The organism is Bacillus sp. JJ783 (genome assembly GCF_036963225.1).
In the GTDB taxonomy this organism is placed as follows: domain Bacteria; phylum Bacillota; class Bacilli; order Bacillales; family Bacillaceae_G; genus Bacillus_A; species Bacillus_A cereus_U.
In genome coordinates, this window is record NZ_JBALMG010000043.1 from 1 (window position 1) to 40,763 (window position 40,763).

Consider the following 40,763-nt stretch of genomic DNA (forward strand, 5'->3'; position numbering starts at 1 on the left):
TGGACAAGGAAACGAGTACAAGTACACAGTAAGTGAAGTAAAAGTAAACGGCTATGAAACAAAAGTAGACGGAACAACGATTACGAACACTTACAAAAATACGGACAAAACAGAAATCAGTGGTAAGAAAGTCTGGGAAGACTACAACGCAATAGATCGTCCAGTATCTATCAAAGTAGACTTATTACAAAATGGAAAAGTTATTGACACGAAAGAAGTAAGCGTGGCAACAAACTGGAAGTACACGTTTGAAAAACTACAAGTATATGATGCAAAGGGAATGCGTACAAGTATGAAGTAAAAGAACAACCAGTAGATGGATATAAATCCGAAGTTAAAGGTTATGACATTACGAATACAAAAATCAAGGAAGATCCAGGTGTAGATCCAAAAGATCCAAGTACAGATCCAAAAGATCCAAGCACAGATCCAAAAGATCCAAGTACAGATCCAAAAGATCCAAGCACAGATCCAAAAGATCCAGGTACAGATCCAAACACAAATACAGACAAAAATAGCGATTCAAAAGTTCCACCTACTACAGAAAATGATAAGCCAACATTACTTCCTAACACAGGAGGAACATCAGCAGAAATGATTTCAATTCTTGGCGGTATGGTATTGTTCCTTTTAGGTGGAATTCTATTTGCTCGTCAGCGAATAAAATAATAAAAAAGCTTTAGATTATTGATTAAACCATAATCTGAGTAGCAGACAAGTTGAAAAATTACTATTGATATTACGCCCTTTAGGTAAGTATTCAAAAAACTTCACGATAAAGTGAAGGGGAGAATGCAACCTGAAGGGTTTTTTTATAGAAAAAGAGAGCAGTTTCAAGTTGGACTCAATCGGCAGCCCAATAATATGGTCAGCTTTCATAGAGATAAGCGGCTCTAAAGCGATAACAAAACCGCTTTTAAGAAGTCTATTATCCATTGGATCATAAGCTTAGAATGTGGTGTGGTAGCTCATGTAATTTAAGATCAATGACCATGTTCCATTAAGTTTTGGATGACTGTATGGCCATTTTTATGGCGAATTTAGAAATAGTATTTTGTAAAAGCTTTGTTCTTGAGTAGTTGCAGCAGCGTTTGTTTCAGGAATAAAAGCATTAGTTCCTGAAATTCAAGCTAAAGTTAACGCACCTGCAAGAATAATTTTTTCATAATGGAAAAGCCTCTTTATTAGATGTAATCACTATTATTATAATTTTTATTCTATATGATAATGTCATGTAATAAATATGCTTTTATACATATTTATTTTTCCTTAATAAAAAGCCACCGATTAATCGGTAGCTTGAAATAGTATTAAGCAGCTTTTTGTCCTGCTTTCACGTTAGATTGAAGGGTATTATAGACACCGGTTCCAATGACCTCTAATGCCATTTTCATACGTTCAGGTGAAATGTTTTCGAATACATTATCTTGAGGTGTATGGTATACCTTTTCGATATGATAGATTAATGGATTCCAGCTATCGACACCCATCCAAATAAATAGAGCGGAAGGAATACCCACTTCAGCAAATGGCACGTGATCACTAGAGCCGAATTTTCCTTGAAGAACGAGATCATTATTTAATTGTTTACCTGCTTGTAAAGCGGCATCTGTTACAAGGTTTGTAGAACCATCAGGAGTCATAGCGTATAAATTTTTTGCTTTATCATAATTTGTTGCCACCATATCAGCATTAAAGACACCTAAAATACGGTCACGTTCTTTTTGAGATAGACTATTCACATAATAATCCGAACCGAGTAAACCAGTTTCCTCGGAACCGAAAGCAATAAAGCGAATTTCTTTATCGGTTTCTACATTTTGAAAAGCACGAGCTAATTCTAATACTAATCCAGTCCCAGAAGCATTATCATTGGCACCAGGTGCTCCAACGACACTATCATAGTGCGAACTTACAACGACTGCTTTTTCATTACCTGTACTATTTTTTGGTTTCTTTTTTGCAATGACATTTAGTGATGTTAAATTAGATTCGTGTCTAGCTTTTAAAGAAAGGATTGTTGTTCCTTTTTTCGCAATTTCTTCTTTAAATGCATTTCCTTGAGCGTAAGCAAGGCCAAATACAGGTACGGATTGTTTTTTCGTTAAGCGAGGATTGAAAGTTTGTCCATAGTTTCCGCGTCCTCCAATTAAACTGTATAAAAGAACCCCTTTTGCCCCTTTACTAACAGCGTTTTCAACTTGCTTATTATAATCTGCTACTGTTGCACCTCTTTCGAATAAAACAATTTTTCCGTTTACCTCATTTGGAATATCGTCCAATTTTGTACCACCTTGAACAAAGATAAGCGGAGCTGTAACAGCTTCTGTAGAAATTAGTGCATTGGGAGCAGCACCAGCTTGCCAATTACGCTTTATTCCTAATGGTGATTCGATAAATCCAACGTATTGATCCGGCATTTGAAAGGGCTGATACTCTACTTCATATCCCATTGATTTAAGCTGCATACCAACATAGCGAGAAGCCCATTCTTCTGATTTTGTACCACCTGGACGGGGACCGATTGTTTCGGATAAGAAACGGATATGTTCGATGGCGCGGTTTGCATCAACTTGTTTTGTAATAGGTGGGGTCTGTGTAATTTCTGACGTGGAATCAGCTTTTGCTTGCCCGATTGGAGCTAAGCTAACGGCGAGTGATACAGCAAGCAAGGAGCTTACTATTTTTTGTTTCAGCGATTTTCTCATTTTTTCCTCTCCCATTCTTCTATTCTCTCTGACTGACAAAAGAAGACGGATAACGACTTTATTTTATCTTTATATGTTTGAATTTTCAATAATCGGATGTTGAGAAATAAAAAAACGCTATATGCATATTTACATATTTTCAGCTTAGATATGTATGCTATCATTTTAAATGAAGGATCGCTTTCTATTCTGAAGGCTCCTACATTGCATGAATCTAGTGTACCCAAACTTTAGATTATGTGGGGAAAAGGGATCCGTTATAGGGTTTCTTTTCTTTTGTTTGAATCATGTGATGGTAACTATGTTTCCGCATTTCATAATTATCATCAGTGATATATGTAAGGCATCCATATGAAAATACGAGGCTGTTCAAGAGTTTTCCGTACTTTTGGACAGCCTCACCCCGTTAAAAAGGTGATACTTTGATGCATCACCTTTTTATTTATATAAGCTTTTACATACCTAAAAATAATAAAAAACAGCCGCTTAGTAGAAGGAATCTACAAAACGGCTGTTTTTTATTATATTTCTGTTAAGATAATCGGTTCACCGCGTGTTACAACGACTGTATGTTCACATTGTGCAACAAGGCTCTTATCTGGTGTAACGAATGTCCAGCCATCATCACCGCGCTCAATAATATGATCAGCTTTCATAGAGATGAAGGGTTCTACAGCGATAACAAGGCCGTCTTTTAGAAGTGCATTATCCATTGGATCATAGTAGCTTAAGATGTGATTTGGGGCTTCGTGTAAGCTAAGACCAATGCCGTGACCAGTTAAGTTTTGAATAACGTTATATCCACTTTTATGTGCAAAGTTAGAAACAGCACGACCAATTTGATTTTGTTTTGAGCCAGCTTTTACTTTTTTCATTGCTTCCCAAAAAGAGTCTACGGCTGCTTGGCAAAGTTTTTCTTTTTCTTCATCTTCTCCAAGAACAAATGAGATACCTGTATCTGCATAATAGCCGTCAAGCGCTGCCGATACGTCTACGTTTACTAAATCGCCTTCTTTTAATACGCGATCGCTTGGAATGCCGTGAGCAACTTCTTCGTTTACACTAATGCAAGTTACACCTGGGAATTTATATTCTTTTTCAGGCGCTGAAATAGCACCGTTCTCGTCTAATACTTTTTTACCAATTAAATCAAGCTCTTTCGTTGTCATACCTGGCTTCGCTTGTTTTTTCATTTCTTCGCGTGCAAGTGCAACGATGCGGCCGATTTTTCGTAAACCTTCTAAATCTTGTTCATTACGAATAATCATGAAAACCACTGTCCTTCCTCGAATATATGTCTTATCCGATTGTATCATGTTTGTTTTTGTACTGCTACTCGCATGCGGTATGCAGGCTGATTCCTCTCATAAAGAATACATGACAATTGTCATATGGATGTCATGACGCATCATACTGTTTCCTAACTTTTCCAACGCATACAATGTAAATATAAGAAACGGCGGGGGTGGAGAGATGGAAAAGATTATTGAAGTAAATGGTGTTTCTAAAACATTTAAACATAAAAAAGCAGTAAATAACGTTTCATTTCATGTAAATAAAGGGCAAATAGTAGCATTACTCGGCCCAAATGGTGCGGGGAAAACAACGACAATTTCAATGATGCTCGGATTAAAAGATCCGACAGAAGGGAATGTTTCGATATTTGGAAAGAGCCCGAAGCATAGAGATGTTCGTAATAGCCTCGGTGCGATGCTACAAGAAGTAAGTGTGATTGATAGTATCACGGTAGAAGAAGCAATCGAGTTATTCCGTAGTTATTATACGAATCCAGTAGCGAAAGAAACATTACTTCAGTTATCAAATTTAGAATCAGAGCGAAAGCAAAGATGTGAGAAATTATCGGGTGGCCAAAAGAGAAGGCTAAATTTTGCACTGGCACTTGCAGGAAATCCAGAGTTGTTATTTTTAGATGAGCCGACAGTTGGAATGGATATTACGTCTCGAAAAACATTTTGGGAAACGATTAGAAAGTTAGCAAGTGAAGGGAAAACGATTATTTTAACGACGCACTATTTAGAAGAGGCAGATGCTTTAGCGGATCGGATTTTATTATTTGCGAACGGAAAGATCATCGCAGATGGTACGCCAGATGAAATGAAAGCGACGATTTCTCGAAAAACGATTTCGTTTTATTCGAAAGAAAGTATCCCTATGGGCTTGCTAAAGGAATTGCCGAATGTAACAGGAATACAGTCAAATGAGGGGCGGATTATTTTAACAACGGAGGATACTGATGCCACGTTACAAGCAATTTATCAAAAGAACTTACCTGTAACAGATATTTCAGTTGAACGTGGAAGTCTCGACGAAGCATTTGAACAGTTTGTCGCAAATCAGAAGGGGGAAATCGCATGAGAGCACTATGGATGCAATGTAAAATAGAGGTTTTGCGTACGTTCCGTAATAAATTATTTATCTTTTTCTCATTATTAATGCCAGTTATGTTTTACTATATTTTCACAAATGTTATTCAAGTCCCACAAAACGGAGATGCTTGGAAAGCTCATTATTTAATTTCAATGGCGACTTTCAGTATTGTAGGGACTGCACTTTTTAGTTTCGGTGTGAGACTTTCTCAGGAAAAAGGGCAAGGATGGACACATCTTTTAAAAATTACACCACTTCCAGAGGGAGCATATTTAGCAGCAAAGATTATTGCTCAAACAGTAGTGAATGCTTTTTCAATCTTAGTTATTTTTATGGCAGGAATATTAATTAATAATGTTGAGTTAACGATAGGCCAATGGATTGGTGCCGGATTATGGTTATTATTAGGCGTGACACCATTTTTAGCACTCGGAACAGTAATAGGTTCGATCAAAAAGGCGGATGCAGCTGCTGGCCTGGCTAATATTTTAAATATGAGCTTAGCTGTAGTTGGCGGATTATGGATGCCAATTGAAGTATTCCCAAAAGTATTAAGAACCATTGGAGAATGGACACCAACATATCATTTTGGTAGCGGGGCATGGGATATTGTAGCTGGAAAATCAATTGGATGGGAAAATATCGCGGTACTAGGAGGTTATTTCCTTATATTTGTTGTAGTATCAATATATATAAGAAAGAGACAGGAAGCGGTATAAATGATAGAGAAGAAGAGGTTTGAGTTTTTTCCGAAACATATGGGTTTCTTCCCATATATGTGGTTAGTGTATCTGTTATTTCCGATTTACCATCTAACGCAGGCATCAGGATGGAAACTTGGGATAGGGAGCGGTATGTTGGTGCTTTTTATTATCACATACCGTCAACTTTACTTTGTTAATAAGACGTTCATTTTATGGGCATGTATTCAAATGGTACTCATCTTTTTATTTGCCTTATTTTATAATGCTTTTATGATATTTTTTGGTTTTTTCACGGCAAGTGCGATGGGATTTGCACCAAGTAAAAAAGTATTTCGATTGTTGTGGGGCCTGTTAATTGTAATGCTGGGAGCTTTTACATTTGTAAACTTTAATCAACTAACAACTACAAGTTTAGTGAATATAGTTCCAATGTTTATTTTAATGCTACTTACACCATTTGGAATGCGTAATTTTAATCAAAAAAAGATGTTAAAGAATCAACTAAACGAAGCAAACGAACAAATTAAAGATTTAGTAAAACGTGAAGAACGTCAGCGAATTGCAAGAGATCTTCATGACACGTTAGGACACACACTATCTCTTATTACTTTAAAAAGTCAGCTTGTTGAGAAGTTAATTGTGAAAAATCCGGAGCGGGCAAGTATGGAAGCGAAGGAAATTACACAAACATCTCGTACCGCTTTAAAGCAGCTGAGGGAATTAATTTCTGATATGCGCATGATTACAGTAGAAGAAGAGCTTGAGCAAATAAAAGAAATCTTACAAGCAGCTAACATTGAATTGGAAATAAAGCAGGAAGCAAGTTCAAGTTTGTTATCACCGATTGAACAAAATATTTTAGGAATGTGTTTACGTGAGGCTGTGACGAATGTTGTAAAGCATAGTAAGGCATCGCGGTGTACGGTTTCTGTATTGGAATCACAGGGTGAATTAATCTTAACAGTAGAAGACAATGGTATCGGTTTAGAGGATCAAAACCATGATGGAAACGGTATCCGCGGTATGAAAGAGCGAATTGCTCTTATTGATGGATTTGTTGAACTAAATACGATAAATCCAGGGACGCTATTAACAGTAAAAGTACCAGTTGTCATTAGAACAGGAAAAGATGAGGTGAGGGCATGATTCGAATTATTATTGCGGAAGATCAACGGATGCTTCGTGGTGCATTAGGAGCCCTACTTGATTTAGAAGATGATATGGAAGTGATTGGGCAAGCTGCGAACGGGGAAGAGGCGTTAAAATTAATTGAATCGTTAAAGCCGGATATAAGTATTATGGATATTGAAATGCCGATTCAAAGTGGATTGGATGTTGCTGAAACTTTAAAGAAAGAAAAATCATTATGCAAAGTAATGATTTTAACAACATTTGCAAGGCCAGGGTATTTTGAAAGGGCGATGAAAGCTGGTGTGCACGGATATTTGTTAAAAGATAGCCCGAGTGAAGATTTAGCCGCAGCAATTCGTAATGTAATGAAGGGAAAACGAGAGGTTTCTCAAGATTTAATGTTTGGCTTATGGCAAGAGCAAAATCCATTATCAGATCGTGAAAAAGAAGTATTGTTACTTGCTAAAGAAGGAAAGACGGCAAATGAAATTGCGAAAACACTTTATCTTTCACCGGGTACAGTACGTAATTATATTTCCGAAGTGTTAACGAAGCTCGACGCGAAAAATAGAATTGAGGCAATTACAATTGCGGAAGAAAAGGGATGGATATAAAAAGAAGTTTACCTATAGTCGGTAAACTTCTTTTTTTCTTATTTTCCTTGTTGTACTTCTACTACTTTATTAATTTTTGCTAGTGCTTTATATCCATGTGCTTGGAAAGCCTTTTCGAATTCTGTTGCTGTCGTATTACCATATAAGTCTTTTGCAGCTTGCACAATGTGAGACTGAAGTGATTCAAAATCTTCTGCTGAAGTTGCGTAGTTTTGCAATGCACGCATAACAACTTTACTTACTTTTTCATTTCCTTGTCTTTGAACAGATATACCGTTATACGTTTTACCTTCAGCTAATTGATATAATACATGGCTAATGATTCCGGAATTCACATGAGATTCTTGATTATTTCCATCATTATAGAAATCTTGTAAGTTTGTATATAGTTTGTTGCCGCCGTCACCAATTTCCCCTGGGATGTCACGAATTGTTAGACCACCTAACGTATCACCCATAATCCAATTTCCTTTATCTTTCTTTACGTAATATTCTATTTGTGTACCCCAAAAATCTGCTAAACCTTCATTTAGCGCAGATGTTTCAGCACTTGGATATCGCACAATTTTATTTTTCGTCGTACCACTAAATACAGCATGTCCAAATTCATGGGCTGTTACGTCAAGAGCAGAGGTTAATTTTCCATTTAGCCCGTCACCAAAGACCATTTGATTCCAACCTGGATGCCAAAACGCATTTACATAGTTTTCTTTTACACCATCACTAACTTCAGTAGAATCAAATCCGTGGACGCTAGCAACAACTTTTGAATCTTTATTATCGTAACTTTTTAGATTATGTTCTTTCTTAAAATAGTCGTAAATATTACTCATGTTTTTCATAACACCAGCTGCTTCTTTATCTGCAAAGTTCGAAGTGTTACTTGAAATAAGTGTCCCTGGATAACCGGCTTGGCTATCGCCACCAAGAGAGTCAGCATAGTCTGCGTTATAAATATAAATACCATTTCCACGGGATAAATCAGCTAAATAAAATTTTCCGTCAGTACCTTTTGCGATATTAAATAATACATTTTCTTGTAGCGCATTTTTCCCAGTTCCTTGTTCTTTCGCTGGTGATAGTTTAGGTGCTGTTACTTGATTAATAGTTTTATTCTCTTTATTTTTAATAAACTTTTCTTGGAAAAGTACTTCACCAGTTTGTAAGTCCATGATTGCATTTCCGTTTATAACTTGTTCATTGTTTTCATAAGTAAATGTAAGGACCGTTGCGTATGTATAGTGCCCATCTTTTTTCGTATAAACTACCGTTTCGCTAGAAAATTCTGTTTCTGTCGCATCACTTGGAATTTGAAGTATATTGCGTAATTTAGATTTTACTTCATTTTTCGACAAAAAATTTGTTATAGTAAGATTAAGTTGTTGGTCTAAATTTTGGGCAACTTTACCACTAACAGTTGTAATTACTCCAGTTTTATCTACTTTTACAATGAGATCTTGACCATATACTTTATAGTTTTTGTATGTTTGTGCAAGGCGTAATTCGGTTTGATTTTCTTTTGTTTCTTTATTTGTAGGTTGAAAATCGACATTCTTTTCAGTAGTAACTTGCTCTTGTTGAGCTTTAGCCCCATTTACCTCACCTTTTAAATACTTTTTAGCAATATTCTCTTTTGTATCGTTTTGAGGTTGTGTTAATTTTCCGATTGTTAAACCAGGCTGAGCAATTTCAACTTTCACTTCATTTTTATCTAATTCTTGAGCGTGAATAGCTTCTGTTGATAAAGGACAAAGAAGACCGAATGTAACGAAAGCACTAGCAAGTTTTCTATAATTCATCTATAACACTCCTAATCTTGTATTGTGTATGTGAGATGAATTGTATGAGGAATTTGCCGAATTTTATATATATTATGCATTATTTCATATCAAAAATTGTCGAATTCACATTATTGTAGTGGTATGACAACTTAAAAAAATTAGATTGTTATAATGGGATGGTGAGTAAGTATGCACGCAGAAAAATTAGGAAGTGAAATAAAGAAAATTAGGGTAATGAGAGGATTAACACAGAAACAACTCTCCGATAATGTATGTCATCAATCGGAAGTGAGCCGAATTGAATCGGGCGCGGTATACCCAAGTATGGATATATTGCAAGGTATTGCAGCAAAGTTACAAGTTCCCATTATTCATTTTTATGAGGTACTCATTTATTCTGATATCGAGAGGAAAAAGCAGTTAAAAGATCAAATCATTATGCTTTGTAAGCAAAAGAAATATAAAGAAATTTATAATAAAGCATGGAATGAACTGAAAAAGGAAGAATATCATCCCGAGCTTCAGCAATTTCTTCAATGGCAATATCATGTAGCTGCTTACATATTGAAAAAAATTGATTACGAATATTGTATTTTAGAATTAAAGAAATTGCTCAATCAACAATTGGCAGGAATAGATGTATATCAGAATCTTTATATTGAAAACGCAATTGCAAACATTTATGCTGAAAATGGCTATTTTAAGAAGAGTATTGAGTTATTTGAAGATATATTAAAACAATTAGAGGCATTACATGATAATAAAGAGTTTGATGTGAAGGTGAGACATAATCATGCAAAAGCATTATACTTAGATAATCAATACGAAGAAGCGCTATGTCACGCAAATAAAGCCATTGAACTATCGTGTCGAATTAATAGTATGGCATTGATTGGACAGTTATACTATCAAAAAGGTGAATGCCTAGAGAGGCTAGAGTATGATAGGACAGAGATTGAAGATGCTTATGAAAAAGCTTGCTTCTTTTTCGATATATTAGGAATCCATGCGTATAAAGAATCACTTATAAAAAAAATGAAGAAATAAAAAAGACCTAAAAAACAAATATGCATAATTGCATAAGATGTGGATAAATTTTCATGATATATTTAAAGAAAAAATGCGGGTGATGGAATATGAAAAAACTACTTATTGGTAGTCTATTAACGTTAGCAATGGCATGGGGTATTTCATTAGGAGATACAGCTTTAGAGAAAAGTCAAGTAATTTCTCATAATGATCAAGAGGTACAATTAGCTTCAGATATACCTTTTGAGTATTAAAAAACAACCGTCTTACTTAGACGGTTGTTTTTTTATGGAGTAACATCCAAACATCTTTACTAGAAACAGGTTTGCTAAAGAGGAATCCTTGAATGTGGTCACAGTTTTGCTCGTGTAAAAACTTCCATTGTTCTTCTGTTTCTACACCTTCCGCAATAACCTCTAAATTTAATTCTTTTGATAGCGTAATAATGGAAGCGATAATGGCTTCTTCTAAAGGGCTATTTGTAATTCCACAAATAAATTCTCGAGCAATTTTTAATGTATTGATTGGATATTTCGTTAAATAAGCTAAAGAACTATAACCAGTTCCAAAATCATCAATTGAAATTTGAATACCAAGATTTTGAAGTTCTTCTAGTTTAGCAATTACAGAATGATTTTGATTAATCGCGATACTTTCCGTAATCTCAATATCTAGCGCTTCCGGCTTTAGTTCTGTTTCTTCCAAGACTTTTGAAATAGTTGATATTAAATCTGCGTGATTAAATTGAACAACAGATAAATTCACACCAACCTTTAAGTGAGAAAATCCTTGGTTATGCCACTTTTTTGCTTCTAAGCAGGCTGTACGTAAAATCCAATTACCAAGTTCAATAATAAATCCTGTCTCCTCTGCTAGAGGGATGAATTGGACAGGTGATACAATCCCGAGTTTTGGGTGTTTCCAACGAATTAACGCCTCAAAACCGATAATTTTTTTTGTTTTTGTGTTTACTTGTGGCTGGTATTCAAGGAAAAATTCATTTTGTTGTAGTGCTTTTGAAAGCTCACCTTCTAGGAAGTGTATTTCATTTTGAGCAATACTCATTTCTTTTGAGAAGAAAACGAATCTGTTTTTTCCATTTGCCTTTGCTCGATACATAGCCATATCTGCATTTTTCATTAATTCGGTTACATCGGTTCCGTAGTCAGGGTACATTGCAATTCCGATACTCGGTGTAACAGAAAGTTCTTCATCTTTAATGAAGTAAGGCTTATTTAAGATAGTTAAAATTTGTTCAGCTATAAAAGAAGCACTTTTTTCAGAGTACATATCTGGTAATAGAATCGTAAATTCATCTCCGCCTTGGCGGGCAACGATATCTTTTGAACGCAAACATCCACGTAATCTTTTTGCTACTTCAATTAATAATAGATCCCCAACATCATGGCCGAGTCGATCGTTAATTTTTTTAAATCGATCTAAGTCGAGGAACATGACCGCAACGTCATTAGTGTTGTTTTGAGCTGTATTTAAAATCGTTTTTAAATCTTTTTCGAATTTCCGGCGATTCGGTAGTCCTGTAAGTGCATCATGAAAGGCTAAATGTTCTACTTGTTTTTGTTTTTCATATAAAGTTGTAATATCACGTGCTATGCCGAACATCCCAACAACTTCTTTATTTATGAAAGTAGGGATGAGTGTAATGTGAAGGTAATAGTAGTAGCCTTCTTTTTCTTTTGTACGAACCTCTAAAGTTTGTGGTCTACCTTCTTTAGTTATTTGTAAAGCTCTCTTTAGTAGATCATGGTCTTTTAAATCAATAAAGTGTAGAAGGGAATAGCTTTCGACTTCACAATAGTAGGCAGTAAATAAGCTTTCACAAGCCTTATTAGATTGTTGAAAAATGCCATTCATATTTAAAGAGAAAACGGCATCAGGATGATCTTCGAATAAAGATGTATAACGTTGTTCACTTTTTGATAACGCAGATGCACCTTCTTCAACTTTTCCTTCTAGTTGTGTAGTCAACTGTTCGTACGTATCGATTAGTACTTGATTATCTTTCCACATGTAAAGTTGTCGTAGGAATAATAAGATGAGTGATAATACGAGACCGATTAACATGAACTTATCATCCCAAGGTTGAATAAGAATAAAGGCAAAGGTAATGATTATACTGAAATATGGTAATATAAAGCGCACATAATCGAATCGATAATATTTCGCTTTCGTTTCATGTTGCATGGGTTTATCCAAAATATATAGTATGGATGATAAACCGATTAATAAAATTGAAGCAGTATGTATTAAGTAAGAGACTTCAGAAGAAGGTTTCATTCCTGAGTTTAACTGGAATAGGTGTATATATCCGTATACAAGTATGATAGTAAAGCCGATAATTAACGAAATTCTACTAGAAGAATATTGTTCTCTTCTATATAGACTAATAACGGCGTAAATCACTAATGATTGTGCAATAAAGTATCCAATTAAAAACCACGTATCTGTTGTTAACATACGAAAGCTCGAAAGATCCAAAATAAAAGTTAAGGTAAAATAAATATTCATAATAACAATAAAGATGCTATCGAATGAAAATTGAGCAAGGCCTCTAATAGAGTAATGTTTTATAAACTTTATAGCAAAGCCAGAAAAGAGCAAAATATATTGTATGATGAAAAAAGGCAATGCCTTATATGAGAATATGACTTGATCATATATAGAAAGTGAATGAAGAAATAAAGTTATCTCCATAGCTAATCCACATATACAAGTGCATAGTACTAGAACCCAAAATAGTTTGTCACCGTGCTTCATCTTTTTAATTGCTTTATATAAGCAATAGCAAGAAAAGAGTGTAGCAAACCAAAATAAGAAGAGAATTCCAATTTCTTTTATATTTAAATCCCTAGGGATAAGGAATATCCAAAGAGAAAATATAATTATATACATCATGACAAATTGTACATATTTTTTTTGATTAATCATATTATGACTCCGTTTCAATAAAGTTGAATCGCAGGGGGAAAATGCTAATTTAAATAATAGCATATAAATTGGGATGTTTTTTGCTATAAGAATTACTTTTTTTGAAAAAATAGCGCAGTGTTACAAATTACCATTGTAACGTTGCGCCGTTTGTTCTTTTTATCCCTCTTATAGAAGCGATTTCATCTATTAACTGAAGAAGTGCTAAATCCTTTTGTTTACTTTCAATCATAATATCGAAATCATGATCAATTTTTTTTGTAATGTGCAAAAAAGGTTTAATAAACTCTAAATCAATATAATCTGCGTGGGCCCTAAATTCTTTTTCAGATCTAGGAGAAGAAATATGAACTTTAGGAAGGACATTTGTATGTGACCAAGTTTTAAATATCATAGGAAGTAATTCTTCTAGCGGTTCATTACAAAGGTTCGCTATGTGATGATGATAATCGAACACGAAAGGGATTTTTTCTTTTTGACAAATAGCCAAAGTTTCAGAAGTTGTATATGTTTTATCGTCATTTTCAAGAGTCATTTGTCTTTTTATATGGTAAGGAAGTTGTTGTATGTTTTCATGAAAACGTTCGATTGCCTTCTCCTTATTTCCATACGCGCCACCTACATGGATATTAATGTAGGAAGAATCTGCAATTCCCATAGCATTTAACACGTTATAATGATAGGTCATATCTGTAATGGCATTATTTGTAATATGTGGTTTATCGCTTGTAAATAGCGTAAATTGATTGGGATGAAAACTTACGCGTAAATTGTGTGCTTGAATTAATGCTCCTATTTTACGCCATAGTGGAGCAAATAGTTGAATGTAATCAAATTCAACTTCAGGATGTGTTGCAAGCGGGACGATAGAAGATGATAAACGATATAATGGAATTTCGTGTGCAATATTGTAATGAAGGATGCGTATTGTGTGTTCTAGATTTTGCAGTGTGACATTATATAATTTATCTTCACGCTCTTGTTTTTTTAGTTTTTTCCAGCTTGTAAATGTCATTGTTTTGGCAGGCGAACAGTCCCATAATGCCGTAGCATGTGAGACATATCCAAATCGCATTATCATATGTGATTCACCTCTTTGGCTCTTGAAATTTCCCTATAAAAAGAACGCGAGTATCGTTCCTATCCATTCCTTTCCTCTATCAATAATGGAGAGAGGGCTGACATCTTCAAAGGAAAGTAATGAGGAGCGTCCCAAATCTTCCTCGAATTTGCTTTTTACTTCTTGTATGAAATGTTTATCGTATAAAAGGCAATTGATTTCATGGTTACTATATAAACTTCTCATATCGAAATTAGCAGTTCCGATATCACAAATATGATCATCTACTATAATAATTTTTGCGTGGAAAAATCCTTGCTGAAAAGCGTAAATATTACAACCAGCTTGTATTAACTTTCGGCAATATGGGAATTTTGCTTCTCGAACGAGGGCGTGATCTGCCTTTTGTGGAACGAGAATAGTTATTTGAACCCCACGTTTTCGTGCTTTTAATAATGCGTTCATAATTTTTTTTCCAGGAATAAAATATGGTGTACCGATAAAGAGTTCTTTTTCCGCGCTTTCGATTAAATGTAAAAATGTATTTTGTAAATAGGCACCATCAGTAGGGATGAAGCGATGTAGAATAGCACCAGGTTGTTGTTCTGGAAAATAAAGAGAGGAATCTAATAAGTTTTGGTTCGTATCATCAAACCAGTCATGTAAAAATTGTTTTTGTAAATCTTGTATCCCTTCACCTGTAAGACGTAAATGATAATCTCTCCATAACCCTAACTTTTGATTGTGCCCTAAATATTCCTCGCCGATATTAAATCCACCAATATAACCAATTTTCCCGTCAATAACTGTAATTTTTCTATGATTTCTTTGATTGGCAGAAAAGAAAAGAAAAGGAAATTTTACTTTGTGACAAAATGAAAAAGAGACACCATGCTTTTGTAGGGAGTAAACCGCTTCTTTTGATAAATAATGACTTCCAAACCGGTCGAGTAAAAGTCTTACTTCAATTCCTTCTTGTGCTTTATCGATAAGTAACTTTAAAAATTTACGACTTATGTCATCGTTTTTTACAATAAAAAATAAGACGTGCACATGGTGTTTAGCTTGTTTGATATCAGTAAAGAGAGCATCGTACAGATCATTTCCGTATGTATAAAGGCGAAAATCACTTTGACGTAAAGAGAAAGAACGAGAACGTACGCGCTTTAAATGAAGAATTCTCCCGTATGAAAGGTCGATTGTAATCCAGAGAGCGCTGCCTAATAACAAGAGAGATAAGAAGAACATAAGTAAATTCCCTCCTTCACGGTCTTTTCACCATCAATTTTTTACAAATCAAAAGTTCAATTTAGCCCGCTATTTGCGGGCTGCCCGTAAAAGTCCGATTAGTGTGGGCTAATAATCATTGGGTATGAACAGCCCCGCCGATTAAAGTTTCACTTTATAGTTTCACCGAAATAAACAGCTTTATTAAAAAAATGTGTTGTTGTATAACAAAAAACTGTTGACTGAATGCTCACTCATTATATAATGGGAATAGGGGATACAATTCAGAAAATTATATATTTTCGAAGATTCTAAAAAAGGAAGAGGGCTTACAAAGAGAGGGGTAGCATAAAATGAATAGCTTACTAATCATTAATTGGCTGGCTGCCATTGCTGTTATTGCTTATGCGGGATATTTGTTTGTATATCTTATACGAACGAGGATGGCCTACATACAATTAGGAAAAAAGATTGAATTTGACCGTCGTTTTAAAGAACGTTGGGATCTCCTTAAGGTCAATGTTTTCGGTCAAAAAAAGCTGCTGAAAGATAAAAAGAGCGGCATCATTCACGTTATGTTCTTTTACGGATTTATTCTTGTCCAATTTGGAGCAATTGACTTCGTTTGGAAAGGGCTCGCACCAGGATCACATCTTCCACTTGGACCACTATATCCTGCATTTACATTCTTCCAGGAAATTGTCACACTTGTTATTTTAATTGCAGTCTTTTGGGCTTTTCATAGACGCTATGTTGAAAAGCTTGTTCGTTTAAAACGTAATTTCAAATCAGGTCTTGTCCTTATCTTTATCGGTGGCTTAATGATTTCTGTGCTACTTGGTAATGGGATGGGAATTATATGGCATGGCGAAGAGCTTTCGTGGAGTGAACCAATCGCTTCTGCAATCGCTTACGTTTTCTCAGGGATAAATGAAACCGTAGCCATTTCAGTGTTCTATTTCTCTTGGTGGGTGCATCTATTAATCTTGTTAACGTTTTTAGTTTATGTACCACAATCAAAACATGCGCATTTAATTGCTGGACCAGTTAACGTATTTTTTGGTCGTCTTTCAAATCCAGGAAAACTTGAAAAAATCGATTTTGAAGATGAAACGCAAGAAACATTCGGTGTTGGTAAAATTGAAGACTTTAGACAAAATCAACTTATCGACTTATATTCTTGCGTCGAATGTGGTCGTTGTACAAATATGTGTCCAGCAACAGGAACAGGGAAAATGTTATCACCGATGGATTTAATTTTAAAACTTCGTGATCATTTAACTGATAAAGGAGCAGCGGTAACATCAAAAGCACCGTGGGTTCCAGTTGTTGCTTTTAATAATACACAAGGAAATCAGTTAGCGATGATGGCAGCTGGAAAAGGACAACAAGAATCAGCGGCTACAGCGCTAGCGTACGATCCAAGTTTAATCGGAGACGTTATTACAGAAGAAGAGATTTGGGCATGTACAACGTGCCGTAACTGTGAGGACCAGTGCCCAGTTATGAATGAGCATGTTGACAAAATTATTGATTTACGCCGCTATCTCGTTTTAACAGAAGGGAAAATGGACGCGGAAGCGCAGCGTGCAATGACAAACATTGAGCGTCAAGGGAATCCGTGGGGACTGAATCGTAAAGAGCGTGAAACATGGCGCCAAGGTGACGATGAAGTAACAGTTCCAACTGTAAAGGAGAAATCAAAAGCTGGCGAAGAGTTTGAATACTTATTCTGGGTTGGATCAATGGGTTCGTATGACAATCGCAGTCAGAAGATTGCGATATCATTTGCGAAGCTAATGAACGAAGCAGGCATTTCATTCGCAATTCTTGGTAATAAGGAAAAGAACTCTGGTGATACACCGCGCCGCCTTGGAAATGAATTTGTATTCCAGGAAATGGCGACTAAAAATATTGAAGAATTTGAAAAAGCAGGAGTGAAGAAAATCGTTACGATTGACCCTCATGCTTATAACACTTTTAAAAATGAGTACCCGGACTTTGGCTTACAAGCAGAAGTCTATCATCATACAGAATTACTAGCTCAGTGGGTGAAGGAAGGACGTTTAAAACCTGTCCATTCTATTGAAGAGACAGTTACGTATCATGATTCCTGTTACTTAGGAAGATACAACGAAGTATACGAAGCACCGCGCGATATTCTAAAAGCAATTCCAGGTGTAAACCTTGTAGAAATGGCGCGTAACCGTGAAACGGGAATGTGCTGTGGTGCGGGTGGTGGCCTAATGTGGATGGAAGAAACGGCAGGTTCTCGTATTAACGTTGCTCGTACAGAACAAGCGCTAGCTGTGCAGCCGTCAATTATCGGTACAGGATGCCCGTATTGCTTAACGATGATTAGTGACGGTACGAAAGCGAAAGAAGTTGAAGAAACAGTTCAAACTCTGGACGTAACAGAGATTTTAGAACGCTCAGTTATCGGACAGAAGAAAGAAGCAATGTAGTTTGTAGGAATGCATCCAACTTTAGAAAGAGGTGCAATAATTGCACCTCTTCTAAGCGTAGGAATGCCGAGCGAGCGCTCGGTGCTAAAAAAAGAAATGGGGGAAGAAACATGAGTAAAACAGTTATTTTAAGTGCTGCAAGAACACCGGTTGGAAAATTTGGAGGAACTTTAAAAGACGTGAAAGCAACAGAACTTGGAGGAATCGCAATTAAGGCAGCGCTTGAAAGAGCGAATGTTTCCGCTAGTGATGTTGAAGAAGTTATATTTGGAACGGTTATCCAAGGAGGGCAAGGACAAATTCCATCACGCCAAGCAGCAAGAGCGGCCGGCATTCCTTGGGAAGTGCAGACAGAAACAGTAAATAAAGTTTGTGCATCAGGACTTCGCGCAGTTACGTTAGCGGATCAAATTATTCGTACTGGTGATCAATCACTGATTGTAGCTGGTGGAATGGAATCGATGAGTAACAGCCCTTACATTTTACGAGGGGCAAGATGGGGATACAGAATGGGTAACAACGAAGTTATCGATTTAAACGTTGCAGACGGTTTAACATGCGCATTTTCAGGTATACACATGGGTGTTTATGGCGGAGAAGTTGCAAACGAGGATGGGATCTCCCGCGAAGCACAAGATGAATGGGCATATCGTAGCCATCAACGTGCGGTTTCGGCACATAAGGAAGGTCGTTTTGAAGAGGAGATTGTACCAGTAACAATTCAGCAAAGAAAAGGCGATCCTATCGTCGTGGCCAAGGATGAGGCACCACGCGCGGATACAACGATTGAAAAATTAGCGAAATTAAAGCCTGTTTTTGATAAGACGTCGTCGGTGACAGCTGGTAATGCTCCTGGACTAAATGATGGCGGTGCTGCGCTTGTATTAATGAGCGAGGACAGAGCGAAGCAAGAAGGAAGAAAGCCATTAGCGACAATTTTGGCGCATACGGCGATTGCGGTAGAATCGAAGGATTTCCCAAGAACGCCAGGTTATGCAATTAATGAATTGCTGAAAAAGACAGGTAAGACAATTGAAGACATCGATCTATTTGAAATCAATGAGGCATTTGCGGCGGTAGCAATTGCAAGTACAGAAATCGCAGGAATCGATCCGGAAAAATTGAATGTAAATGGTGGTGCTGTAGCAATGGGGCATCCAATTGGAGCGAGCGGAGCACGTATTATCGTTACACTTATCCATGCACTGAAGCAGCGCGGCGGCGGAATTGGAATTGCTTCTATTTGTAGCGGTGGCGGTCAAGGTGATGCAGTGATGATTGAGGTTCATTAATTTACGTTCAGGAAATTTTCGGTTTATTAACAACTTATATTAAGGGGGAAGAAAGAATGGGTGTACAAAAAATAGTTGTAATTGGTGCAGGGCAAATGGGTTCAGGTATCGCACAAGTGTGTGCAATGGCAGGCTATGATGTGAAAGTGCAAGATTTAAAGCAAGAGCAATTAGATAGAGGGCTAGCTGTTATTTCGAAAAATTTAGCCCGCCAAGTAGAAAAAGGTCGTATGAAGGAAGAAGAGAAAGAAGCGACTTTAAATCGTCTTACATGGACGCTCGATTTAAATAGTGTCAAAGAAGCTGATCTTATTATTGAAGCAGCTGTTGAAAAAATGGATATTAAAAAGAAAATTTTTGCGAATCTAGATGAAATTGCTCCAGAACACGCAATTTTAGCGACGAATACGTCATCGTTACCAATTACGGAAATTGCAGCGGTAACGAAACGACCTGAGAAAGTAATCGGCATGCACTTTATGAATCCAGTTCCAGTTATGAAACTCGTTGAAATTATTCGTGGTTTAGCTACAGATGATGCAGTGTACGAAACGATTGAGGATATTACGAAAAAAATCGGGAAAGTGCCAGTTGAAGTAAATGATTTCCCAGGGTTTGTATCGAACCGTATTTTATTACCGATGATTAACGAAGCAATCTATACGTTATATGAAGGTGTAGCGACGAAAGAAGCGATTGATGAAGTAATGAAACTCGGTATGAATCATCCGATGGGACCACTTACATTAGCTGATTTTATCGGTTTAGATACGTGTTTATACATTATGGAAGTGTTGCATGAAGGATTAGGAGATAGTAAATATCGCCCATGTCCATTATTACGTAAATATGTGAATGCAGGATGGTTAGGACGTAAAACTGGTCGTGGTTTCTACGTTTACGAATAAATTCCTCCCTTTATTAAAGTAGTGGTCTTACCAAATTATTAAAAAGATATATAGCAAACGGAGGCGAAGTACATGAATTTTCACTTTACTGAAGAGCAACAAATGATGAGGAAAATGGTTCGAGATTTTGCACAGAAGGAAATAGCTCCCTTTGTTCCTAGTATGGAACAAGGGGTGTTCCCAAAAGAGATTTTGCAAAAGATGGGTGAGCTTGGACTAATGGGTATTCCGGCGCCTGCAAAATATGGCGGGGCAGAAATGGATTTTATTTCGTACATTCTAGCGATTGAAGAAATTTCAAAGGTAAGCGCAACGGTCGGTGTAATTTTAGCTGTACATACGTCAGTTGGAATGAATCCGATTTTGTATTTCGGAACAGAAGAACAGAAGCAGAAGTATGTTTCTAAACTGGCGACTGGTGAATATTTAGGCGCATTTGCTCTAACAGAACCGAATGCAGGATCAGATGCAGGCAGTTTGAAATCAAGAGCTGTAAAGAAAGGCGATCACTACATCATTAATGGATCGAAAGTCTTTATTACAAATGGTGGTGAAGCAAGTACATATATCGTCTTCGCGTCTACAAATCCAGAGGCGGGGAAAAGCGGGATTTCAGCATTTATAGTAGAGAAAGATACACCAGGATTAATCATCGGAAAAGATGAGCATAAGATGGGGCTTCTTGGTTCTCGCACAGTGCAACTTACGTTTGAAGATATGAAAGTGCCGGCTGAGAATTTACTTGGTGAAGAAGGACAAGGATTTAAGGTGGCAATGGCGAATTTAGATGTTGGGCGAATTGGAATCGGAGCGCAGGCATTAGGAATCGCGGAAGCGGCGCTTGCAAGTGCGATTGATTATGCGAAAGAGCGTGAGCAATTCGGAAAGCCAATTGCGGCGCAGCAAGGAATCGGATTCAAACTTGCAGATATGGCGACTAGCGTAGAAGCAGCGCGATTACTTGTATACAGAGCTGCATCGCTAAGAGCACAAGGATTACCATGCGGTAAAGAAGCTTCTATTGCGAAATTATTTGCTTCTAAGACGGCTGTTGAAGTTGCGATTGAAGCAGTGCAAGTATTTGGTGGTTATGGTTATACGACAGATTATCCAGTAGAAAGATTTTTCCGTGATGCGAAGATCACACAAATATATGAAGGAACGAGCGAAATACAAAAGCTTGTAATTAGTCGAGCTTTATAAAAAGGCAGAGGGGGAGACGGGAATGCATTTTAAATTATCAGAAGAACATGAAATGATAAGGAAAATGGTTCGGGATTTTGCAAGGAATGAAGTAGCACCGACAGCAGCAGAGCGTGATGAGGAAGAGCGATTTGATCGCGCTTTATTCGATCAAATGGCAGAGCTTGGTTTGACCGGTATTCCGTGGCCTGAAGAATACGGCGGAATTGGAAGCGATTACTTGGCGTATGTAATTGCCGTTGAAGAATTATCCCGCGTCTGTGCTTCTACAGGTGTAACGCTGTCTGCGCATACTTCACTTGCTGGATGGCCAATTTTTAAATTTGGAACGGAAGAGCAAAAGCAAAAGTTTTTGCGCCCAATGGCTGAAGGGAAGAAAATTGGTGCATATGGCTTAACAGAACCAAGCTCTGGATCAGATGCTGGCGGAATGAGGACGACTGCAAAACGAGATGGAGACCATTACATTTTAAATGGTTCGAAAATCTTTATTACAAATGGCGGAATTGCTGATATTTATGTTGTTTTTGCATTAACAGATCCTGATTCGAAGCAGCGCGGCACGAGTGCATTTATTGTGGAGAGTGATACGCTAGGATTTTCGGTTGGGAAGAAGGAAAGCAAGTTAGGAATTCGCTCTTCTCCAACGACTGAAATTATGTTTGAAGATTGCCGTATTCCTGCAAGGAATCTGCTAGGGGAAGAGGGCCAAGGATTTAAAGTTGCGATGCAAACGTTAGATGGCGGCCGTAATGGCATTGCGGCGCAAGCGGTCGGGATTGCACAATCCGCTTTAGATGCTTCTGTAGAATATGCAAGAGAACGTCATCAGTTTGGGAAGCCAATTGCGGCGCAACAAGGAATTGGCTTTAAACTTGCAGATATGGCAACTGATGTAGAGGCAGCGCGTCTTTTAACATATCAAGCGGCTTGGCTTGAATCTGAAGGGCTTCCGTACGGGAAAGAGTCAGCGATGTCAAAAGTATTTGCAGGTGATACAGCGATGAAGGTAACGACTGAAGCAGTACAAGTATTTGGTGGTTATGGTTATACGAAAGATTATCCAGTAGAGCGTTATATGCGCGATGCAAAGATTACACAAATATATGAGGGAACACAAGAGATTCAAAGGCTTGTAATTTCTCGTATGTTAACGAAGTAGGAACGAAAGCGTAGGTATTTTCCTACGCTTTTTACTTCCAAAAATAATAGAGAGAGGTGAAGGGATGGTTAAACATAATGTACATGCGTCAGTGAAAGATGAAAAATTAGTTGCGTTAAGGCGTGAACAAATGATTAAAGGTGCGGTGCAGTTGTTTAAGCAAAAAGGATTCCCGCGTACAACAACGAGGGAAATTGCGAAAGCGGCTGGATTTAGTATCGGAACACTTTATGAATACATTCGCACAAAAGATGATGTATTATATTTAGTTTGTGATAGTATTTATGAACATGTAAAAGAGCGGTTAGAGGAAGTAGTGTGTACAGAGAAGGGAAGTATAGAAAGCTTAAAGATAGCGATAACGAATTACTTTAAAGTGATGGATGAATTGCAAGAAGAAGTATTAATTATGTATCAAGAGGTACGTTTTTTACCGAAAGAATCACTCCCATATGTATTAGAAAAAGAGTTTCAAATGGTCGGGATGTTTGAGAATATTTTAGAGCAGTGTACGGAAAATGGGACATTTACACTAAATAAAAAGGAAATACAGCTTCTTGCACATAATATTTTCATACAAGGACAAATGTGGGGATTTAGACGCTGGGCACTGCAAAAACTGTATACGCTCGAAGAATATACTGAAATGCAAATTAGGTATGTGTTGCAGGGGGCCCATATGCTTCCGAAATAAGGAATGGCCAAATTATAATTTTATTACCATATAAAGTGAAACTTTAATCAGTTGGGGTTTTGTTCATCCCCCACTGATTATTAGCCCTCACCAATCGGGCGTTTACGGGCAGCAGGGCTCCCACCTAACTTCTTTGCTCCATCCGAATTTTGAGGTGGGAGTTTTATTGCCCGCAAATAGCGGGATAAAAGTTTCCCGTTTTTTTTGTAGCATATTTGTGCGACTTTTGTTTATAATGAATAGTATGGATTTTTTTAAGCAGACCGTTGTATATAAGGTTATATTTGAAGAAAGGAAGTGCCGCATAAGTGAATTTTAAGCAATATTCACCAGAAGAGCTAAAAGAATGTTCAATGATTGAAGTTGTACATAGCGTTTTAGGGGATAAAAGACAAGCAACGACATTCAACGAGTTGGTTCAAGAAATCGCTCAAGTGCTGGGACTATCTCAAGAACAAGTTAATGCGAAACTCGCACAATTTTATACAGATTTAAACATCGATGGACGTTTCATTAATTTAGGCGAAAATCGTTGGGGGCTACGTAGCTGGTACCCATATGAGCAAATTGATGAAGAAATTCTGCCTCAGCCAAAACCGAAGAAGAAACGCAAAGTTGAAGAGGACGGTTTTGACGACTACATTGAAGAAGATGATGATGTAGAAGATGCAGAAGAAGATGTAGAAGATGTAGAAGATTTGGACAAGGTTCTTGAAGCAGAAGACGCAGATGATGAAGATGATGATCTTGACGATTTAGAAGAAGATGATGAAGACTTCGCAGAAGAAGAACTTGAGTACGATGAAACTGAAGAAGAAGAAGAGGAAGAGCGGTAGTTCTTGACTTTTCATTATCGTCCATGTAGAATCATTTTTGGGCTCTTTAAAAAAGGACGATAATACTTTTAAAGTGTAAATATAAAAGAAAATTGCTCCCTACTTATTACTTTATGTGATGAGGGGAGCAATTTTCTTTTTTGTTTTTTGTTTAGAAAATAAAAAGAGCCTAACAATAAGATAGATACAGTGTTATCTACATACGTTGCGCTTTGCAACGGTGATTATATAACAACGAAGTAGAAGGGAGTATTTTCATGACTAAGTATATTTTTGTAACAGGCGGTGTAGTATCGTCTTTAGGTAAAGGTATTACAGCAGCATCTCTTGGAAGACTTTTAAAAAATCGTGGTTTAAACGTAACTATTCAAAAGTTTGATCCATACATTAACGTAGACCCAGGGACTATGAGCCCATACCAACACGGTGAGGTATTCGTAACAGATGATGGTGCAGAAACGGACTTAGACCTAGGTCACTATGAGCGTTTTATCGACATCAACTTAAATAAATACAGCAACGTAACAACAGGTAAAATTTACTCTTCAGTTCTTCAAAAAGAGCGTCGTGGTGAATATTTAGGAGGAACAGTTCAAGTTATTCCTCACATTACTAACGAAATTAAAGAACGTGTATATCGTTCTGGTCGCGAAACAAACGCCGACGTTGTTATTACAGAAATCGGTGGAACTGTTGGTGATATCGAGTCTCTACCATTCTTAGAAGCAATTCGTCAAATTAAGAGCGACATCGGTCGTGACAATGTAATGTACATTCACTGTACGTTAATCCCGTACTTAAAAGCAGCGGGTGAAATGAAAACAAAACCAACGCAACATAGCGTTAAAGAGCTTCGCAGCTTAGGTATTCAGCCGAACATTATCGTTGTTCGTACAGAATTACCTGTTTCTCAGGACATGAAAGACAAGCTTGCATTATTCTGTGACATCGATACAAAAGCAGTTATCGAAGCACGCGATGCAGATACTTTATATGCGGTTCCATTAGCTCTTCAAGAACAAAACATGGACCAAATCGTTTGCGATCACTTAAAATTAGACAATCCTGCTGCAGATATGACAGATTGGACTGCACTAGTTAATAAAGTACGTAACCTTTCTAAGAAAACAAAAATCGCTCTTGTTGGTAAATACGTAGAGCTTCAAGACGCATATATTTCTGTTGTAGAAGCACTTCGTCATGCAGGTTATTCATTCGACACAGATGTAGAAGTGAAATGGGTAAACGCTGAGCACGTAACAGCAGAGAACGTAAAAGAATTAGTTGGCGACACAGATGGTATCCTTGTACCAGGTGGCTTCGGCGATCGTGGTGTAGAAGGTAAAATCGTTGCAATTCAATATGCTCGTGAAAACAAAGTTCCATTCTTAGGAATTTGCTTAGGTATGCAACTTGCATCAATCGAATTTGCACGTAATGTATTAGGATTAGAAGGGGCTAACTCTTCTGAAATTAATCCTGACACACCTTATGCAATTATCGATTTATTACCAGAACAAAAAGATGTAGAAGATTTAGGTGGTACACTTCGCCTTGGTCTATACCCATGTAAGCTTGCTGAAGAAACGAATGCTTACAATGCTTACAACGAGCCGGTTGTATATGAACGTCATCGTCATCGTTATGAGTTCAACAATCAATTCCGTCCGGATATGGAAAAAGCTGGATTTGTATTCTCTGGTACAAGCCCAGACGGTCGTCTAGTGGAAATTATTGAATTACAAGATCACCCTTGGTTCGTGGCAGCACAGTTCCACCCAGAACTTGTATCTCGTCCAAACCGTCCACAACCATTGTTCCATGACTTCGTAAGTGCTTCTATTACGAATAAAGAGAGCAAGTAATAAAAAAAGCGCCTGAAATAGGGCGCTTTTTTTAATATTCGTTTAACATTTCATCAATTGTAAATTTCAATCCGTGATAAGCAAATAAGGCTATAATTAAACTTGGGAACCCGTAGCGGTTACCTTCATCATCTGGAATAAGACCTTTTAACAGCTTTGTATCAATATGTACATCTGTATATTGTTCCAGTGATTCAGCACCTTCTTGAATAGCCGAGATTCCAACGATAGATTGGCCTTCTTCATGAAGTTTTTTCGCGGTTTTTATAATTTCTTCATCTGTCGAAAAACGACTAATAAGAAGTACGCGGTCCGCAGAAGTCACTGCCGCCAGTTCACCGTTTTCTATTAAACATTTTGCTTGTTTCATTGGTTCGGCGCCAAATAATGCTTCTGAAACAATACCCTCCATTTCGTTTGTACCATGCAAGTAAATGAAGCCGTCGCCAACTAATGCCTGGGCAAGTAGACGAGCGCTATCTTCTATATTCATTTCCTCTTTTTGAGAAATTTTAGAGAAATATCCACTTAATTGAGTCGAAAAAATTTTTAACATGTTGTTGCTCCTTTCTTTCGTGTTAGCTGGTTCTCATTATAGCTTATTTTTTTTGGAAAGGGGAAATAGTAGGGTGGCATAACAAAATAGGAAACGGTAAAATAAGAAAGAATAGGAAGGGATTTGGCAAAGAGTAGCGAAAATAAACCGATAAGATATAAGAAGCTTTAAATCTTGTACTTACACAGAAAGGTTGGGAGTTATGGAAGGGAAAATTTTAATCGTTGATGATCAATATGGCATTCGTGTTTTATTGCATGAAGTGTTCCAAAAAGAAGGTTATCAGACGTTCCAAGCAGCGAATGGATTTCAAGCTTTAGATATCGTGAAAAAAGATAATCCAGATTTAGTAGTGTTAGATATGAAAATCCCAGGTATGGATGGTATAGAGATTTTAAAACATGTAAAAGAAATTGATGAGAGTATTAAAGTGATTTTAATGACTGCTTATGGAGAATTGGATATGATTCAAGAAGCGAAAGATTTAGGAGCTTTAATGCACTTTGCTAAACCGTTTGATATTGATGAGATTCGTCAAGCAGTGAGAGATCAGCTTGCTGTAGAGGCGTAAAAAATGAATTTTTTATAAAAAATATGGAAAAAAGCGTTTACATGGGCTATTGAGCAGGTGAATACAGTTGAGTTTTTGAGTACAAGTTGTTATCCTATTGAGTGTAGAAAGAAGTCCGGTATGTAAATATACATATTTTACCTTATTCTGGTCATACTACCAGCGATAAGAATTTATCGGATACAAAAAACGTTTTTTAGGAGGATTCACCATGCCTTTAGTTTCTATGAAAGAAATGCTAAACACAGCACTAGAAGGAAAATACGCAGTTGGTCAATTCAACATGAACAACTTAGAGTGGACTCAAGCTATCTTAGCTGCTGCGGAAGAAGAAAAATCTCCTGTAATCCTAGGTGTATCTGAGGGTGCAGCTCGTCATATGACTGGTTTCAAAACAGTTGTAGCTATGGTTAAAGCTTTAATCGAAGAAATGAACATTTCTGTTCCTGTAGCGATTCACCTTGACCATGGTTCAAGCTTCGAAAAATGTAAAGAAGCAATCGATGCAGGTTTCACATCTGTAATGATCGACGCTTCTCACCACCCATTCGAAGAAAACGTTGAAACTACTAAAAAAGTGGTAGAATACGCACACGCTCGTAACGTATCTGTTGAAGCTGAGCTTGGAACAGTTGGCGGACAAGAAGACGACATCATCGCTGAAGGCGTAATTTATGCTGATCCAGCAGAGTGTAAGCACCTTGTTGAAGCAACAGGTATCGATTGCCTAGCTCCAGCTTTAGGTTCTGTACACGGTCCTTACAAAGGTGAGCCTAACTTAGGATTCGCTGAAATGGAACAAGTTCGTGACTTCACTGGCGTACCTTTAGTATTACACGGTGGTACTGGTATCCCAACTGCTGATATCGTAAAAGCTATTTCTTTAGGTACTTCAAAAATTAACGTAAACACTGAGAACCAAATTGAGTTTACAAAAGCTGTTCGTGAAGCATTAAGCAAAGACCAAGAAGTTTACGATCCTCGTAAATATATTGGACCTGGCCGCGACGCTATTAAAGCAACTGTTGCTGGTAAAATGCGTGAGTTCGGTTCTAACGGTAAAGCGTAAGAATAAAATTCCGTTTTGGAAACCGTCTAGTCTTTTAGACGGTTTCCTTTCGTTGTATAATGAAAGCGTGAACAAGTCTAAAGATTTTATAAAGTGAATTTTTAGTTTGCAAATATAGAAAATAATGTGCATAGTCCTATTAATAAATGTGGTAAGTATCTGAATTGAGGAATTTGATTCGATGAATAGTTAATCTTCATCTATTTGTACAGCAGGGGAGCTACAGGTGATGGTTTTCTACTTATTGAGTTTGGATGGAAAGAGTGATTGAGATTCTTAAGGGGGAATCTTCTACTTCTTATAAAGAAGTAGAAGATAAATACATTCACAAGAAGGGAGCTCAATATGGAAAAGTTGCTAATTGAAGGCGGAAGAGCTTTAAATGGAACAATTCGCGTGAGTGGTGCAAAGAACAGTGCGGTTGCACTAATTCCAGCGACAATTTTAGCAGATACTCCAGTAACTATCGGTGGCGTTCCTAATATTTCGGACGTGAAAATGTTAGGAGACTTACTAGAGGAAATTGGAGGGAAAGTAACTTATGGGCAGGAAGAAGAGATGGTAGTCGATCCTTCTAACATGGTTGCGATGCCTTTACCAAATGGAAAAGTGAAAAAATTGCGCGCCTCTTATTATTTAATGGGTGCAATGCTTGGCCGTTTTAAAAAAGCTGTTATTGGGCTTCCAGGTGGATGTCATTTAGGGCCACGACCGATTGATCAGCATATTAAAGGGTTTGAAGCGTTAGGGGCACATGTTACAAATGAACAAGGTGCCATTTATTTAAGAGCAGATGAACTACGGGGAGCGCGTATTTATTTAGATGTTGTTAGTGTAGGAGCTACGATTAATATTATGCTAGCGGCTGTACGAGCGAAAGGTAGAACTGTTATTGAAAATGCAGCGAAAGAACCAGAGATTATTGATGTAGCCACATTGTTAACGAGTATGGGAGCACGTATTAAAGGTGCTGGTACAGACGTAATCCGAATTGATGGTGTGGATTCTTTACATGGTTGTCACCACACTATCATTCCAGATCGTATTGAAGCTGGTACGTATATGATTTTAGGAGCAGCGTCAGGAGGAGAAGTAACAGTTGATAATGTTATTCCTCAGCATTTAGAATCCGTTACTGCGAAGCTAAGAGAAGCTGGTGTTCAAGTTGAAACGAACGATGACCAAATTACAGTGAACGGCAATAGAAAGTTAAAAGTAGTTGATGTAAAAACGCTTGTATATCCAGGGTTTCCGACAGATTTACAACAGCCGTTTACAACGCTTTTAACAAAAGCGCATGGAACAGGAGTTGTAACTGATACAATTTACAGCGCACGTTTCAAACATATTGATGAATTGCGCCGTATGAACGCACAGATTAAAGTAGAAGGCCGTTCAGCGATTGTGACTGGACCTGTTTTATTGCAAGGTGCGAAGGTGAAAGCGAGTGACTTACGAGCTGGTGCGTCCCTTGTTATTGCGGGTTTAATGGCAGATGGCATTACAGAAGTAACGGGACTTGATCATATTGATCGAGGTTACGAAAATATAGTAGACAAGCTTAAAGGGCTTGGTGCAAACATTTGGCGAGAACAAATGACAAAGCAAGAAATTGAAGAAATGAAGAATGCATAAAGTGAAACTTTAATCAGTATGGGATATCCCATGCCGATTATTAGCCCTCACCAATCGGGATAAGGTGGTGATACTTCCGTTAATGGGGAGCGAAGAATCACTACTAACGGAAGTGCACCTTATAGAAAAACACGGTTCACAAAATACGGCAGAAATATAAAGACTTGAAGGAGAGGGATTATTGTGGAAAGAAGTTTATCTATGGAGTTAGTACGTGTAACAGAGGCTGCAGCATTATCATCAGCGCGTTGGATGGGGCTCGGAAAAAAAGATGAGGCAGATGGTGCAGCAACATCAGCTATGCGTGATGTATTTGATACAATTCCGATGAAGGGTACAGTTGTAATTGGCGAAGGTGAAATGGATGAAGCGCCAATGCTATATATCGGAGAGAAATTGGGTACAGGATATGGACCACGCGTAGACGTTGCAGTTGATCCTTTAGAAGGGACAAATATCGTAGCGGCTGGCGGCTGGAATGCGCTTGCTGTTATTGCAATTGCAGATCACGGCAACTTGTTACATGCTCCTGACATGTACATGGATAAAATAGCGGTTGGTCCAGAAGCGGTTGGTGCAGTTGATATTGACGCACCTATTATCGACAACTTACGTGCAGTTGCGAAAGCGAAAAATAAAGATATCGAAGATGTTGTAGCGACAGTTTTAAACCGTCCACGTCATCAAGCAATTATCGAAGAAATTCGTAAAGCTGGTGCTCGTATTAAATTAATTAACGATGGAGATGTAGCTGGAGCAATCAATACAGCATTTGACCGTACTGGTGTAGATATTCTATTCGGTTCTGGTGGAGCACCTGAAGGTGTATTAGCTGCGGTCGCATTAAAATGCTTAGGTGGAGAAATTCACGGGAAGCTCTTACCTCAAAACGAAGCTGAATTAGCACGTTGTAAAAAAATGGGCATTGAAGATATCAATCGTATCCTTCGTATGGAAGACTTAGTAAAAGGTGACGATGCAATCTTTGCAGCAACAGGTGTAACAGACGGAGAACTATTACGAGGCGTTCAATTTAAAGGTAGCGTTGGGACAACACAATCCCTTGTTATGCGTGCGAAATCAGGCACAGTACGCTTCGTAGACGGCCGCCATAGCTTAAATAAAAAACCGAATTTGGTTATTAAATAAAAAGTGCAAGCGGCTCGTTCAGAATGGGAGGGGGATGGAGCTTCAGACGTAGAGGCGCTTTTTGCCTCGTAGGAAGAAGTGAAGCCACCGACCATTCTAGCCGCTGGAACTGGATTAAGTAAAAAGTGCAAGCAGCTCGTTCAGAATCGCAGGGCATTGGAGTTCTCGACCTTGAAGCGCTTTTTGCTTCGAGCGAGAGAGCGAAATGACCGGAGATTCTAGCTGCTGGAACTGGATTAAATAAAAGAAAAAATGCCTTATCTATTCTGCCTTAAAATCAGGCGAGTAGAAAAAAGAAAGAAATATGAAAAGCGAAGATAAATTTTCTTGTCTTCGCTTCTTGTATTTGTGTTTCAACGTATTGATTAAAACTAGATAAAAGGGTTACAATAGTGAATATTACCCTACTTGAACTTATTGCCTTTCATTATTATTTATTTGCCTTCCGTATTTTTCCCCTTTACCCATGTGAAAAGAGAAAAACGTTAAAGTGTGGTGTCTGAATGAATTTGTCAATTGCAGCATTAGAAAACATGAAATTAAAAGAGTTATACGAGCTTGCGAAGGAATTTAAGATTTCGTATTACAGCAAGTTAACGAAAAAAGAGCTAATCTTCTCTATCTTAAAAGCTCGAGCAGAAAAAGAAGGTTTCTTTTTCATGGAAGGCGTATTAGAAATTATTCAATCAGAAGGATTTGGATTCTTACGTCCTATCAATTATTCTCCAAGCTCAGAAGATATTTATATCTCGGCTTCGCAAATTCGTCGTTTCGATTTACGTAATGGAGATAAGGTTTCTGGTAAAGTACGACCTCCGAAAGAAAATGAGCGCTATTTTGGATTGCTACAAGTTGAAGCTGTAAATGGAGATGATCCAGACTCAGCAAAAGAGCGTGTACATTTCCCTGCATTAACACCGTTATACCCAGATCGCCAAATGAAATTGGAGACGGAAACGAAAAAGTTACCGACACGCATCATGGATTTAATCGCACCAGTTGGATTTGGACAACGTGGTTTAATTGTTGCGCCTCCAAAGGCTGGTAAAACAAGTCTGTTAAAAGAAATTGCACACAGTGTCACAACAAATCATCCGGAAGCAGAATTAATTGTACTTTTAATTGATGAGCGTCCAGAGGAAGTAACAGATATTGAACGTTCTGTTAAAGGTGATGTTGTAAGTTCTACTTTTGATGAAGTGCCAGAGAATCATATTAAAGTAGCTGAGCTTGTATTAGAGCGTGCAATGCGTCTTGTAGAACATAAAAGGGACGTTGTCATTTTAATGGATAGTATTACCCGTTTAGCGCGTGCTTACAACCTTGTTATTCCACCAAGTGGTAGAACCTTATCAGGTGGTATTGATCCAGCTGCGTTTCATAGACCGAAGCGATTCTTCGGGGCTGCGCGTAATATCGAAGAGGGCGGTAGCTTAACGATTTTAGCAACAGCGCTTGTTGATACAGGGTCTCGTATGGATGATGTAATTTACGAGGAGTTTAAAGGAACTGGAAATATGGAACTTCACTTAGATCGCTCACTAGCTGAGCGCCGTATCTTCCCAGCGATTGATATTCGTCGCTCTGGTACGCGTAAAGAAGACCTATTAATTCCGAAAGAACATTTAGACAAGCTATGGGGTATTCGTAAAACAATGCGTGATACACCAGACTTTGTTGAAGGCTTCTTACGTAAACTTCGTCAAACAAAGACAAATGAAGAATTTTTACAAAATATTGTTGCAGACTCAAAAAGGTATGTAACCACTAAGTAAAGGGAAAAGATTGGGACTCGCTTATTTCGTAGTAAGCGAGTTTTTTATGTTTTTAAGGGAATATTAGAGAGAGTAATATATGGAAAAAATTTGTTTTTTGAGATGAAAATCATATTTGGGTCGAGAGCTTGAAGTGTCCTGGATTCTGAACGAGCCGCTTGAGCTTTAAGTTGTTATCTAGTTCCACCTCCTAGGCCCTTGCGTCTAAGAACCTTCCCCACGAGAAGATAAAAAGCATCTTCTGCGTCTAAGAACCTTAGTAACCGGGCCTGAGCAATCGGTTCCACTTTCAGGTATATCCAGCTCCAGCGGCTAGAATGGTCGGTGGCTTCGCGTCTTCCTACGAGGCAAAAAGCGCCTCTACGTCAGAAGCTCCATCCCCCTCTCATTCTGAGCGAGCCGCTTGCGCTTTTAATTGATATCCAGTTCCAGCGACTAGCTCTTCGTGTCTAAGAACCTCCGCTACTCAAGGTAAAAAGCACCTTTTGTGCGAGAGAACCTTAGCCAATCAGAGCTAAGCGAGCCGCCTCCACTTTTAATTTTAAAAAGACAAAAACAGGTAGTTGCAAAATGGAGTTAGCCTTGTTATAATTTCATCATATGTGTTTCATCAATATAGTTGTGTAAGCAGCTGAAGATGAAAAACTCTGTTTCGAAAATGATTCAGGGCGGAAGGAGATGAAAAGAATGAAAGCAGGAATCCATCCAAATTACAATAAAGTTGTATTTATGGACACGAACACTGGCTTCAAATTCTTAAGCGGGTCTACAAAAGGCTCTAGCGAAACTGTTGAGTGGGAAGATGGTAACACTTATCCATTACTAAAAATTGAGATCAGTTCTGATTCTCACCCATTCTACACTGGACGTCAGAAGTTTGCTACTGCAGACGGACGTGTTGACCGCTTCAATAAGAAATACGGTATTAAGTAATAAAGAACATAAAACAGGCAAGTGTATGTATTCGCTTGTCTGTTTTTTTTGCGAAAATATTAAACCTTTACCCTACTTTGGATTAGGAAAGTAGATGAAAGGAGAGCTCAATGTACTTAATGAATCAAAATGGTTGGATTGAAGTGATTTGCGGGAGTATGTTTTCTGGAAAATCAGAAGAGCTCATCCGCCGTATACGCCGTACGCAATTTGCGAAACAACATGCGATTGTATTTAAACCATGTATTGATAATCGTTATAGTGAAGAAGATGTTGTATCACATAATGGATTAAAGGTTAAAGCAGTTCCTGTTTCAGTTTCAAAAGATATATTTAACCATGTAACAGAAGAAATGGATGTTATTGCAATCGATGAGGTACAATTTTTTGATGGGGACATTGTGGAAGTGGTGCAAGTATTGGCAAATCGAGGCTATCGTGTCATTGTAGCTGGATTAGACCAAGATTTCCGTGGTCTACCATTTGGACAAGTTCCTCAGCTGATGGCGATTGCTGAACATGTAACTAAATTGCAGGCAGTTTGTTCTGCATGTGGATCTCCTGCAAGTCGTACGCAACGTTTAATCGATGGAGAACCAGCGGCATTTGATGATCCAATTATTTTAGTTGGGGCTTCAGAATCGTATGAACCACGTTGTCGTCATTGTCATGCAGTACCTACAAAACAAAGATAAACGAAACTCGCTATGTAGAGCGGGTTTTTTTCGAAAATAGATGAAGATTGGTGGCCAGCTCTTCGCACAGCTAAGAACTTTAGGCAGTCAGAGCTGAGCGAGCCGCTTGTGCTTTTAAATATTATCTAGCTCCAGCGGCTAGAATGGTCGGTGGTTTCGCTTCTTGCTGCGAGGCAAAGAGCGCCTCTCTGTCAGAATCTCCGGTCATTTCGCTCTCTCACTCGAAGCAAAAAGCGCTTCAAGGCCGAGAGCTTAAAGTGTCCTGCGATTCTGAGCAAGCCACCTCCGCTTTTAAATATAATTTGCGTTTTTTTGATTAAGTACCATATACTATTTGTATTAGATACTAGGATGTAGAGGTGAATGGTGTGTTAGATCGTTTGCAAGCTGTAGAAGATCGTTATGAGAAGTTGAATGAGTTGTTAAGTGACCCAGAGGTTATTAGTGATACAAATAAGCTTCGTGAGTATTCAAAAGAGCAATCTGATATTCAGGACACGGTAGAGGTGTACCGTGAGTATAAAGATGTTCGTGAGCAATTACGAGATGCAAAAGCAATGTTAGAAGATAAGTTAGACGCTGATATGCGTGACATGGTAAAAGAAGAGGTTTCTGAATTAGAAGGACAAGAGAAAACATTATCAGAACGTCTGAAAATTTTACTTGTTCCAAAAGACCCTAATGATGATAAAAACGTTATTGTTGAGGTTCGTGGTGCTGCTGGCGGTGACGAGGCAGCTTTATTTGCTGGTGATTTATATCGTATGTATAGCCGTTATGCTGAGGTGCAAGGTTGGAAAACTGAAATTATCGAAGCGAGCTATACAGAGTTAGGTGGATATAAAGAGATTATCTTTATGATTAACGGTAAAGGTGCTTTCGCGAAGCTGAAATTCGAGAATGGTGCTCACCGTGTACAACGTGTTCCTGAAACGGAATCTGGTGGACGTATTCATACATCTACAGCAACTGTAGCTGTATTACCAGAGGCAGAAGAAGTAGAAATTAATATTCATGAAAAAGATGTTCGTGTTGATACGTTTGCTTCTAGTGGTCCTGGTGGACAAAGCGTTAATACAACGATGTCAGCGGTACGTTTAACACATTTACCGACTGGTGTAGTTGTATCTTGTCAGGATGAGAAATCACAAATTAAGAATAAAGAAAAAGCGATGAAAGTATTACGCGCACGTGTTTATGATAAGTTTAGACAAGAAGCGCAAGCTGAGTATGATCAAAACCGTAAACAAGCTGTTGGTACGGGAGATCGTTCAGAGCGTATTCGTACGTATAACTTCCCGCAAAACCGTGTTACAGACCATCGAATCGGTTTAACGATTCAAAAGCTAGATCAAATCCTACAAGGTAAGTTAGATGATTTCATCAATGCCTTAGTGATGGAAGATCAGGCTCAAAAGATGGAGGCAGCTGAGTAATGCGTGTCTATGAAGCCCTGAAATGGGCTTCTTCTTTTTTACAGGAAAATGGACGAGATGAAAATGCGGGAGAAATTGTCCTTTGTCATGTATTAAAGACGAACAGAACCGGAATGCTCATGAATATGCGTGAAGAAATAACTGCGGAACAAGAGAAAAGTTTTGCACAATTTATCCACAAGCACGTAGAAGGTACTCCGATCCAATATATGCTCGGTTATGAAATGTTTTATGGCCGCTCATTCTTTGTAAATGAAGAGGTATTGATACCAAGACCGGAAACAGAGGAACTTATAGTTGGGGTGCTAGAGAGAATTGAGCGCCATTTCGGTAATGAGGAGCTTCACATAGCGGATATTGGAACAGGTAGTGGAGCGATTTCTATTACGCTCGCTTTAGAAAATAAAAATCTTCATGTGTATACAGTAGATATCGCGCAGGAGTCGATTGAAGTAGCAAAAGAAAATGCAAAAACTTTAGGGGCGGATGTAACTTTCTATCACGGCGATTTACTGTCTCCGTTTTATGAAACAGGTCAGAAGTTAGATGTTGTTGTTTCCAATCCTCCGTACATACCAGAGGAAGATTGGCGTGGTCTTTCTACTGTTGTGAAGGAGCATGAGCCGAAGCGTGCGCTTGTTGGTGGGGAAGATGGACTAGATTTCTATCGTCGTTTTATGGAGGAATTGCCGAATGTATTACAGAAAAAGGCGATTGTGGCGTTTGAAATTGGTGTAGGGCAAGGTGAAGATGTGAAAGCATTATTACAGCAAACTTTCCCGCGCGCTCAAGTTGAAGTTGTATTTGATATTAATGGAAAAGATCGCATGGTATTTGCAGAGATGGAGTAAGGTATAAGCCTTACTCTATTTTTTGTATGAAAAATTCGTAACTACTCAGCCATACATTTCATTTAGAATTTTGGTAAGGAGTATTATTCCAGTGAAAATACGCACCTTATTACCTATAGATTGCTGTCATAAAGATAAAAATGGACATACACTTTGTTACCTGTCTTTGTTTTAAAACTTTGCGCGTGGCAGGAAAAGGCCCTGACCGCTCCTATACATAGCCAGTCCCTCTCGCCAATGAAAAAATGCTTTTCTATCGGTTTTTTATATAGATTTTTAATTTAATAGTTTAGAAAGAAGTAACTTTGTCCACACTGTTTCTAGAGGGGGCGGTGGAGGAAATGAAAAAACAAGTTATTGCTTATTTTCTTTTATTATTAATTGGTGCACAGTTACTTGTGCAGTTTGGATATATGAAAGCTGATGCAAAAGGGCCTACTGTTATTCCGAAAGAGGCCGTTCGATTACGTATTTTAGCTAATAGTGATTCCGATAAAGATCAGGCATTAAAACGTAAAGTACGTGATGAAGTGAAAGCGCAAATTGATGGATGGGTAGCGGATTTAACGTCATTTGAAGAAGCTCGAAAAGTAATTCAAAATCATATTCCTGAAATTGAAAAGACAGTGGAGAATACGCTGAAAAGAGAAGGAAGTAAAGAGGCGTTTCAAGTGAAATTCGGTAAGAATGTGAAGTTTCCTACAAAGGTATATGGGAATTTTATTTATCCGGCAGGAGAATATGAAGCGGTACTTATTACAATTGGAAAAGGTGAAGGTGCAAACTGGTGGTGTGTATTATTTCCACCGATGTGTTTCTTAGATTTTTCAAGTGGTACAGCTGTAAGGAAAGAAGAACATGTTGTGAAAGCTGAATCTCCTGAAGAGGAGCAGGTGAGACAACCAGATGAGGAAGTAGTGGATGTACCGGAGAAGAAAGAGGATAAGGTGAAAGAAACGAAAGTAGTAAAGCCGGAAAAAGCTGAAAAAGTAACAGCCCAGGAAAAGAAAGTAGTAAAACACGAAACGCAATTAGAAGAACAGCCTGTAAAAAAAGTAGAAACAAAAGCTGTGGAAAAAGCGGAGAAACCTGTGGAGCAAAAACAAGAAAAGCAAAATGAGTATGTAACAGTAGATGAGGAAGAAGAAAAACCAGAGGTTAAATTATTTATCGTCGAAGCTTTTACAGCTTTATTCTCTAAATAGTACTATTAATAAATCCTTCCTCATATATATCAATGAGGAGGGATTTACTATGAAGAACGTGTATTTTGCTACAAAAGCAGATGTAGAAAGATTGCATTCTTTTTTCGGACAAGCTAATAAAAAAGATGATAAAATAAATGAGTTGTACGCACAATTTATGATCTTGGAAGAGGCGGGAGAAATACGAGCGGTAATTGGATATGAACAAAGTGGAGAAAATGCACTTATTCGTTCTTGTTTATTCACACCTAATGTGGATAAACAGACTTTCTTATATTTTTTTGAAATGTTTTTGCAGTATATGAAAGAAAAAGATATTCGACAATTGTACTTACTCACAAACCATCCACAATCTGTGACAATCTTTCAGTTTTTTAACTTTGTCATTATAGAGGAAGAGAAAGTTCCAGAGGGAATTCGACAGTTAGAACACTTTTGTAAAAATATAAAAGAGCTAAATGCAATAATACTAAATTGTCAGCTATTCACAAAGTTATCCACGGATTAACAAGGTTTATCCACATTTTGTGGATAAACCTTGTTTGTCTTTTGGATAAATCTCATAGTAAACTAAAAATAGACAAGTATTTCATGGTAGAAAAGGACGTGGGAAAAAATGCATACAAATATGTGGGTTGTGGATAATGATGTGGAAAGAAAAAAATATTATCCACAATTAAAAGAAGCAGCGAGATTATTAAGAGAAAATGAAGCGGTGGCCTTCCCAACGGAAACGGTATATGGGTTAGGAGCAAACGCAATGGATGATGAAGCGATAGCGAAAATTTTTGAAGCGAAAGGGAGACCGAGCGATAATCCACTGATTGTCCACATAGGAACAAAATCTCAGTTAGATGGTATCGTAAGAGAAATTCCGCCGGTTGCAGAAAAGTTAATGGAGCATTTTTGGCCAGGACCATTAACAATCATTTTACCTAGAAAAAAAGGGATTTCAGAGAGGGTTACGGCCGGACTTAATACAGTCGGAGTGAGGATGCCGGATCATCCAGTAGCGCTCGCTCTTATTGAAGAGGCAAACGTGCCTGTTGCGGCACCGAGTGCGAATCGTTCAGGACGCCCAAGTCCAACGTTAGCTTCTCATGTGTATGAAGATTTAAACGGGAAAATTGCTGGTATTGTTGATGGCGGGGCAACAGGAGTAGGCGTTGAATCAACTGTAATTGATTGTACGAGCGAGGTTCCGACGATTTTACGTCCAGGTGGGATTACGAAGGAGCAACTAGAAGCAGTGATAGGAAATGTTTCTTTAGATCCAGCTTTAAAGGATGAGAAAGAAAAACCGAAATCACCTGGAATGAAATATACACATTATGCACCGAAAGCGCCACTTAGTATTGTTGAAGGGTCCCGTGAGTTTATTCAACGTATTGTGGATGAGAAGAAGAAAGAAGGGTTTAAAGTAGGTGTATTAACGACAGAAGAGTATCAGCATGTGTATAGTGCAGATGTTGTATTGTCTTGTGGTGTGCGAAGCGATTTAGCCAGCGTTGCGACTAAGTTATATGATGTGCTTAGAACGTTTGATGCAAGTGAAGTAGATGTTATTTTTAGTGAATCATTCCCGAATGAAGGCATAGGAAATGCAATTATGAATCGTTTAACAAAAGCTGCGGGACATCAGATTATTATTGAATGATAACGTACCTTTAGCAAACAGAATATTTCTCCTTGGATAAGCATATTGTGAAGTAGCACGTCCGAGGGGGGATATGAATGACACTTGAACAATTAATACCTTTAATAATTATGGCATTCGCCCTGGGGATGGATGCATTTTCAGTGAGCCTCGGTATGGGGATGGTAACATTAAAGTTAAGACAAATCCTTTATATCGGTATGACGATTGGGATATTTCATATTATTATGCCATTTATCGGAATGGTACTAGGACGTTTTCTATCAGAGAGGTATGGGGATTTCGCGAATTTTGCAGGAGCTATTTTATTAATTGGACTAGGGTTTTATATCGTATATTCGTCTATTTTAGAAGGGGAAGAGACTAGAACTGCTCCAATTGGAATTAGTTTATTTGTATTTGCATTTGGTGTTAGTATAGATAGTTTTTCAGTAGGGCTTAGTCTTGGAATTTACGGAGCAGAGACAATTATTACGATATTACTGTTCGGACTAATAAGTATGTTATTAGCTTGGATGGGTTTATTGCTTGGTAGCCATGCCAAAAATATGCTTGGCACATACGGTGAAATAGTAGGTGGTATTATTCTTGTTGGGTTTGGATTGTATCTCCTTTTTCCTATATAATTTTATATGAAGGTGGAGAACATGAATAGGTTGCTGGAATGGTATGTCGTATTTATAACTTTTTTTCCAAGGTGGTTACGTAGGCTTATCTTTTGGGGCATTATTTTGCAAATTGCGGTTTTAGGTTGGGTTAAATTGATTCGTGAATGGTGAGTTAATTCCTTTCTGTGCATTTGAATGCAATACTCCACAAATATAGAAAGGGTGGTACAAATGACGAGATTAAAGCAAGTTTTTGGTATTGTTATTAGTTTTTTTGTTTTTTGGTTTAGTATGCTCGGTGTACAAATGTTTGCTGAGTTTTTAGATATCGAATCATTAAAATTTGTTGCAGGAAAATCGGAGGCGGCGCGTGCATTTTATTCACCGTATCCATTTTTAATTGTTTTCCTTATTACGTTACTTTCCTTATATTTCTTTGTAATAAAGCTGGGTAAATCTAAAAAAGAGAAATTACCTGCATTAGAGGAGAAGAAGGAAGAATTACAGTGAAAAAATCCCCCGCTTTAAGCGGGGGATTTTATGTTTGAGTGATGAAGCTGAAGCTTTTAGGTGGTACGGCTAGAATGATCGGTGGCTTCGCGCCTTC

At 37.9% G+C, this 40,763-nt stretch carries 37 protein-coding genes and 3 pseudogenes; 31 read left to right on the forward strand and 9 right to left on the reverse strand.

Annotated features, from left to right (window positions below; translation table 11 throughout):
* Nucleotides 1–300, forward strand: a pseudogene (locus tag V7038_RS09730) (Cna B-type domain-containing protein); the annotation flags it as partial.
* Between the two features lie 41 nt (nucleotides 301–341).
* Here V7038_RS09730 and V7038_RS09735 read toward each other — a convergent pair.
* Complete coding sequence (locus V7038_RS09735) at nucleotides 342–575, reverse strand: hypothetical protein (RefSeq protein ID WP_335470059.1); 234 nt, start codon at nucleotides 573–575, stop codon at nucleotides 342–344.
* Between the two features lie 31 nt (nucleotides 576–606).
* Between V7038_RS09735 and V7038_RS09740 the strand changes: the two are divergent.
* Nucleotides 607–669, forward strand: a pseudogene (locus tag V7038_RS09740) (Cna B-type domain-containing protein); the annotation flags it as partial.
* Nucleotides 670–858: 189 nt separating this feature from the next.
* Here the strand turns inward: V7038_RS09740 and V7038_RS09745 are convergent.
* The 3 genes and pseudogenes from V7038_RS09745 to map all read right to left on the reverse strand — a co-directional run.
* Nucleotides 859–1,034, reverse strand: a pseudogene (locus V7038_RS09745) (type I methionyl aminopeptidase); the annotation flags it as partial.
* A gap of 276 nt (nucleotides 1,035–1,310) precedes the next feature.
* On the reverse strand, nucleotides 1,311–2,708 hold the full coding sequence (locus V7038_RS09750; RefSeq protein WP_335469982.1) for a M28 family metallopeptidase: 1,398 nt from the start codon (nucleotides 2,706–2,708) through the stop codon (nucleotides 1,311–1,313).
* A 521-nt stretch (nucleotides 2,709–3,229) separates the two neighbouring features.
* Complete coding sequence (map, locus tag V7038_RS09755; RefSeq protein WP_335469986.1) at nucleotides 3,230–4,024, reverse strand: type I methionyl aminopeptidase; 795 nt, start codon at nucleotides 4,022–4,024, stop codon at nucleotides 3,230–3,232.
* A gap of 157 nt (nucleotides 4,025–4,181) precedes the next feature.
* On the opposite strand from map, the gene V7038_RS09760 reads away from it, so the two are divergent.
* From V7038_RS09760 to V7038_RS09775, 4 genes are read left to right on the forward strand one after another with little or no spacing between them, the layout of a single operon-like run.
* Nucleotides 4,182–5,084: an ABC transporter ATP-binding protein gene (locus V7038_RS09760; RefSeq protein ID WP_335469989.1), complete on the forward strand. Its 903-nt coding sequence runs from the start codon at nucleotides 4,182–4,184 to the stop codon at nucleotides 5,082–5,084.
* On the forward strand, nucleotides 5,081–5,815 hold the full coding sequence (locus tag V7038_RS09765) for an ABC transporter permease (protein WP_002143898.1): 735 nt from the start codon (nucleotides 5,081–5,083) through the stop codon (nucleotides 5,813–5,815). Before V7038_RS09760 ends, V7038_RS09765 begins: the two co-directional genes overlap by 4 nt.
* Entirely contained in the window at nucleotides 5,816–6,946 is a 1,131-nt protein-coding gene (locus tag V7038_RS09770) for a sensor histidine kinase (RefSeq protein ID WP_335469993.1), read from the forward strand. It begins immediately after the preceding gene.
* Nucleotides 6,943–7,545 carry a response regulator transcription factor gene (locus V7038_RS09775; protein WP_131232876.1) on the forward strand — a complete coding sequence of 201 codons (603 nt, stop codon included), beginning with the start codon at nucleotides 6,943–6,945 and terminating at the stop codon, nucleotides 7,543–7,545. The genes V7038_RS09770 and V7038_RS09775 overlap by 4 nt, the downstream gene beginning before the upstream one ends.
* Nucleotides 7,546–7,583: 38 nt before the next feature.
* Here V7038_RS09775 and V7038_RS09780 read toward each other — a convergent pair whose 3' ends face one another.
* On the reverse strand, nucleotides 7,584–9,344 hold the full coding sequence (locus tag V7038_RS09780) for a M4 family metallopeptidase (protein ID WP_335469997.1): 1,761 nt from the start codon (nucleotides 9,342–9,344) through the stop codon (nucleotides 7,584–7,586).
* Nucleotides 9,345–9,515: 171 nt separating this feature from the next.
* Here V7038_RS09780 and V7038_RS09785 point away from each other — a divergent pair, with 171 nt between their 5' ends.
* Both V7038_RS09785 and papR read left to right on the forward strand, forming a co-directional pair.
* Nucleotides 9,516–10,373, forward strand: a complete 858-nt coding sequence (locus V7038_RS09785; RefSeq protein ID WP_002198755.1) for a helix-turn-helix domain-containing protein — start codon at nucleotides 9,516–9,518, stop codon at nucleotides 10,371–10,373.
* A gap of 89 nt (nucleotides 10,374–10,462) precedes the next feature.
* On the forward strand, nucleotides 10,463–10,609 hold the full coding sequence (gene papR, locus V7038_RS09790; protein WP_002113082.1) for a quorum-sensing peptide PapR: 147 nt from the start codon (nucleotides 10,463–10,465) through the stop codon (nucleotides 10,607–10,609).
* Nucleotides 10,610–10,625: 16 nt separating this feature from the next.
* Here papR and V7038_RS09795 read toward each other — a convergent pair whose 3' ends face one another.
* From V7038_RS09795 to cls, 3 genes are all read right to left on the reverse strand, one after another.
* Nucleotides 10,626–13,304: a DUF4084 domain-containing protein gene (locus tag V7038_RS09795; protein WP_002113081.1), complete on the reverse strand. Its 2,679-nt coding sequence runs from the start codon at nucleotides 13,302–13,304 to the stop codon at nucleotides 10,626–10,628.
* A 127-nt stretch (nucleotides 13,305–13,431) separates the two neighbouring features.
* Complete coding sequence (gene uvsE / locus V7038_RS09800) at nucleotides 13,432–14,385, reverse strand: UV DNA damage repair endonuclease UvsE (protein WP_070140166.1); 954 nt, start codon at nucleotides 14,383–14,385, stop codon at nucleotides 13,432–13,434.
* 33 nt (nucleotides 14,386–14,418) lie between these two features.
* On the reverse strand, nucleotides 14,419–15,612 hold the full coding sequence (gene cls / locus V7038_RS09805; RefSeq protein WP_002113079.1) for a cardiolipin synthase: 1,194 nt from the start codon (nucleotides 15,610–15,612) through the stop codon (nucleotides 14,419–14,421).
* 332 nt (nucleotides 15,613–15,944) lie between these two features.
* Between cls and V7038_RS09810 the strand changes: the two genes are divergently transcribed.
* The 8 genes from V7038_RS09810 to pyrG all read left to right on the forward strand — a co-directional run bounded on the left by V7038_RS09810 (nucleotide 15,945) and on the right by pyrG (nucleotide 26,016).
* Nucleotides 15,945–18,056, forward strand: coding sequence for a heterodisulfide reductase-related iron-sulfur binding cluster (locus tag V7038_RS09810; protein ID WP_002198758.1), 2,112 nt, complete (start codon nucleotides 15,945–15,947; stop codon nucleotides 18,054–18,056).
* A 110-nt stretch (nucleotides 18,057–18,166) separates the two neighbouring features.
* Nucleotides 18,167–19,348, forward strand: coding sequence for an acetyl-CoA C-acetyltransferase (locus tag V7038_RS09815; RefSeq protein ID WP_002113076.1), 1,182 nt, complete (start codon nucleotides 18,167–18,169; stop codon nucleotides 19,346–19,348).
* A gap of 56 nt (nucleotides 19,349–19,404) precedes the next feature.
* Nucleotides 19,405–20,256, forward strand: a complete 852-nt coding sequence (locus tag V7038_RS09820) for a 3-hydroxybutyryl-CoA dehydrogenase (protein WP_002113074.1) — start codon at nucleotides 19,405–19,407, stop codon at nucleotides 20,254–20,256.
* A 72-nt stretch (nucleotides 20,257–20,328) separates the two neighbouring features.
* On the forward strand, nucleotides 20,329–21,459 hold the full coding sequence (locus tag V7038_RS09825; protein ID WP_070140163.1) for an acyl-CoA dehydrogenase: 1,131 nt from the start codon (nucleotides 20,329–20,331) through the stop codon (nucleotides 21,457–21,459).
* Between the two features lie 22 nt (nucleotides 21,460–21,481).
* Nucleotides 21,482–22,621, forward strand: a complete 1,140-nt coding sequence (gene acdA, locus V7038_RS09830; protein ID WP_002113071.1) for an acyl-CoA dehydrogenase AcdA — start codon at nucleotides 21,482–21,484, stop codon at nucleotides 22,619–22,621.
* 64 nt (nucleotides 22,622–22,685) lie between these two features.
* Complete coding sequence (locus V7038_RS09835; RefSeq protein ID WP_000238599.1) at nucleotides 22,686–23,315, forward strand: TetR/AcrR family transcriptional regulator; 630 nt, start codon at nucleotides 22,686–22,688, stop codon at nucleotides 23,313–23,315.
* A gap of 308 nt (nucleotides 23,316–23,623) precedes the next feature.
* Nucleotides 23,624–24,151: a DNA-directed RNA polymerase subunit delta gene (gene rpoE / locus V7038_RS09840; protein WP_070140162.1), complete on the forward strand. Its 528-nt coding sequence runs from the start codon at nucleotides 23,624–23,626 to the stop codon at nucleotides 24,149–24,151.
* 257 nt (nucleotides 24,152–24,408) lie between these two features.
* A complete protein-coding gene (pyrG, locus tag V7038_RS09845; RefSeq protein WP_002113067.1) occupies nucleotides 24,409–26,016 on the forward strand; it encodes a CTP synthase in 1,608 nt (535 codons plus the stop codon).
* Between the two features lie 31 nt (nucleotides 26,017–26,047).
* On the opposite strand, the gene V7038_RS09850 is transcribed toward pyrG, so the two are convergent.
* On the reverse strand, nucleotides 26,048–26,572 hold the full coding sequence (locus V7038_RS09850) for a DUF2529 domain-containing protein (protein ID WP_002113066.1): 525 nt from the start codon (nucleotides 26,570–26,572) through the stop codon (nucleotides 26,048–26,050).
* A 202-nt stretch (nucleotides 26,573–26,774) separates the two neighbouring features.
* On the opposite strand from V7038_RS09850, the gene spo0F reads away from it, so the two are divergent.
* The 15 genes from spo0F (at nucleotide 26,775) to V7038_RS09925 (ending at nucleotide 40,666) form a co-directional block, all read left to right on the forward strand.
* Complete coding sequence (spo0F, locus tag V7038_RS09855) at nucleotides 26,775–27,143, forward strand: sporulation initiation phosphotransferase Spo0F (protein ID WP_000398592.1); 369 nt, start codon at nucleotides 26,775–26,777, stop codon at nucleotides 27,141–27,143.
* A 211-nt stretch (nucleotides 27,144–27,354) separates the two neighbouring features.
* Nucleotides 27,355–28,212: a class II fructose-bisphosphate aldolase gene (locus V7038_RS09860; RefSeq protein WP_002113064.1), complete on the forward strand. Its 858-nt coding sequence runs from the start codon at nucleotides 27,355–27,357 to the stop codon at nucleotides 28,210–28,212.
* Nucleotides 28,213–28,557: 345 nt separating this feature from the next.
* Nucleotides 28,558–29,847, forward strand: coding sequence for a UDP-N-acetylglucosamine 1-carboxyvinyltransferase (murA, locus tag V7038_RS09865; RefSeq protein ID WP_002198761.1), 1,290 nt, complete (start codon nucleotides 28,558–28,560; stop codon nucleotides 29,845–29,847).
* A 183-nt stretch (nucleotides 29,848–30,030) separates the two neighbouring features.
* Nucleotides 30,031–30,996, forward strand: a complete 966-nt coding sequence (glpX, locus tag V7038_RS09870; RefSeq protein ID WP_002113062.1) for a class II fructose-bisphosphatase — start codon at nucleotides 30,031–30,033, stop codon at nucleotides 30,994–30,996.
* Nucleotides 30,997–31,499: 503 nt separating this feature from the next.
* Nucleotides 31,500–32,771 (forward strand): transcription termination factor Rho, encoded by a 1,272-nt coding sequence (gene rho, locus V7038_RS09875; protein ID WP_002016308.1) that lies wholly within the window; start codon nucleotides 31,500–31,502, stop codon nucleotides 32,769–32,771.
* Between the two features lie 687 nt (nucleotides 32,772–33,458).
* A complete protein-coding gene (locus V7038_RS09880) occupies nucleotides 33,459–33,704 on the forward strand; it encodes a type B 50S ribosomal protein L31 (RefSeq protein ID WP_000643447.1) in 246 nt (81 codons plus the stop codon).
* A 110-nt stretch (nucleotides 33,705–33,814) separates the two neighbouring features.
* Nucleotides 33,815–34,399 carry a thymidine kinase gene (locus V7038_RS09885; protein ID WP_002113061.1) on the forward strand — a complete coding sequence of 195 codons (585 nt, stop codon included), beginning with the start codon at nucleotides 33,815–33,817 and terminating at the stop codon, nucleotides 34,397–34,399.
* 368 nt (nucleotides 34,400–34,767) lie between these two features.
* The gene (prfA, locus tag V7038_RS09890; RefSeq protein WP_002113060.1) at nucleotides 34,768–35,835 is read left to right on the forward strand and encodes a peptide chain release factor 1; all 1,068 of its coding nucleotides are present in this window, start codon (nucleotides 34,768–34,770) and stop codon (nucleotides 35,833–35,835) included.
* Nucleotides 35,835–36,686 (forward strand): peptide chain release factor N(5)-glutamine methyltransferase, encoded by an 852-nt coding sequence (prmC, locus tag V7038_RS09895; RefSeq protein WP_002159772.1) that lies wholly within the window; start codon nucleotides 35,835–35,837, stop codon nucleotides 36,684–36,686. Before prfA ends, prmC begins: the two co-directional genes overlap by 1 nt.
* 341 nt (nucleotides 36,687–37,027) lie before the next feature.
* Nucleotides 37,028–37,891, forward strand: a complete 864-nt coding sequence (gene spoIIR, locus V7038_RS09900) for a stage II sporulation protein R (protein WP_335470002.1) — start codon at nucleotides 37,028–37,030, stop codon at nucleotides 37,889–37,891.
* A 49-nt stretch (nucleotides 37,892–37,940) separates the two neighbouring features.
* A complete protein-coding gene (locus tag V7038_RS09905) occupies nucleotides 37,941–38,399 on the forward strand; it encodes a hypothetical protein (RefSeq protein ID WP_002113057.1) in 459 nt (152 codons plus the stop codon).
* 108 nt (nucleotides 38,400–38,507) lie between these two features.
* On the forward strand, nucleotides 38,508–39,548 hold the full coding sequence (locus V7038_RS09910; protein WP_335470006.1) for an L-threonylcarbamoyladenylate synthase: 1,041 nt from the start codon (nucleotides 38,508–38,510) through the stop codon (nucleotides 39,546–39,548).
* Between the two features lie 77 nt (nucleotides 39,549–39,625).
* Entirely contained in the window at nucleotides 39,626–40,174 is a 549-nt protein-coding gene (locus V7038_RS09915; protein WP_002113056.1) for a manganese efflux pump MntP, read from the forward strand.
* Between the two features lie 21 nt (nucleotides 40,175–40,195).
* Nucleotides 40,196–40,327 (forward strand): hypothetical protein, encoded by a 132-nt coding sequence (locus tag V7038_RS09920; RefSeq protein WP_002113055.1) that lies wholly within the window; start codon nucleotides 40,196–40,198, stop codon nucleotides 40,325–40,327.
* Nucleotides 40,328–40,387: 60 nt separating this feature from the next.
* Nucleotides 40,388–40,666 (forward strand): DUF3935 domain-containing protein, encoded by a 279-nt coding sequence (locus V7038_RS09925; RefSeq protein WP_002113054.1) that lies wholly within the window; start codon nucleotides 40,388–40,390, stop codon nucleotides 40,664–40,666.
* Nucleotides 40,667–40,763 lie beyond the last annotated feature (97 nt).

What these genes read in the sequence shown, in the direction of transcription:
- V7038_RS09750 (WP_335469982.1), bottom strand. Translation starts at nt 2,708, where the DNA reads ATGAGAAAATCGCTGAAACAAAAAATAGTAAGCTCCTTGCTTGCTGTA.
- map (WP_335469986.1), bottom strand. Translation starts at nt 4,024, where the DNA reads ATGATACAATCGGATAAGACATATATTCGAGGAAGGACAGTGGTTTTC.
- V7038_RS09760 (WP_335469989.1), top strand. Translation starts at nt 4,182, where the DNA reads ATGGAAAAGATTATTGAAGTAAATGGTGTTTCTAAAACATTTAAACAT.
- V7038_RS09765 (WP_002143898.1), top strand. Translation starts at nt 5,081, where the DNA reads ATGAGAGCACTATGGATGCAATGTAAAATAGAGGTTTTGCGTACGTTC.
- V7038_RS09770 (WP_335469993.1), top strand. Translation starts at nt 5,816, where the DNA reads ATGATAGAGAAGAAGAGGTTTGAGTTTTTTCCGAAACATATGGGTTTC.
- V7038_RS09775 (WP_131232876.1), top strand. Translation starts at nt 6,943, where the DNA reads ATGATTCGAATTATTATTGCGGAAGATCAACGGATGCTTCGTGGTGCA.
- V7038_RS09780 (WP_335469997.1), bottom strand. Translation starts at nt 9,344, where the DNA reads ATGAATTATAGAAAACTTGCTAGTGCTTTCGTTACATTCGGTCTTCTT.
- V7038_RS09785 (WP_002198755.1), top strand. Translation starts at nt 9,516, where the DNA reads ATGCACGCAGAAAAATTAGGAAGTGAAATAAAGAAAATTAGGGTAATG.
- papR (WP_002113082.1), top strand. Translation starts at nt 10,463, where the DNA reads ATGAAAAAACTACTTATTGGTAGTCTATTAACGTTAGCAATGGCATGG.
- V7038_RS09795 (WP_002113081.1), bottom strand. Translation starts at nt 13,304, where the DNA reads ATGATTAATCAAAAAAAATATGTACAATTTGTCATGATGTATATAATT.
- uvsE (WP_070140166.1), bottom strand. Translation starts at nt 14,385, where the DNA reads ATGATAATGCGATTTGGATATGTCTCACATGCTACGGCATTATGGGAC.
- cls (WP_002113079.1), bottom strand. Translation starts at nt 15,612, where the DNA reads ATGTTCTTCTTATCTCTCTTGTTATTAGGCAGCGCTCTCTGGATTACA.
- V7038_RS09810 (WP_002198758.1), top strand. Translation starts at nt 15,945, where the DNA reads ATGAATAGCTTACTAATCATTAATTGGCTGGCTGCCATTGCTGTTATT.
- V7038_RS09815 (WP_002113076.1), top strand. Translation starts at nt 18,167, where the DNA reads ATGAGTAAAACAGTTATTTTAAGTGCTGCAAGAACACCGGTTGGAAAA.
- V7038_RS09820 (WP_002113074.1), top strand. Translation starts at nt 19,405, where the DNA reads ATGGGTGTACAAAAAATAGTTGTAATTGGTGCAGGGCAAATGGGTTCA.
- V7038_RS09825 (WP_070140163.1), top strand. Translation starts at nt 20,329, where the DNA reads ATGAATTTTCACTTTACTGAAGAGCAACAAATGATGAGGAAAATGGTT.
- acdA (WP_002113071.1), top strand. Translation starts at nt 21,482, where the DNA reads ATGCATTTTAAATTATCAGAAGAACATGAAATGATAAGGAAAATGGTT.
- V7038_RS09835 (WP_000238599.1), top strand. Translation starts at nt 22,686, where the DNA reads ATGGTTAAACATAATGTACATGCGTCAGTGAAAGATGAAAAATTAGTT.
- pyrG (WP_002113067.1), top strand. Translation starts at nt 24,409, where the DNA reads ATGACTAAGTATATTTTTGTAACAGGCGGTGTAGTATCGTCTTTAGGT.
- V7038_RS09850 (WP_002113066.1), bottom strand. Translation starts at nt 26,572, where the DNA reads ATGTTAAAAATTTTTTCGACTCAATTAAGTGGATATTTCTCTAAAATT.
- spo0F (WP_000398592.1), top strand. Translation starts at nt 26,775, where the DNA reads ATGGAAGGGAAAATTTTAATCGTTGATGATCAATATGGCATTCGTGTT.
- V7038_RS09860 (WP_002113064.1), top strand. Translation starts at nt 27,355, where the DNA reads ATGCCTTTAGTTTCTATGAAAGAAATGCTAAACACAGCACTAGAAGGA.
- murA (WP_002198761.1), top strand. Translation starts at nt 28,558, where the DNA reads ATGGAAAAGTTGCTAATTGAAGGCGGAAGAGCTTTAAATGGAACAATT.
- rho (WP_002016308.1), top strand. Translation starts at nt 31,500, where the DNA reads ATGAATTTGTCAATTGCAGCATTAGAAAACATGAAATTAAAAGAGTTA.
- V7038_RS09880 (WP_000643447.1), top strand. Translation starts at nt 33,459, where the DNA reads ATGAAAGCAGGAATCCATCCAAATTACAATAAAGTTGTATTTATGGAC.
- V7038_RS09885 (WP_002113061.1), top strand. Translation starts at nt 33,815, where the DNA reads ATGTACTTAATGAATCAAAATGGTTGGATTGAAGTGATTTGCGGGAGT.
- prmC (WP_002159772.1), top strand. Translation starts at nt 35,835, where the DNA reads ATGCGTGTCTATGAAGCCCTGAAATGGGCTTCTTCTTTTTTACAGGAA.
- spoIIR (WP_335470002.1), top strand. Translation starts at nt 37,028, where the DNA reads ATGAAAAAACAAGTTATTGCTTATTTTCTTTTATTATTAATTGGTGCA.
- V7038_RS09905 (WP_002113057.1), top strand. Translation starts at nt 37,941, where the DNA reads ATGAAGAACGTGTATTTTGCTACAAAAGCAGATGTAGAAAGATTGCAT.
- V7038_RS09910 (WP_335470006.1), top strand. Translation starts at nt 38,508, where the DNA reads ATGCATACAAATATGTGGGTTGTGGATAATGATGTGGAAAGAAAAAAA.
- V7038_RS09915 (WP_002113056.1), top strand. Translation starts at nt 39,626, where the DNA reads ATGACACTTGAACAATTAATACCTTTAATAATTATGGCATTCGCCCTG.
- V7038_RS09920 (WP_002113055.1), top strand. Translation starts at nt 40,196, where the DNA reads ATGAATAGGTTGCTGGAATGGTATGTCGTATTTATAACTTTTTTTCCA.
- V7038_RS09925 (WP_002113054.1), top strand. Translation starts at nt 40,388, where the DNA reads ATGACGAGATTAAAGCAAGTTTTTGGTATTGTTATTAGTTTTTTTGTT.